The organism is Curtobacterium sp. AC272, assembly GCF_979258155.1.
This window is the reverse complement of record NZ_OZ409838.1, coordinates 2,946,224-3,002,237: the sequence shown is the minus strand read 5'-3', so window position 1 is coordinate 3,002,237 and position 56,014 is coordinate 2,946,224. Positions and strand designations below refer to the sequence as shown.

Sequence of the window (56,014 nt, the reverse complement as noted above, 5' to 3'; positions counted from 1 at the left end):
GGCCCCCGGGTACGCATCCCCGTCGACCGCGATCCGTGCGGTGAGCTGCCCGATGTGCGGCGTCGCGCAGTCGACGACCGTGAAGCTCTGCGCCCAGGCGTTGGTGAACGGCGACAGGCACTCCCCGCCGGCCAGGTCGGTCCAGGCGTGCTCGCCCGGCAGCGCCGGCGTGGTGGCGAACTGGAGCGTGGCAGCCGGAGCAGCGGCCTCGTCCGAGGGAGCGGCAGACGCCGCAGCCGAGGGAGTCGCCGGAGCCGATGACGCTGCCACCGGTGACTTCGTCGGTGCGATCTCCTGGTCGGAGATGTTGTTGCCGAGGATCCACTTCGACAGCAGGAACACCAGCACGATGAGCACGACGATCAGGGCGATCGAGCCGTAGACGAGCAGCTGCTTGCCGCGCTTGCCCTCGCTCCGCAGGCGCGCCGCCCCCTGGTTGATGAAGTTGTCGCGCTCGCCGGTCGACGCGGCGGCGGACGTGGAAGACGGAACAACAGCTGACGGCACCGCGGCCGTCGGCATCATCCGCGTCCCGGTGTCCTCCGGGTCGTACCCCGTGCCGCCGAGCTGCCCGACGGCCTCGGTGCCGAACAAGTCCTTGATCGCACTCGTGTCGCTGGTCTCGCGGCCGTCCCACTCGGACTGGTCCAGGTCGTCCGGCGCAGCGGCCGGCAACGCCGTGGGCTGCGCCCCCGTGTCGTCCCCGCGCAGGCCGAGCACGGCGTCCAGGTCGTGCCCCACCGCAGGCGGCAGGTGCGCTGGGGACGCGGGCGACGCAGCGGGTTCGACGAGCGGCGGAGCAGCGGCGGCCGGCAGCGCGGTGGTCGCCGCGTCCTCCGGGAGGCCCGTCCCCGACTCCGCCCCGTCACCGGCGGCGGGCTCCGGACGCACGTCCAGTGCCTCGGTCGGCGCCGCAGGAGCAGGAGCAGGAACAGCAGCAGGAGCAGGAGCAGGAGCGGCAGCAGCAGGCGGCACGACGGCCGGCGGGACGGCACCCGGCACGGCCGGGGGCACCGGGAACGTCCGACGCGCCTGCGGCACCCCGTCGACCGGGGTGTCGACCTCGCCCGAGACGACCTCGGCCTCGGTCTCGGTCTCGTCCGCCAACGACCACGAACCGCCGTCACCGAACGCCGTCGTGTCGAACGAGTCGCCGGTCAGGGTCGTCGGGACCTCGCCGGTCTCGTCGTCGCGGATGGCCCAGTCGAACGGCCGGTCCGGTCCGGCGCCCTGCGTGGGCACGGGCCCCGTGCCGGTGATCCGGAGCAGGTCGGTGAAGCTCGGCGGCTCCTCGGACGGGGGCAGCACGTTCTCGACGCCGAGCGGCTGGTGTGCCACGGGCCCGGTGGGCGGGACGGGTGCGCCGGACCCGGTCGCACGGCCGAGCCAGTCGACGTCGGCACGGCCCTCGCCGAACGGGTCGACGCGGCGACGTTCGTCCTCGATGGCCTGCGACGCCGCGGCGCGTTCGTCGCGGTGGGTCTGCGCGGTCGGGAGCACGATCGACGAGGGGTGCGGCGCGGTGGGGTTCGGCGGCACGACGGCGGCCGGCGGGATGCGGTCGTGCAGGGTGGAGCGCTCGTGCTCGGCGGCGGCGTCCGGGCTCTCGGACGGCGCCGACAGCTGCTCGGGCATCGAAATCGCCTGCGTCGCGGCGTCGTCCAGGTCCGGAGCGGTCGGAGCAGGCACAGCCGGTGCGGAGGTTTCGGGCTCGGGCGCCGACGCCTCGAACGGCTCCGGCAGCGGTGCCCCCGTCTCGCGAGCGGTGCGCTCGGCCTCGCGGCGCTGCCGTCGCGAGGGCCAGTCCTCCTCGCCACGCGGGGCGCCGAAGATGTCCGCGGCGCTGCGGAGACCGTGGAACGGAGCGTCCGGGTCGGACGCGCGCCGGGCCTCCTGGCCGTCCACCCCGTCGGCACCGTCGGCCGCCGCTGCGGGGCCGGCCGTGTCCTCGGGGTCGCGCGCGTCGTCCGGACGCTCCCGCTCACGCGGTCAGCCCCAGATCAGCCAACCCGATGGCCGCGAAGTAGGGGTACCCGGCTGCCTCGATGGTCTCCTTGGCGCCGGTGTCGCGGTCGACGACGACCGCGACGGCGGCGATGATCGCGCCCTCACGCTCGAGCGCTTCGGCAGCCTTGAGCGGCGATCCGCCCGTGGTGGAGGTGTCCTCGAGCACGACGACGCGCTTGCCCTTCAGGTCCGGGCCCTCGACCTGCTTGCCGCGGCCGTGGTCCTTGGGCTCCTTGCGGACGACGAAGGCGTCGTAGGTCAGGCCCTGTGCGGCGGCCTGGTGCAGCACGGCGCTGGCGATGGGGTCGGCGCCCATGGTGAGTCCGCCGACGGCCGAGACGTCCGGCACCTGCTGCACGAGCTCGGTCATGACCTGGCCGATCAGCGGCGCGACCCGGTGGTCCAGGCTGACCTTCCGCAGGTCGATGTAGTACGTCGCCTTCTTCCCGCTGGTCAGGGTGAAGTCGCCGTGGAACACCGCTTCGGAGGAGATGTACTGGATCAACTGTTCGCGCGCGTCGGTCACAGCGCACAAGGGTAGCCGGTCGGACTCGCAGCGCGCTCCCCGTCCTGTGGGGTCGTCCCGAGCAGCCCTCGGTACGCTCCGGGACATGCCCCGAGCACCGCGTCGCTCCGCCGTGGCGCCGGCTCCGTCCGGCGGCCGTCGGTCCGGCGGCGTGGCCGGGGCGATCGGACGGGAGGCCCTGGGCGCCCTGGTCGCGCTGGCCCTGGCCGTCATCGCCCTCCGCCACGTCGTCGCCACGGAACGGGTCGCCTTGCTCTGGTACGACGGCGACTCGGTGCTGCTGCCCCTGGTGCACCGGTCGATGCAGCTCGGGCAGCCGTTCGAGTGGGCGATGTCCCCGGCGCTGTTCTTCTTCCCCGAGTTGCCGGTCTACCTGCTCTGCGCCCTCGTCACGGGTACCCCGCAGCAGGCCCTAGCGCTGAACGGGGTGCTCGTCCTGCTGGCCGTGTACGCACTGGTGCGGGCTGCCGCGAACGAGCTCATGCCGTCGGCCGGACGAGCGGCCCGCATCACGGTGTCGGCGGTGAGCGTGGCGTTCGTGACCCTGCTGGTGCTGACGGAGTCGTCGGGTACCGCGACGTCGCTCGAGCTGGCGTCCCTGCTGCTGACCACGACGTACTACTACGGCGTGGTGCTGGCGATCCTCGGCACCGCGGTGCTCGTGCTCCGCGCCGTGCGGGTCGGGCGGGCGTCCGTCGTCGTGCTCGTGGTGCTCGGGCTGGTGGCGCTCTGCACGACCGCGTCGAACCCGCTGTACGTGCCGTGGTCGGCCGCACCCGTCGTCGTCACGCTCGTGCTGCTGGCGGCGGTGCGCCGGGTGGGGTGGCGTCCCGCGCTGCTGCTGTCCGGCACCGTGACGGTCGGGTCGCTGCTCGGGTACCTGGTGCGGATCCCGCTGCAGCCCTTCGTGTCGCTCGACCCGTCCACCTACGTCCAGCCGTCGCGCGCCGTGGAGACCCTGCAGTTCTTCGCGGCGCTGACCGACGTGCGGGCCGGCACGGCCGCGGGCGACGCCGGGCTGTTCCTGATGTTCGTCGGGGTGCTCGTCACCGTCGGCGGCACGGTGTGGGCCTGGCGGGTCCGGACCGCGCGCACCGTGCTCGTCGCGACCGCGTTGCCCCTGGTGACCGTGGTCGCGGCGTCGATCGGGGTGGTCCTCGTCGGGTCGGAGACGCCGCGGTACCTCGAGCCCGTCGTCACCGCACCGCTGCTGGCCCTCGTCGCGGTGGCCGAGCTCACGCGCACCGCGGTCCGCCGCACCCGCGTGCACCGGCCGTTCCGCGGGGTCCGGGCCACCGTCGCGATCGCCGCCGTCGCCGTCCTCGCCGCCGGGGTCGCCACCGCACCGAGCACCGCGCACGCCGTCGCCACGGCCCGGTACAGCCCGTCGTCCTGCCTGGACCGCTGGGCGGACGGACGGTCGGTCACCGGGGTCGGGCAGTTCTGGACGGTGCGGCCGCTCGCCACGTACTCCGCGACGAACGTGCAGCTGCTGCAGGTCCGCGACACCTTCGACACGTACCCGTGGCTCGTCGACCTCGGGGCCTACCGCGACGCCGACCCGACGTTCGTGGTGGTCGGGTCCCACGACCTGTGGACCACCGCGGTCGAGGACTCCCTCGGTGCCCCGGCGACGATCACGCACTGCACGGGCTTCGACGTCTACGACTACGCGGGGACCTCCGGTGCGGACGTCCTCCGGCGCGACGTGGTCGGCAGCGCGGACGAGATCCGTCAGGAGCGCGGGTTCTAGGAGTTGTCCACAGCGGCGCGTCGGCGTCCGATCTTCTCTGTACGGATGTATAGGCTCATGGTCGATGTCTCGCCCCACCAGCCACCGCACCCCTCGTGCCTCCGTGCGCCTCCGCCTCGCCGTCACCGGACTGGCACTCGCGGGCCTCGTCGGCACGGTCGTCGTCGATGCTCCCGCCGCCCAGGCGGTGACCTACCCCACGTGGGACGAGGTCGAGAACGCCCGCGGCAAGGAATCCGCGAAGCAGGGGCAGATCACCGAGATCAAGGGCATCATCAGCGACCTCGACGCCAAGGTCGAGGCAGCACAGGCGAAGGCGCAGGAGCTCGGCGACGTCTTCTTCAAGGCCCAGGCCGTCTCGCAGGAGAAGGCGGAGGAAGAGCAGCAGCTCCGCGCGAAGGCGGACGAGCACGCGAAGGTCGCCGAGCAGAGCGCCGCGCAGGCCGGCCAGTTCGCCGCGCAGATGGCCCGCTCCGGCGGCGCCGACGTCACGACCTCGGTGCTCACCAAGGGCGAGGACGCCCGCGACCTGCTCTACGACCTCGGTGCGCTGAGCAAGCTGTCCGAACAGGCCGACCGTGTGCAGGCCGCCGCGGCCGTCGACGCCGGCGTCACTCGTTCGCTCGAGGCCCAGGCCGACCGCGCTGCTGGGGAGCTCGAGCGGCTCGCCGCGAAGGCCGAGGCCCGCATGCAGGAAGCCCAGGCTGCGTCCGATGCCGTGCAGACCGCCTACGACGAGCAGCAGTCGAACAAGGCCCGTCTCGACGCGCAGCTCGCGACCCTGGTCTCCGGCCGCGTCCGGACCGAGGCCGAGTTCGCCAAGGGCGAGCAGATCCGCAAGGCGGCGGAAGCCAAGGCTGCGCGCGAGGCCGAAGCCCGAGCGGCACGAGCCCTCGCAGCCGCAGCGGCAGCCAACGCCGGCAGCGGATCGTCCGGCGGTGGTGGCGGCTCCGGCAGCAGCGGATCGGGCAGTGGCGGTTCCGCCGGCTCGGGCGGCGGCCAGGGCTGGGTCCGCCCGGCCAGCGGCTACGTGATCAGCCCGTACGGCTACCGCGTGCACCCGATCACCGGGATCGTCACCAAGCACGACGGCACCGACCTCGCCAGCGGCTGCTCGACGCCCATCGTCGCGGCGTCCGCCGGCACCATCGACTACGTCGGCTGGTACGGCGGCTACGGCAACTACGTCCGCATCAACCACGGCAACGGCGTGAAGACGGCCTACGGTCACATCGTCAACGGTGGGTTCCGGGTCAGCCCGGGACAGCAGGTCTCGGCGGGGCAGCTCATCGCCCTCGTCGGTTCGACCGGCGCCTCCACCGGGTGCCACAGCCACGTCGAGGTGCACATCAACGGCGCCACGACCGACCCGGTGCCGTTCATGTCCGCGCGGGGCGTCGCCTTCTAGTCCCTCCGATGGCACGCAAACCGCCGTCCGCTCCCCGCGGGCGGCGGTTTGCTGTTCTCTACAGTCGCGTCTCAGCAATTTCACACTGCACCGCTGAAATGCTACGTTTCCCACATCGGTCATTTCGGATGGTGGGGGGACGATGGGGATCGAGTTCGACGACGCAGCGGCATCGCGGTTGGTCGACTGCGCGGTGGAGGTGGCGATGACCCTGCGTGCCAGCGCCGCACCGCGCCGGAGCAATGCCGAGGCTGCGCTGCTCGATTTCGACGGTGCGTACGCACGCCTGTTCGAGGCCGCACGGCTGACGGAGTCGACCGACCGCATCCGGCTCGCGAAGGGGCTCGAGGCGATGGTCGACCAGCTTCGGATCGCCCAGCGGCAAGCGGACGAGGAACGGCAGCGCCTGGCCGACCTGGCTTCGTGGCGGCAGCGCGAGGCCGACCGTGAGCTCGTGCGCACCGCTGGCGGCGTGCCGATGCAGCCCGTACTCGACTGGAGCAGTGCGGTCTTCGACCCGAAGCCGTCGAGCACACCGAAGCGCCCGTCCCCGGTGTCCGCGACCTTCAGCGCCCAGGCCCGCCAGCGCACCGGCGGTGGTCGCTCCGGCGGACGCAGCAGTGCTGATCCGACCAGGCTGCGGCAGTTCAGCGCGACCGCCCGAGCACAGGACGCCTCGACGGAACAGGACCTGGTCCGGGTGCGCAACGCCTGGACCGCGTTCACGAGCCGCTGCAGCTGGGTCCCCATCGACGGTGCCACGCTGCCGGGCGGGTTCGGCGACTACCTCGCCGAGAACGCCGAGGACGCGTCCTGGGTCGACCGGATCGCGGACGCCTTCAGCGCTGCCGGCGGGGGCTCCCTGGCGAACACCGCGCTCGACGCTGCCGCGGCGTCGACACTCCCGCCAGGGCTGCAGCGGCTGCTCGATCCCTCCCTGACACCGGCCGAGGTCGCAGCGGCCTGGGCCGCGCTCGGCTTCACCGACGCCGACGTCCGCGCGCTGCCGCTCACCACGCAGCTGCAGTTCGCGGGACTCGACGGGGTCCCGGCGGCGCAACGCGACATCGCATCTCGCGCAGTCCTCTCCGCAGCCGTGCGGGATCCAGAGCGGCTGTACCGGCTGATGGGGCTGGCGTACACCTACGGGGCGGTCAGCCTCGACGAGTTCCGAGAGCAGGTCATCGCGCTCCGTGACGGACTGCGGGACGCCGACGACTTGGCTCGGGGTATCCGGAAACCATCAACGGCCGTGGCGCAGCTCGTCGGGTTCGGCGTCTCGAACGGGGCGCTCGTCGCCGCCGTCGCGCTCGGCGACCTGGACACGGCGTCGAACGTGACCGTCAACGTGCCGGGTGCGATGACCACGCTCGACAGCATGGGTGAGAAGGTCCGCGCCGCCAACGAGCTCCTCTTCGCGGCTGGGCAGAGAGGATCCGCGGAAGACTCCTTCGCGGTCGTGTCCTGGCTCGGGTACCGCGCCCCAGGTGTCATCGAGGTCCCGCGCCAGGACCGTGCGTACGCTGGCGGGGCGAACCTCGCGTCGTTCCTCGACGGCATCCACGACAGCCGCGGCACAGCGCCGCGATCTGTCACGGTCCTCGGGCACTCGTACGGCTCCACCACGGCGGCCGAGGCACTCGCGCAGAACCGGCACCGCGTGGACTCGTTCGTCACGTACGGATCGGTCGGGTTCGCCGACACCACGAGACCTGAGCACTTGAACGTCGATCGGGTCTACGCCACCGAAGGCGCCAACGACCACACCGCGATCCTCGGCCGGATCGGGCGCAGCGATCCCCGCGATCTGCCCGACGTGGACACGTTCAGTGCGGGATCCGCCCGGGGCACGAAAGCGGTCACCGGCCACGACATGTACCCAGAAGCCGGGGGTGTCGGCTACTTGTCCCCCGATGCGACTTCACAGCGGACGATCGCGAAGATCATCGCCACCGGGAAGCCATGATGAACACCATGCAATCGATGCTCCGCACCATCACGACGGCAGTCCTCTCCCTGGGACTGCTGACTGGGTGCGCAGCAGGAGGAGACCAGATGCCCACCGACGCAGCCGGCCTGACCCAGGACGACGTCGCGGAGATGTCCCTGCACCAAGAGTTCGACGCCTTCCGCGACCACTACGAACACATGCAACGACTCCTCGAAGATGCGCAGCTGCAGGTCCACGACGGCGAATGGAAGTGGGCTGGCGGCGACGACCTGCCGCTGATCGGAGGGGACGGCGTCGCCCCACTGCCGGGCGCGGACACGAAGAACAGCTACTACGTGCGCAGCGGACGACTCTGGTCACCGCCCGGCGCCACAGGCGATGAGCGCGACCTGCAACCGATGATCGACTACTTCACCGACCAGGGCTGGACCATCGGGCAACGCGACATCACCGGCGACCACGAGCTCTGGGGGTACACCGGCGGCGGCTGGCAACTCATCTACACCGCTCAGGAAAACGGCCGCTACACCCTCGAGGTCTACAGCGAACTGTTCTGGACCAACGACGGCCACAAGCTCCGGCGGGCCGTCGCCGGCCGTTCCCTGGCTGACTTCCCCGACCAGTCGTTGCCGGGCGTGTACCCCGATCTCCCCTCGTGGGACGACCCGATCGTCAACCCGCCGAAGATCTGAACGGTGCCTCGCATCCCCGCCGCTGCGGCCCTGGCGCTGACCCTGCTGACCCTAGTGGCCGCGTGCGCAGCAGGAGGAGACCAGATGCCCACCGACGCAGCCGGTCTGACCCAGGACGACGTCGCGGAGATGTCCCTGCACCAGGAGTTCGACGCCTTCCGCGACCACTACGAACACATGCAACGACTCCTCAAAGATGCGCAGCTGCAGGTCCACGACGGCGAATGGGAGTGGGGCGGCGGCGACGACCTGCCGTTGATCGGTGGGGACGGCGTCGCCCCACTGCCGGGGTCGGACACCCAGAACAGCTACGACATGAGCAGCACCCGGCTCTGGTCCCCGCCTGGCGCCATCGACCAGGAACGCGACCTGCAACCGATGATCGACTACTTCACCGACCAGGGCTGGACCATCGAACACCGCACCATCACCGGGGACCGAGAAGTCTGGGCCACCACCGGCGACGGCTGGCAGATCCAGTACACCGCCCAGGAGAACGGCGACAACCCCCTCACCATCTACAGCGAACCCTTCTGGACCAACGACTCCAACGCCCTCTCCACTGCCATCTACGGGCGCTCGACCGTCACGTTCCCGGATCGGTCCCGCTCGGGTGTGTACCCGGACTTCCCCGAGTGGGACGACCCCATCGTCAACAAGCCCAAGATCTGACACTGCAGATACGGCACACCCCCGGGTCACTCAGACGTCGTCCACGTCGGCGTTCCAGAGCGCCCGGTACCAGTCCGTCCGCTCTGGGTCGTCGGGCACCCCGTACGCCTCGTGGAACAACGGCCCCCACCCGGGCCCGTAGTTCCACCCGAGCGCCATCGTCGCCACCGCCAGGTCGGCCCATCGATCCGCGACACCCGTGGCGTCCAGGTCGACGTGCCCGCTCCACCGACCGTCGGCACCGATGAGCGTGTTCGGCGTGCACGGGTCCCCGTGGCACACCACCGTCAGGTCGCGGGAGGCTCCGGCCCGAGACGATCCGTGTCGGCACCCGCCGCGCGGGCCCGGTCGAGCCGCGCCACGGTCGACCACACGAAGGGGCAGTCGTCCACCGGCAGGGTGTCGTGGAATGCGCGGAGCCCCTCGCCGACCGCGATCACCGCGGTCCGGGGTTCGTCGTGCCAGCGCGGGTCGACGGCACTCCACCCGGGGACGGCGCGGGTGTGCAGCCAGACGCCCTCGTCGTCGGCGCCGTGGTCGAGCACCTCGGGCACCCGCGCGTACCGTGACGCCCACTTAAGTCGCGCGGCCTCGCTGTCGATCCACCGGCCGTAGGCGTGCGGCAGGACCTTGACGAACTCGTCGGCGTGCTCGTCCGGGCCGATCCGGAAGGTCGTGCCCCCGATCTCGTTGCGCCAGACGAGGGCGACCTCGCGGCCCCGGGCGGCCTCCGCGACCACCCGCGGCACGGGGACGACGGAGTCCGGCTCGGGCAGCCCGCCGATCGACCGCACCACGACGGCCCTAGTGCACGCGGTCCGGGCGCGAGGACCCGGCCCCACCGCGCGCGATCTCGAGCAGGACCGGCAGGCGTTCGCCGAGCAGTGCGTCCAGGTCGGCCACGACGGCCTCCACCCGTTCGGTGACCTCGCGCGGTGAGGCACCCCGGCGCGGACGGACCCGCACCCGGATCGCCCGGCCGCCGCGGACGCGGTAGACGTCGACCGCGAGCGAGGCCACCTGCGGCAGCTCCCCGATCGCCGATGACAGCGCATGCTGCACGGCCGTGGACTCGACGCGCACCGAACCGGCGACGCCGTCAGCTGATCCGTCGCTCTCGACGACGGTGCCCGCACGGCCACCGCCGAGCGTCGTCAGCACCACGATCGCCAGGATGCCGACGACGACCCCGCCGCCGAGCACCCACGTCCACGACAACAGGGAGTCATCGCGCGACGTGTCCGTGCCGAGGCCCGCGAGTGCATCGCCGCCCGTGCGCCACCAGGACGCCACGAGCGGCAGGCCCTGGGCCGTCTGCACCAGGATCGCACCGACCCCGGCGACGAGCAGGACGAGCCCGACGACGACGAGCGCCGTCCGGCCGAGCCCGCGGTTGGTCGCGTTCATCCGTCGACCCGTCCGGTCGGCTGGACGCGCACCCGTGCAGCGAGGGCGGGGAGCGCGTCGATCGCGGCGAACTCGTGCTCGACGGCCTCGGTCGCGGCGACCGCGGGCACGTCCACACCGGCGGCGGGGCGCAGCACCACCTCGACGGTCCGGCGGCCCACGGTGCCGGCGGCAGCGTCCGGCCCGAGCCGTGTGACGGAACGGGCGGCACGTGCCGCGGCGGAGGCGAGCACCTCGTCGTCGACCACGACGGCGAGCCGGTCGGATGCCATCGCGTGGCGCGGACGCCGCTGCGGCAGGAGCCCCTGCAGCAGGAACACCAGACCGACGAGTGCGACGATCGCGGCGATCCCGACGACGAGCGTGCTGTCGAGGCCGTCCGGCGCGGCGAGGGCGGCGTCCACCACGGCGCGCGGGTCGACGCCGAGGACGTTCTGGTCGAGCAGCACGAGGGCACCGGCGAAGACGGCGGCGGCGGCGAGCACGAGGGTGATGAGCATCGCGATGACGACGGCACCCGACCGGGACACGTGGGTCTCGCGGCGGAGCAGACGGCGGTACGTGGCGGCGTGCTCGGTCGACGGGGCGGGGCCGGCTTCGGGAACCGATGCGGTCCGGTCGTCCACGGCGGTCACCGGACCCTCCGAGGGACGTCGACGACCGACGACGCGAACGTCACGGTCACCCGGGACACCTGTCGGCCGGTGATGGTCCGGAGGCGCTCGGCGATCGTGCCGCGGGCCCGGTGCGCGCTCGTGACGACGGGTTCGTCGGGGACCGCGTGGCTCCCCAGCACGGGCAGGGTGAGCGGGGCGGTGATCTCGACCGCCAGCGCGCCGCGGCCGTCGTCGGAGACCCGGGCACGGACCTCCCGGAAGGCCACACGCAGCGCTTCGGAGGCGACCGCCTGCGCGGTGTGCACCAGCGCCGACGTGCCGATGCGGTCGGAGCCGCGGAGCCGGACGCCGCTGTCGCCGACCGTGGCGACGGCGGCGTCGGTCACGACGAGCTCCGGCGTCCGCGCAGCACGTCGACCAGGCGACGCACGTCGACGTCACCGGCGACGATGCGGGCGACCAGGCCGCCGACGGCCATGCAGACGGCGACGACCACGAACGCCCAGAACCCGAGGGTCACCGCGACGATCGCGAGGAGGGCGCCGACGCCCATCCCGACGACGGTGGCGTTCACCGGACCCGGCCCTCGCGGACGTCGCCGTCGAGGTCGTCGGCGGTGCCGTTCAGTGCCGGGATGTTGACGTCGTTGATCGCGATGTTGACCTCGGTGACCTCGAGCCCGACGAGCTCGGTGACGGCGCTCGTGACGGCGGCGCGCACAGCGGACGCGACGTCCATCATCGGGATCGGGTAGTCCACGACGATCGTCAGGTCGACGGCGACCTGGGTCTCGCCGACCTCGACGCGGACGCCCTGGCCGAGCGCGCTCGAGCCGATCGCGTCGCGGATGGCGCCGAACGCCCGCGAGGCGTTCCCGCCGAGGGCGTAGACGCCGGGGACGTCACGCGCGGCGATGCCCGCGACCTTGGCGACGACGGTGTCGTCGATGATCGTCTTGCCCTTGGCCGTGACCTGCGTGGTGGTGGTGCCGGTCGTGGTGCCGGTCGTCACGGTCCCGTCGACGCGGTTCGTCGTCGATGCCATCAGTGCCTCCTGCGCTCGCTTGCTGGACTTCCAGCGAACACCATCGTGCCGCGCTGCGCCCGAGAGCGGCAGGCGGCGCGCTGCACGGCGGGGTCGGTCGTCCCCGGTAGGTTCGATGCCATGCGCGTGGCGACCTGGAACGTGAACTCCGTCCGCACCCGAGTGGGGCGGGTCGTCGACTGGCTGGTGCGCGAGGACGTCGACGTCCTCGGCATGCAGGAGATCAAGTGCAAGCCGGAGCAGTTCCCGGTGCAGGCGTTCGAGGACGCCGGCTACCACGTCGAGGCGCACGGCCTGAACCAGTGGAACGGTGTCGCGTTCGCCAGTCGGCTGCCGATGGAGGACGTGACGCGCGACTTCCCCGGCCAGCCCGGCTTCCTCAAGGGGCACGAGGGGCCGGACCTGCCCGTCGAGGCCCGGGCCATCGGCGTCACCGTCGACGGAGTGCGGCTCTGGAGCCTGTACGTGCCGAACGGGCGCGAGGTCGGCGACCCGCACTACACCTACAAGCTCGACTGGCTCGCGCAGCTGGCCGACCGCACCGCCGAGTGGATCGCCGCGTCGCCGGAGACCCCGCTCGCGCTGATGGGCGACTGGAACGTCGCACCGCTCGACACCGACGTGTGGGACGTCCGCGTGTTCGAGGGGCACACCCACGTCAGCGAACCCGAGCGCGCCGCGTTCCGGGCGTTCGAGGCGAAGGGGCTGCAGGACGTCGTCCGGCCGATCGTCCCCGACGGCTACACCTACTGGGACTACAAGCAGCTGCGGTTCCCGCGCAACGAGGGCATGCGCATCGACTTCGTGATGGGCTCCCAGGCCTTCGCCGACGTCGTCACCGATGCCTCGATCCACCGCAACGAGCGGAAGGGTGACGCCCCGAGCGACCACGTCCCCGTGGTGGTCGACCTCGACCTGGACACGTCGCTCGACGACGACCGACCGATGATCTTCTGAGCGGTCACACGGTCGTGACGCGTTCTGTTACGCCCGGCGTCCGCCCTCGTTGAGCAGGTGACAGCGCCGACGTAGATTTCCTGCACCGAACCCCTTCGAGAGCAGGTGAAGCCATGTCCCGCACGACGATCCTTCCCATCCAGCGCGTCATGGCGAACGCGGCCCCCGGCGCCTGGCGCGACGGCATCGTCGTCGAGACCCGCCCCGCCGACGCCGTCGTGGTGTTCCTGGACGGCGGCGTGACCCAGCTCCGGGTGGCGGACGCCGACGCCTTCCTGTCGGTCGGCGACCCGATCGCCCACCACCCGGTGGCGGAGATCCTCAGTGCCGGCGGTCGTCAGACCACGGCACGCAGCGCGTAGGAGTCCGTCGGCTCAGGCCGACATCGAGGCGAGCATCGCCTCGCACTTCGCGACCATCTCGTCGCAGGCCATGGCGCAGTAGCGGCACGACTCGTCCATCTCCATGTGCTGCCGGCACTCGGCGGCGCACATCGTGCCCATCGTCATCACGGCCATGAGCATCGCCTGCATGCTCGGCAGGTCCATGCCGGCCGGACGCATCATCATCCGCATGCCGGTGTCGGCCATCATCGCCGTGTTGGAGCACATCGCGGCGCACGTGGCCATGTCGCCGCCCATGCGCATGTCGCTCGCGGAGCACATCGTCGCGGCCATCGACGCGGCGTTCATCGCCATCATCGTGTCCTGCATCACGTCCATGTCCATCTCCATGGGCATGTCCGTCATCGACATGTTCTTCATCATCGCCATCGTGTCCATCGGAGGTCTCCGTCCGTCGTGGTCCCGAGGCGGGTCCGCCCCGTGGGTGTCAGCGTACGCGCGCCCCCGATGCGCTTCGTGAGCAGCATTGGTCGGGTCGGTGACCGCGAACCGACCATTCTTGCTCACCATCCGCGGTGCACGCGACCCCACGGCGGACGGGAGGCACGGTGCGGCCCCGCCACGGGCCTCCCGTCCGCCTCGCGGTGCGCCCACGGCGCGCTACGGGTGCAGCAGCGCGGCGATCGCGACCAGGACGGGGACCGAGCCGATCGTCGAGAGGAGCACCACGTCGCGGGCGACCGGGACCGCCGCGTCGTAGCGCTGCGCGTAGTTGAACACGTTCTGTGCCGCCGGCAACGCCGCCAGGGTGGTGAGCACGAACACGTCCTGGTCGCCGAGCCCGAACACGAACCGTGCGAACACGTACGCGACCGCCGGCATCACCACGAGCTTGATCGACGACGCCACGATGACGTCCGTCCGGATCGCCGGGTCCCGCAGCGGCGCGGCGCCGTGCAGGCTCATCCCGAACGACAGCAGGACGACGGGCACGGCAGCCGCGCCGACCAGCGAGAACGGCTCGAGCACGGGGTCGGGCAGCGTGATGCCGGTCGCCGAGAACACCAGGCCGACCAGCGAGGCGATGATGATCGGGTTCCGGAACGGCCCGGAGATCCGGCGTCCCCAGCCGCCCGCACCGGAGGTCGCGGCGTCGAGGATCGTCAACGCGACCGGCGCGATGACGATGAGCTGCAGCAGGATCACCGGCACGACCGCGGTCGCCTGCCCGAGCACGTAGACGGCGACCGGCAGGCCGATGTTGTTCGCGTTGACGTAGCTCGCGGCCAGGGCCCCGACCGTGGTGGTGGTGACCGGTCGCCGCAGCACGAACCGGAAGACGGCCGCCGCTCCGAGTGCGACGACGGCCGCGGTCAGCAGCGAGACCCAGAGCATCGGGGACAGCAGCGACTCGATGTCGGCCGAGGCGATGGTGTGGAAGAGCAGGCAGGGCATGAGCACGAAGAACGCGAGGCGACTCATCACGAACTGCGCGTGCGGGCCGAGCAGTCCGATGCGCCCGACGACGTACCCACCGGCGATGATCGCGCCGATGATCGCGAAGCCGGTCAACACGCCACCCATCGCGTCCATCCTTGCACCATGTGACGTCGCTCAGGTCGGAAATGCGTTCGCATCGAATACCGTTGCAGGCACCATGACCTCGACGAACGCCGACACCCTCACCCGGTCCACCGACTCCAGCCAGCCACTCGTGCCCCTGCTCGAAGAGCGCTGGAGCCCCCGTTCCTACGACGAGACCGCGACGATCTCGGACGAGCAGTTCGACGCCGTCCTCGAGGCCGCTCGCTGGGCCGCGTCGGCGATGAACTTCCAGCCCCGCCGCTTCATCGCGGGCCGTCGTGGCACCGAGACGTTCCGCAAGATCAACGAGAACCTGCTCGGCTTCAACGCCGCCTGGGCCTTCCGCACCAGCGCCCTCGTCGTCGGCGTGCTCGAGACCGTGACCGAGGACGGCGACGAGCGTCCCTTCGCGCAGTACGACCTCGGCCAGTCGCTCGCAGCCCTCACCGTCCAGGCGCACGCCGAGGGCCTGCACGTGCACCAGATGGCGGGCATCGACGCCGCCGGCCTCCGCGCCGCGTTCGACCTGCCGGAGCGCTTCCTGCCCTTCACCGTGACGGCCATCGGCACCGTCGCGCACCCGTCGCAGCTCGACGAGAAGGCGGCTGAGCGCGAGGTCGCACCGCGCACCCGCCTGCCCCTCGACGAGGTCGTGCTCGTCAAGGAGTAGTCCTCGCGACATACGCGGCAGCGCCCGCTCCCGTCCAGGGAGCGGGCGCTGCCGCGTAGTATGTCGTGACATGCAGCCCGAGATGAACTTCTACACCCGCAAGTGGGTCCGCCCCGAGGACCTGAACGCCAACGGCACCCTGTTCGGCGGCAGCCTGCTCCGCTGGATCGACGAAGAGGCCGCGGTCTACGCGATCATCCAGCTCGGCAACGGCAAGGTCGTCACGAAGTACATGTCGGAGATCGAGTTCGTGTCCTCGGCGAAGGAGGGCGACATCGTCGAGATCGGCCTCGTCGCCACCCGCTTCGGCCGCAGCTCGCTCACGATGCGGGCCGAGGCGCGGAACCTCTTCACGCACCGCAGCATCCTCACCATCGACGAGGTCGTGTTCGTGAACCTCGACGACGACGGCAACCCGGCGCCGCACGGCTACACGGACATCACGTACGACCGCGACCGGGTCCCCGCGACGCACCGCGCCTGACCCGCGTGACCCCGCAGACATCGCGCAGCAGTCGCGTGCGGTGAACACCGCACCCGGCACGTGATCGGTGGCCTCTGGCAGGATCGGGGCATGACCACGCCCCGCCTCGTCGCCTTCGACCTGGACGACACCCTCGCCCCGTCGAAGTCCTCCCTCGACCCCCGCATGCTCGAGACCTTCGCGTCCCTGCTCGAGGTCGTGCCGGTCGCGGTCATCTCCGGTGGCAACTTCACGCAGTTCGAGCAGCAGCTCGTCACCCCGCTCCGTCACCGTGACGGGCTGACCCTCGACGACCTGCACCTGCTGCCGACGTGCGGCACGCGGTACTACCGCTGGTCCGACGACGACTGGGCCCTGCAGTACGCCGAGGACCTCACCGACGACCAGAAGGCACGCGCCCTCGCAGCGGTCGAGTCCGTCGCGAAGGACGCCGGCTACTGGGAGTCCGAGACCTGGGGCGACATCCTCGAGGACCGCGGGTCGCAGATCACCTTCTCCGCGCTCGGCCAGGCCGCGCCGGTCGACGTCAAGAAGCAGTGGGACCCGACCGGCGCGAAGAAGGACGACCTGCGTCGCCGGGCGCAGGCGGAGCTCCCCGACCTCGAGGTGCGGTCCGGCGGCTCGACCAGCGTCGACATCACCCGCAAGGGCATCGACAAGGCGTACGGCATGCAGCGTCTCGCCGAGATCACCGGCATCGCGCTCGACGACATGCTCTTCGTCGGCGACCGGCTCGACCCCGAGGGCAACGACTACCCGGTGAAGGCCCTCGGTGTGCCGTGCCACGCGGTCGAGGGGTGGGAGGACACCGACGCCTTCCTGACCGAGCTCATCCCGACCCTGCGCTGACCCCGCGCTCAGCCCAGGCTGCGGACGGCCTCGACGAAGGCGCGGATCTTCGCCGGGTCCTTGACCCCGCGCTCCGACTCGACGCCGCTCGACACGTCGACGCCGTCGGGGTCGAGCGCCTCGACCGCGGCGACGACGTTGGCGGGGGTGAGCCCACCCGCCAGGATCCAGGCCTCGTCGATCCCGCCCTCGATCACGGCGGGGTCGATCAGCCGACCGCTGCCCGGCACGGCGGCGTCGAGCAACAGCAGGTCGTGGTCGTACGAGGCGCGCTGCTCGGCGGTCTCGCGCAGGTAGTCCTCGGCCGCGAGGGCCCGGATGGTGAAGAAGCCGGCGTCGCGGGCTCGGGCGAAGTCGGTCGCGGCCTCGCCACCGTGCAACTGCAGGGTGGTGAGCCCGACCTCGGACGCGATGCCGACGATCTCGTCGATCTTCTGGTCGCGGAAGACCCCCACGGCGTCGATGCCGTCCGGCAGCCGCTCGACGAGTTCCTTCGCCAGGTCGGCCGTCACGGTGCGGGGGCTGTTCGCGGCGAAGACGAACCCGACTGCGTCGGCGCCCGCGTCGACGGCGGCGTCCACGGTGTCGGGCGTCGACAGGCCGCAGATCTTGATCCAGCGCTGGTCGGTCATGCTGTCCATCCTGCCAGGGACCACGGACGAACGGGACGCGCGGGCGACGTCAGTGCAGCATGCCCGCGACGTAGGCGGAGCCGCACGCGACCAGCACGCCGAACGCCGCGAACGAGCCCACGAGCACGTTCCGACGGCGCCAGCGGCGGACGGCCGAGAAGGTGCCGCGCTTCGCGTGCCGGTGGGCCGCACGGTGCATCCGGTGGTCGCGCTGGTGCTTGACCCGCTCCGGTCCGAGCGGCACGGGGCCGGTGACCTGCGTGGAGCCGCCCCGCAGGGCGTTCGCGATCGCCACCGCGGTCGGACGACGCTCCGGGTCGCGGGCGGTCATCCGGCTGAGCAGTTCGCGCCACTCCGAGGCGACGTCGTCCGGGATCTCGGGGTCGTGCCGCAGGCGGGCCAGTGCCGCCTCGATCAGGGTGCCCGAGTACTCCTGCTTGCCGGTCAGGGACTCGAGCAGCACCAGTCCGAGCGAGTACACGTCGGTGGCGAAGCTGATCGGTTCACCGGCGACCTGCTCGGGACTCAGGTACGCCGCCGTGCCGATGATCGTGCCGTCGTTCGTCAGGCGGGAGCCGTCGACGAAGTGCGCGACACCGAAGTCGGTGAGCTTCACGGTCCGGGCGAAGCCGGACGACCCCTCGTCGCTGATCAGGATGTTGGCGGGCTTGACGTCCCGGTGCACGATGCCGCGCGAGTGCACGTAGGCCAGGGCGTCGGCGAGCTGGGCGCCGAGGTCGGCCACCTCGTAGTTGTGCAGGGCCCCCTCGGACAACCGGCGCAGCAGCGTCGTGTCGGCGATGAGCTCCATCACGATGAACCGGTGCGGGCCGTCGGGGAAGTCGTGCGTGCCGGCGTCGTAGAGCGGGATGAGCCCGGGGTGCGACAGCATGCTGAGGAGCCGGATCTCGCGCTCCTGCCGGACGCGGTCGGCCGTCGTCATCTTGTCCGGCGTCGCGAAGAGCTTCACGGCGACGGCGCGGTAGGTGTGCTCGTCGCGGGCTTCGTAGACGGTCCCCATGCCACCCGTGCCGATGAGCTTCACCAGCCGGTACCGGCCCGACAGGACCGTCTCCGTCCGCAAGCCGTCGAGCAGGGTCATGGTGTCCGTCGTTCCGTCGGGAGCCGCAGGTTCCGCGGCTGCTGCCGGCGTGTTGGCTCACGAGAAACGGTACGCGTCCGACTCCCGTTTTGGGCGGGTGTTATGACATCGTGATCGGCGTACTTCCCTGTGTTCATGCGGATGCATCAGGGTACCGTTCGACCTCCGACCAGGGTGAGCGATCACGCAAGGAGGACAGCGATGGCACTGACGAAAGGTGACGAGGTGCACTGGAACACCTCGCAAGGGAAGACGACCGGGAAACTCGTGCAGAAGCGCACCAGCGACTTCGAGTTCGACGGTCAGACGTTCAAGCCGACCGACGACGATCCGTACTGGATCGTCGAGTCGGAGAAGAGCGGCAAACAGGCCGCGCACAAGGAGTCGGCGCTGACCAAGGCCTGACGACGACCGGCTCAGTCGCGGGCGGGCTCGGCGCGACGACGACCTCGTGCGCCCCCGCTCGCGGCACCGTCGCCGTTGCCGTTGCCGTTGCCGTTGCCGTTGCCACCCCCGTCCGCGCGACGGTCTGCCCGCCACCGTCGGACCCGCCGGACCACGAACGTCACCACGACGACGGCGATCGCGACGTAGAGCACCCGGTCGATCCACTCGGTGTACTGCTCGACGCGGTCGTACTGCGAGCCGAACGCGGCACCGAGCAGCACGAGGGCGCTGTTCCAGATGCCGCTCGCGATGATCGTGAACACCGAGAACGTGCCGAGGTGCATGCGGTCGGCGCCCGCGGGCAGGGAGATGAGGCTGCGCACGATCGGGACGAAACGACCGAAGAACACCGCGCTCTTGCCGTGCCGGTGGAACCACGCGGCGGCCTTGCGGAAGTCGTCCTCGTCGACCAGGGGGAGCTTGCCGAACCACCGTGTGGTGCGCTCGAACCCGATCTTCGCGCCGAGCCAGTAGAGCACCAGCGCCCCGAGGTAGGACCCGAGCGTCGCCAGCACGAGGACGAGCACGAGGTTCATCTGCCCGGCACCCGCCAGGAACCCGGCCAGCGGCAGGATGACCTCGGACGGGATCGGCGGGAACACCGTCTCGATGAAGAGCATGAGCGCGACGCCCCACTCCCCCAGGGCGTCGATGATCTGGAGTACGAGGCCGGAGAGTCCGCCCAGGTCCGAGGGAGCGGTGGAGTCGCCGGTGGCGACGGTCATGGCACGGGCGGTCACGGCAGTCGTCATGCCCCCAGCATCCCTGAGCGCCCTGTCAGGACCCGGCGCGGTACCTGAACGTCAGCCGAGTCCCATGTGCGAGCTCCGCACGTGCGTCAACGACCGCGCGAGGGCACCGCGGGCGACGGCGTCACGACCGACCGTCGACGGCACGATCTCGACGGGGTGCCGGAGCTGGGGCGTGACCACCGCGGCGAGCGCCTCGGCGAACACCGGCGCCGCCGGCAGGACCTCGCCCCCGACGACCACGACCTCAGGGTCGATCGTCGTGACGAGCTGCACGACGCCCGGTGCCACGTCGTCCGCGAATGCACGGACGACGTCGACCGCCGCCGGATCCGGAACGCCATCGCCGACGTGGCCCGGTGCTGCGCTCCCGCGCCCGGCCGCGGCGAAGACCGACTCGAGGTCCGTGTCGGACGTGATCCGGGCCTCCAGGCGGGCCGGCGCACCGGGCCACCCGGTCGAGGCAAGGCCGCCCATCTCGCCAGCCGCACCGCGCGCCCCGCGCGCCAACGCCCCGTCGATGACGTAGGCCGCGCCGATCTGCCGGCCCATCACCAGGTACAGGCCGTCCTGGACGCCTCTGAAGCGCCCCCACATCGCCTCGGCGGTGGCGGCGAGCTTGGCGTCGTTGTCGAAGAACGTCGCGATGCCGGGGAAGAGGTCCTGGATCCGGCCGGGCACGCGGCGCTCGACCCACTCGGGCACCGCGACCGTGTAGTCGATCTCGCCGGCGCGGTCGACGACGGCGGGGACACCGAACGTGGCGGCGAGGACCGGGGACGCCTCGGAGTCGGCCGTCAGGCGGCGGACGACGTCCTGCACGCTCGTCCAGGCCTGCTCCGCGTCGGCGAGGTCGGCGTAGCGCTCCTCGACCCGGGTGAGGGTGTTCCCGCGCAGGTCGGCGCGGATGCCGACGATGCCGTGCAGTCCGAGGTCGACGCCGAGCACGGAACCGGCGGTGGCGTCCGCGGCGAAGCGCTTGGCGCGGCGGCCGGCCTTGTTCGGGGTGGCGATCGCTTCGGCCTCGGTCACCCAGCCCTCGTCGACCAGGTCTCCGAGCGCCGCCTCGACCGTGGGGCGGGAGAGCCCGACGGTGCGGCTGAGCTCGGTCACGGTGCGCGACGCGTCGTCGCGCAGGAGCTCGTCGAGGATGGCCCGGGAGTTCATGAGTCGGAGCACGCCCGGCGTCGTCCCCACGACACTCGGGATCGTTGACACGGTCTCGTCCACGGCCATAGCCTCCACATTACGAAAGATCATTGAGGAATGGTGGACTCCGACATGCTCATCCCACGACCGCGCCGCGCCGTCCCCGGCACCGGCGCCTTCGAGATCACCCCGTCGACCCGCATCGCAGCCGACGCAGCGAGCGGATCGGTCCGACTGTACCTGCAGCAGACGCTCCGGGCGTCGACCGGCCAGCCGGTCCGCGACGCAGCGGAAGACGGGGCGGCCTCCGCCGACGTGTCGGTCCGGACGGGCGTCATCTCGCTGCGCGTCACCGACGATCCCTCCCTGCCCGCCGGCCCGCCGTCGCCCGAGGGCGAGCGCGCCGAGTCCTTCCGCCTGACCGTCACCCCCGACGGCGTGGACGTCGCGGGCGGCTCGGCCGCCGGCGTCTTCTACGGCGTCCAGGCGCTCCTCCAGCTGCTGCCCGCCGACGTCTACCGCAGCGGCCGCGTCGGCACCGGGCCGTGGTCCGTCCCGTCCACCATCATCGAGGACGCCCCCGCCTTCGCCTGGCGCGGCGTCATGCTCGACGTCGCCCGGCACTTCCGCACCAAGCACGAGGTCATGCGCGTCGTCGACCAGCTCGCGGCGCACCGGATCAACCGGCTGCACTTCCACCTCACCGAGGACCAGGGCTGGCGCATCGAGATCCGGAAGTACCCGCGCCTGACCGAGGTCGGGTCGTGGCGTCGCGAGTCCCAGGTGGGCGCACACGTCCCCGACGCCGACGGCGTGCTGCGCCCGGCATCGTTCGACGGCCGCCCGCACGGCGGCTACTACACGCAGGACGACATCCGCGAGATCGTCGCCTACGCGGCAGACCGGTTCGTCACCGTCGTCCCCGAGATCGAGACGCCCGGACACGTCCGTGCCGCGTTGGCCGCCTACCCGTCGCTCGGTGTGCACCCCGAGAGGCCGGTGGAGGTCTGGACCGAGTGGGGCATCGCCGACGACGTCCTGAACGCTGACGACAGCACCGTCGACTTCTTCAAGGACGTCCTCGACGAGGTCATCGCGCTCTTCCCCTCGCGCTACATCGGCATCGGCGGCGACGAGTGCCCGAAGGTGCAGTGGGTCGAGGACCCCCGCACGCAGGAGCGCATGCGTTCGCTCGGACTCGAGGACGAAGAGCAGCTGCAGGCCTGGATCATCGGGCAGCTCGCAGCGCACGTCGCCTCGCACGGGCGGCAGGCGTTCGGCTGGGACGAGATCCTCGAGGGCGGCACCCTCGACCCCTCGGCGACCATCGTGTCGTGGCGCGGTCTGACCGGCGCCCGGACGGCGGCGAAGCGCGGACACGACGTCATCTCGTCGCCCGACGACCAGGCCTACCTCGACTACCGCCAGAGCGACCTGGCGACCGAGCCGATCCCGGTGTCCATCGTGCTGACGGTCGACGACGTCTTCGGGTTCGACCCGGTGCCGTCCGGCCTGACCGAGTCCGAGCGCGCCCACGTCATCGGCGGCCAGGGCAACATGTGGACAGAGCACGTCGACACCGCCCGGAAGCTCGACTACCAGCTGTTCCCGCGGGTGGCGGCGTTGGCCGAGGCGCTCTGGTCGGCCGACGTCACGGGTCCCCGCGACATCGCCGAGTTCCGCGGCCGGCTCGCCGAGCACACCGCACGGCTCGAGGCGATGGGCATCGAGTACCGGCACGAGGCCGGGCCCTTCCCGTGGGAGCAGCGTCCGGGCGTCCCGGGGCGGCCGCACTCGCGCGAGGACCGCGCCGCCTACATCGACGCGGTCACGGCCAACATCGCGGAGTAGGGCACCGGGCACGCGCGGGCGCGGGCCTCGCGCGCACGCTCGCGCGCCGCGCTGAGGTTCCACGACTCGCCGCTCACTTCCGCCGAGGTTCCACGAACGGCCCCGCAGGCCCGCGAGGTTCCGAGATCTCGGAACCTCGCGGGGTGGTCGCGACCACGGACGGGAGGCCCGGTGCCAGCTGGCACCGGGCCTCCCGTCCGACAGGTGGTGACGTCGACTACACGGCGACGGCCACGCGGTCGTCGGCCGTCTCGGACACGGCGGCGTCCGCCGCCGGGGCCCGACGCACCCACTTCTTCAGCCCGACCAGGACCAGCGCGGACACGATCGTGCCGGCCAGGATCGCGACGATGAACATCGCGACGTCCCCGATGGCGAAGAACACGAAGATCCCACCGTGCGGCGCCCGCGAAGTCACGCCGGCCGCCATCGAGATCGCACCCGTGACCGCGGCACCGACCATCGACGCCGGGATCACGCGAAGCGGGTCGGCGGCCGCGAAGGGGATCGCCCCCTCGGAGATGAAGGACGCCCCGAGCAGCCAGGCGGCCTTGCCGTTCTCGCGCTCGGGCTTCGTGAACCCCTTGCGGTACAGGACGGTCGACGCGAGTGCCAGCGCGAGCGGCGGCACCATGCCGGCGGCCATGACGGCGGCCATGATCTCGAACGGCACGACGTTGGTGGCGGTCCCGGCACCGAGCCCGGCGACGGCGAACGCGTAGGCGACCTTGTTGACCGGTCCGCCGAGGTCGAAGGCCATCATCAGGCCGAGGATGATGCCGAGCAGGATCGCCGAGGCGCCGGACAGCGAGTTGAGGAACTCGGTCAGCTGGGTCATGAGCCAGGCGATCGGCCCACCGAGCACGAGCAGCATGAGGCCGGAGGCGATGATCGAGGCGAACAGCGGGATGATCACGACGGGCATGAGGCCACGCAGCCAGCGCCACGTCGGGATGCGACCGATCCAGTACGCGGCGGCACCGGCGATGAGGCCACCGATCAGACCGCCGAGGAACCCGGCGTTCATGAAGACGGCGATGGAACCGGCGACGAAGCCGGGCGCGATGCCGGGTCGGTCGGCCATCGCGTAGGCGATGTAGCCGGCGAGCGCTGCGACGAGGAAGCCGAGCGACACGGAGCCGATCTGGAACGCGGCGGCACCGAGGTAGTAGCGCAGCCCCTCCGGCGGCAGGTCGACCAGGTTGTAGTGCTGGAGCGCGAAGACCGCGTTGTTCACGCCGTCGTCTCCGTGGGTGAGCGCGATGCCGTACCCGGCGAGCAGGAAGCCGAGCGCGATGAGCAGCCCGCCGCCCGCGACGAACGGGATCATGTAGCTGACGCCGGTGAGCAGCCAGCGCTTGAGCGCCTGGCCGAAGTGCTCGTTCTTGGCGGTGGATCCACCGTCGACGGCTGCGCCGCCCTGGACACGTGCGGCGTTCGGGTCGTCCGAGGCGCGGATGGCCTCGGCGATCATCTTGTCGGGCTCGTCGACGCCGCGCTTGACGGGTCCGGACACGAGCGGCTTCCCGGCGAAGCGACCGCGGTCGCGGACGTCGACGTCGACCGCGAACACGACGGCGTCGGCGCGGGCGATGAGTGCTGGGTCGAGGGGCTCGACCTGCGAGGATCCCTGGGTCTCGACGTGCATCTCGGCGCCGGCGCGCTGCGCCGCGGCGACGAGGGCGTCAGCCGCCATGTAGGTGTGCGCGATGCCGGTCGGGCAGGCGGTGACGCCGACGAAGACCTTGCGGCCCGGCGCCGATGCGGCGGTCGGACTGGAGGCACTGCTCGCCTTCCCGACGCCGGCTTCGGACACCTCGCCGCTCACCTCGCGGTCGACGAGCTGGACGATCTCGTCCGGGGTGGCTGCGGCGCGCAGGGCGGCGGTGAAGTCGTCACGGATGAGCGCACGGGCCAGGGTCGAGAGGACCGTCAGGTGGTCCTTGTCGGCGCCCTCGGGCACGGCGATCATGAAGACGATGTCGGCGTCGCCGTCCGGGGCGCCGAACGACACCTTCCGGGCGAGGCGAGCGAACGCCAGGGTCGGCTCGGACACCGACGCCGAACGGGCGTGCGGGATCGCGATGCCACCGGGCACGCCGGTGCCGACGCTGGCCTCGCGCTTGATGGCGTCCTCGGCCAGGACCCGGCCGTCGGCGGCGCGGCCGGTCGCGGCGACGCGGTCGGCGAGGACGCGGATGACGTCGGCCGAGGTGGCACCGAGGTCCTCGTCGAGGCCGACGAGCTGGGCGCTGATGAGGCGCGGACTCGAGTCTGCGGACATGTGCTTGCTCCTTCGCAATGGCGCTGGTCGCGCGGGTCGTGCAGGTGTTCGGGGAGTGGGGGTGTTCTGGCTGGCTGGGGCGGGGTCGGGCGGGGTCAGGCGGGCTCGGGTGCCGGGTGCGTGGTGAGCACCCGGACCGAGATCGCCGTCGGGTCGGTGTGGTCGAGGGCGGGCACGTCACTGCCGGGCAGGGCGGCGGCGGCGGCTCCGGTCGCGACGGCCTGGGCCAGGCGCAGCTCGGGCGACGCTCCGGCCACCTCGGCGAGCAGGTAGCCCGCGAGCGAGGAGTCCCCCGCGCCGACGGTGGAGCGGGCGACGATCCGCGGTGCTGCGGCGGCGAAGGCACCCTCATCGGACACCAGCACGGCGCCGGCACTGCCGAGGGTCAGCAGGACCGAGCCGACGTTCCGGTCTCGCAGGCGCTCTGCAGCGGCCACGGCGGCGTCGAGGTCCTGCTCGTAGGTGTCCGGGTCGCCGCCGACGACCTCGGCGAGCTCCTCGGCGTTCGGCTTGACCAGGTCGATCCGCTCGCCGGACTGCAGCAGGGCGGTGAACGGGACGCCGGACGAGTCGACCGCGATCCGGACGTCCTCGCCGTGGCGTGCACGGACGGCGCGGACGAGCACGGCGAGCGCGTCGTCGGGGAGTCCGGGCGGGAGCGATCCGGCGAAGACCACCCAGCGGGCGGCGGGTCCGGTGGCGGTCGCCGCGGCCGTGTCGGCGACCAGGTCGGCCAGGTCGTCCAGCCGACCGGCGAGCGACGGCCCGGGCTCGTTGAGCTTCGTGGTGGTGCCGGTCGGCTCGGTCACGGTGACGTTCGAGCGGAGCGGCGCACCGATCGGCAGGGCGGCGGTCGGGATGCCGCGCGTGGCGAGCCCGAGCAGCACGGGGTCGAGCTCGTCGCCGGGCAGCACGGCGATGGTGTCCTCGCCGCTCGCGACCACGACCCGGGACACGTTGACGCCCTTGCCGCCGGGCTCCGCGGTGGAGCGGGTGGCGCGCTGGACGGCGCCGCGCTGCAGTTCGCCGGAGAGCTCGATGGTGCGGTCGAGGCTCGGGTTCGGCGTGACGGTGACGATGCGGCGGCTCATGCGACCACGACCTCGACGTCGGCGTCGGTCAGGGCACCGGCGAGGTCGGCCGGCGGCTCCTGGTCGGTGACCACGGTGTCGATCTCGTCGAGCCGGGCGAAGCGCATCAGGGCCTCGACCCCGTGCTTCGCGGCGTCGGCGAGCACGACGGCTCGGCGGGCGGCGAGGACGTAGGCGCCCTTGACCGCGGCCTCGTACTCGTCCGGGGTGCTCAACCCGAAGCCGGCGGACAGGCCGTTCGTGCCGACGAACGCGATGTCGGGCCGCAGGGCGCTGATCTGCTCGACGGTGGCGGTCCCGACGGCGGCGCTCGTGACCCCGCGCACCCGGCCACCGAGCAGGTGCAGCTCGACGTGCTCGCTGTGCTGCAGGGTCGCGGCGATCGGGACGGAGTTCGTGATGACGGTGAGGGTCGCGCCGGCGGTGGCGGGTTCCCACCGGGCGAGTTCGGCGGCGACGGCGGCGCAGGTGGTGCCGGCGTCGATCGCGATCGAGCCCGTGAAGGTCGAGGGCACCAGGCGCATCGCGGCGCGGGCGATCTCGGACTTCGCGGAACCGTGCTGCCCCTCGCGCTCGGCAACGGAGAGTTCGACGACGCTCGAGCGGCCGATCGGCACCGCTCCCCGTGCACGCGGCGCAGGACCCCGGCGGACTCGAGGGTGTCGAGGTCACGGCGCACGGTCTCGGTGGTGACGTCGAAGTGCTCGGCCAGATCGGCGACGGAGACCCGGCCGGCGTCCTGCAGCGCTGCTGCGATCGCGTCGTGCCGCTCGGTTGCGTACATGCCCGAACTCCTTCGTTCCCGTGGGTTTCAGGAACCATAAGCCACAAACCCACATAAACACAACCACCCCGCCCCGCGTCCCCTTCCCCCGAGGTTCCGAAATCTCGGCATCTCGCGGCGCCCACAGCCCGTCCGTGGAACCGCGGCGACCCACTCGCGGCGAGTCGTGGAACCTCGGCGCCCGGCACCGGGCGTGTCAGCGCGAGCGATCACCTGCGGCCGGGCACCTGCTCACGAACACCCCACACGCACGACCACCCGACCCGCACGACCACCCCACACGCACGAACACCCCGCCGCGTGTGTGCGACGGGGTGTTCGGTCGAGCGGGTCAGCCCTTGACGGCTCCCGCGGTCATACCGCTGACGAGCCGACGCTGCACGATGAGGAAGAAGACGACCACGGGGATCGAGAACAGCACACTCGCCGCCATCAACCCACCGAAGTCCGTGCCCTTGTTCGTCGAGAAGCCCGCGAGCCAGACCGGCAGCGTGTACATCCCCTGGTCCTTGAGCATCACGTACGCGATCAGGTAGTCGTTCCACGCCGCGATGAACGCGAACACGCTCGTGGCGATGACCCCCGGCATCACGAGCGGGAACAGCACACTCCACAGGATCCGGAAAGTGCCGGCCCCGTCGACCTTCGCGGCCTCCTCGATCTCGACGGGTACAGCCACGAAGAACCCGCGCATCACCCAGATCGAGAACGGCAGCACGCTCGCGACGTAGGCCAGGATCAGCCCGACGTAGCTGTTGAGCAGGCCGAGTGTCTGGAACGACAGGAACAGCGGGATGAGCAGCGCGCCCGACGGGATCATCTGCACGAACAGGATGCCGACCAGGATCGCCCGCCGCCCGCGGAATCGGAACCGCGACAGCGCCGCCGAGGCCAGGAACCCGACCACGATCGACAGCAGGACGGCGGCCACCACGACGATGGTCGAGTTCCGCAGGTAGACCAGGAAGCCCTCTTGTGTGAGCGCGCGGGTGAAGTTGTCGAGCGTGGGGTGCAGCGGCGCCCAGATCGGGGTCATGGTGGTGACCTCGTCCGCCGGCTTGAAGGCGGTGTTGACCATCCAGTAGATCGGGAACACCCACACCAGGCAGAACACCACCGCGATGGTGTTCGCGACCACGCGCGGCTTCCGCTTCCGCGAACGCACGGGAACCGGCGCAGAGACCGGCGCAGCACTCGGGACGGTCACAGGTCCTCCTCCCCGCTGCGGACGAGCCGGCGGATGTAGTAGCTGGTGAGCGCGCCGAGGATCACGGTCGAGATGACGGCGATCGCGGCGCCCTGGCCGTACGCGTTGGAGACGAACGACTTCACGAACGTCCAGATGCCGAGCGTCAGGGTGGCCTCTTCCGGGCCGCCCCTCGTGAGCAACCAGATCTGGTTGAAGACGTTGAAGTCCCAGATCACCGACAGGATCGACACGAGCAGCAGCGTCGGGGCGAGGGCCGGCAGCGTGATCGCGCGGTACATCGTCCAGGTCGAGGCGCCGTCGAGCGCCCCGGCCTCGTAGTACTCCGGCGCGATCTGCGACTGTGCGGCGTAGAGCGTCAGGGCGACGAACGGCACGGCCTGCCAGATCACGAGCGTGAGCACGATCGTGTACGCCTGCCCGGGGTGCGACGCCCAGTTGTCCTGCGTGTGGTCGCCGAACACCCGCAGCTGCGTGATGAGCCAGTTGAGCACCCCGTAGAAGGGCTGGAACAGCCACTGCCACACCAGGCTCGAAGCGACGTTCGGCATCGCCCACGCCAGCACGAGCACGACGCTGACCACGGTGCGCATCGCGACGCCGAGTCGGGTCAGCAGCTGCGCGACGCCCATCCCGATGACGATCGTGCCGAGCACCATCGCCCCGGTGACCAGGACGGTGCGCAGGATGACCGGCCAGAACGAGGCGTCGGTCAGGACGTTCGTGTAGTTCGAGACGCCGGCGAACCCGGCTTCCCCGGTGAAGATCGCCCGGAGCCCGTAGTCCTGGAACGAGATGACGACGAGCCGGACGAGCGGGTAGACGACGAGCGCGAGCAGGAGGATCGCCGCGGGCGCCAGCAGGACGAGCGGAGCGCGCGACGCCACCGCCGACCGACGACGCGCCCCGCGGCCGGGACGGACCGGCCGCCCCGACCCGGCACCGCCGATGCCCCGGTACCCGCGCCCCCGGTCCCCTCGCCGCCGGCGACCGGCCCGGACTGCTCCGAACCGGTCGCCTGCTCTGCAGTGGAGGTCATCGACTACTGCTGCGCGTTCAGCGCGGTCGTGAGGTGCTTCGAGAAGCCCTCGGCGGCCTGCTCTGGCGACTTCCGCCCGGTGGCGATGTCCGCGAACATCGACTGGAACGACGCGTCGCCCTCGATGGTCGCCCAGCCCGGCGTCGCCGGGGTCGGACGGCTCGTGCCGCTGCCGCGAAGTACGGCTTGTGCAGGGTGTCGACGTCGTCGGCCACGGCGTCGAGCAGCTCGGTCGAGTTCGGCTCCCAGCCGTCCACACCGAACACCTGGTCCTGCTGGAACTCCTTCGAGGTCAGGATCTTCAGGTAGTACAGCGCGAGGTCCTGGTTGGCGGCCTTCGCCGGGATCCCGAGGTCGGAGCCACCGAGGAACACCGGCTGCGTCTTGCCGTCGGTCTGCGAGGGCATCGGGAACGTACCGATCTGGTCGGCGAGCGCCGGCTTCGCCGTGGTGATCGAACCGATCTCCCACGCCGAGCCGAGGAACGCCGAGGTGTTGCCCTGCGCGAAGACGTCGCTCTGCGAGGGCTTGTCGGTGTTGATGTCCTGCGTCGACTTCGCGGAGTAGTCGTTCTGGAACGTCTTCCACGCCGTCAGGCCCTGCACGGCGTCGTCGGAGTCGAGCTTCCCGGTCCACTTGCCGTCCTTGTCGGAGGCGATCTCGCCGCCGGCGTCCCAGACCCACTGCAGCCCGCCGTACCAGTACTGGCCGGGCATGTAGAAGGCGGAGAAGTCGCTCGCCGTGTTGGCGGCCTTGACCTTGTCCAGGTCGGCGGTGAGCTCGTCGTAGGTGGTCGGCACGTCGGTGACACCGGCGTCCTTCCAGACCTTCTTGTTGTAGACGACGGCGCGGTTGCCGGCGAACAGCGGGGCGCCGTAGAGCTTGTCGTCCACCGTGGCCGGCCCCTCGAGCCCGGTGAGCCAGGTCTGGCCGTCCTTGAGCTCGTCGCGGTACGGCGTCAGGTCCATGAGACCGCCGGCCGCCGCGTAGACCGGCACCTGCGTGTTGCCGAGGTCGACCACGTCCGGGGCGTCATCCTGGGCGAGCGCCGTGGTGAGCTTCGTGGTGATCCCGTCCCACTGCTGGGTCTGGATCTTCACCTTCGCCCCGGTGTCCTTCGTGAACTGCTTCTGAGCTGCGTCGAGGACCTTGTCGCTCAGGTCGCCGTTCATCATCCAGACGGTGATGGTCTTGCCCTTGCCATCGGGTGTGCCGATGGCCTTCGTGCCACCGTCGGAAGCTCCGTTGCTTCCGGCGGAGCACCCGGTGAGGGCGAGCGCGGCCGCCAGGCCGAGCGCACCGAGTGCGGCGAAACGCGTGCGTGTCACGTTGACTCCCTTGGTCCGGCCTTTATGAAAGGTCGTTGCGTATTCGCAATAGAAGACCTTCCGAGAGCCCTTGTCAACCGTTGGATCGGTCCCTGTGAGCGCGTTCGATCCGCGTGTTTCCGGGGGATCACGGATGGCGAACAGATCGTCGCCAATGCTTGACACGACTGGTCATGACCAGCCATGATCTGCGCCTCGCGTCGCCGGGGTGGACGGGACGACCGGGAGGCCCGGTGCCGGTCCCGCAGACCGGCACCGGGCCTCCCGGATCAGCACCACGGCCTCAGACGGCCGCCAGGGCGGACGTCGGTGGGATGCGCGCTGCGCGCGCTGCCGGGTACCACCCGGACACACCGCCGATCACGACGGTCGCGCCGAGCCCGCCGCCGACGGCCCACAGCGGGATCGCCACCGGCCACCCCTGCGCCAGGGCGAAGGCGACCGTCACCCCGACCCCGATCACCACACCGGCCACCCCACCCAGGAACGACAGCAGCAGCGACTCGACCAGGAACTGGTCGCGGATGTTCCGCCGCCGTGCCCCGAGGGCTCGGCGGACGCCCACCTCGGCTCGGCGTTCCAGCACGGTGATCACCATCGTGTTGGCGACCCCGATGCCGCCGACGAGCAGTGCGACGCCGCCGATGCCGACGAGCAGGCCGGTGAACGAGTCGTCGGTGGCGTCCTTCGCGGCGAGCGCGTCGGACGGCCGGGTCACGCCGACGTCCTGCGGGGACCCCGGACTGATGGCGTTCGCCAGGACGTCCCGTGCCGGCGCGACGCGCGAAGGGTCGACCCGGGTGTAGACGGCGGTCGGCGCCCCGTCGAAGCCGAGCTGCTGGGCGAGGCCGACGGGGACGAACACCTGGTTGTCCAGGTCATCGGCGAGCTGCAGGGACTCGAGGATCCCGACCACCTGCACCCAGCGACCCCTGTCCACACGCGGGTGTCGGGGCCGACCCGCTCGATGCCGAGCGCCGCCGCGGCGTCCGATCCCAGAACCATCTGGGGCGGTGCGTCCGCGGCGGGGTCGAGCCACCGACCGTCGGCAAGCCGGGCACCGAGCACCGCCGGGACGTCGCCCCACGCGGCCATCACCCCGATCCCCTTGCTCTCCGGGGCCGGGATGTAGGGGCTCCGGTAGACGGCACTCTCGGGGACCGCCCCCACGCCGGCTGCGGCTTCGACGTCGTCCTGGCGGAGCGCGGAGTCGATCGCCGTCGACGGTAACGGGGGCACCTCGCCGAAGCCGTCGGCCTGCGTCGCGGTCAGCACGTTCGTCCCGAGGGCGTCGAGCACCTGGTCGAGCTTCGCCTTGCTCGACGACGAGATCCCGACGACGGCGATCATCGCGGCGATGCCGATCGCTATGCCCAGCGCCGACAGCACCACCCGGGTCGGCCGTGTGCGCAACCCGAACACCCCGAGCCGCAGCAGGTCGCCCGGGGTGACGGCGGACCGGAGACGACGCCGCGCGTTCACGCGGCACCCCGGATCGCCGCGGCGAGCGACGCCGCATCGACGGACCGGCTCGACGGCGCGATCCCGCCGGTGTCGGTCAGTCGGCCGGAGTCGTGCTGCACCTGCCCGTCGCGCATCCGTACTTGGCGCGGCAGCGACGCGGCCAACTCCAGGTCGTGCGTGATGACGACCACCGTCGTTCCGCCCGCGTGCAGTTCGCGCAGCAGCTCGAGGATCGCCTCGCCGGACGCCGAGTCGAGCGCACCGGTGGGTTCGTCCGCGAGCAGGATCGTCGGCTCCCCGACCAGCGCCCGGGCGATCGCCACGCGCTGCTTCTCGCCACCCGACAGCTGGTTCGGCCGGTGGTCCACGCGGTGGGCCAGCCCGACCCGGTGGAGCGCCTCGACGGCACGGCGGTGGCGCTCCCGTCTGTTCGTGCCGGCGTAGAGCAGACCGTCCGCCACGTTCTCGGTGGCGGTCGCACCGGCTTGCAGGTGGAAGTGCTGGAACACGAAGCCGACGTGGTCGGCCCGGAGCAGGGAGAGCTCGTCGTCGGTCATCGTGGCGACGTCGTTCTCCGCGATCGTCACCGTGCCGGACGTCGGGCGGTCCAGGGTGCCGATGATGTTGAGCATCGTCGACTTGCCGGAACCCGACGGCCCGACGACCGCAACGAGCTCGCCAGCACGGACGTCGAGGGACACCCCGCGGAGCGCCCCGACCTCGCCGTACGTCTTCGTGACGTCGCGGAGCGCGAGCACCCGCTCGGTGGCTCGGTCCTCGAGCAGTCGGCCGGTCAACCGGGTACCACCACACGGTCGCCCTCGGACACCCCGCCGGTGACGGCGACACGGCCGGCAGCGGTGAAGCCGGGCGTGACGGGCACGCGCTTCGTCGTGCCGTCCTTCCGCACCACCTCGACGACGTACTCCCCACTTGCCCCGGCGACCAGGGCGGACACCGGCACCGACAGCACGCCCCGCTCGGTTGCCCCCTTCGCGTCGACCTGGGCCGAAGCGGCCGCTGGCAGCTTCCGGTCGCCGGCGTCGAACCCCACGGAGACGTCGACCTTCGTGCTGCCCTCCTCGCTCGTGCTCGGTGCGACGTCGGCGACCTCGCCCGGCATCGCGGCACCGCCGCCGTTGACCCGCACCACGACCTTCGTCCCGACCGCGAGCCGTTCGGCGTCGCCCTGCGCGACCGTGGCCACCACGATGCGCTTCGTGCTCGTCACCTGCAGGACGTCGCCGCCCTCGCCCGCCGCCGGCTGTCCGAGCTGCCCGTCGACGGCCGAGACCCGGACGTCGCCGTCGACGAACGCGATGTCGTCCGCGGTGAGCTGCCCGGTCACCCGGTGCCCACGGTCACGCTGCCACTGCTCGACCGCGTGCTGGGTCCGTGGCCCGAAGGTGTCGTCCTGCGCGACGTCGTACCCGAGTGCCGCCAGGTTGTCGTTGAGCTGCTGCACGTCGGTCCCGCGCAGTCCGCGCTCGAGTGCTCGCCAGAGCGGCACCGTACCGTGCATCGCCCGCACCCCGCGCTCGTCGACCGCGTACAGGAACTCGTCGCTCCGGATCACCTGCCCGGCCTTGGGCAACCAGGTCAGCGTGCCCTGCGCGGCTCCCGGCACCCCGACCGCGGTGCCGTAGCCGAGCGTGCCGGCGAACACCTTCGAATCGGTCAGGTCGCCTCGTTCGACGACCGCGGTGGGCCGGTCCTTCGGCGTCGCGTCGACCGCAGACGCAGTGGTGGCACCGGGGGTCAGGTCCACGACCGCCCAGGTGCCGATGCCGGCAGCGAGGACCGCGACCAGGCAGACGCCCGCGACCAGTGGTCGCCGCCGGGACGGCGTCACTTGTCGGCCTCCGCGCCGACCTCACCGAGGGCTTCGTCGTCGCACTTCTCGGCGACCTTCGCGAAGGTATCCGGGTCGGACGGCTTGTACGCTGCCTGGTCGTCGTCCGGGTAGTCCGCGAAGCCGTTCTCGCGGATGCACGCCGCCGACTTCCGCGAGGCCTCGGAGCTGCCCGGCATCTCCTTCGACATCTTCGGGCCGTCACCCGCCTGCCCGGAGTCCTCGGTGCAGGCGCCGAGGTCGGTCTGCCACTGGTCCGGGTCGACTCCGTCGGGCACACCGACCTTGATCGTCTTGTCGGCGCCGGAGGGGTCGGGCATGTCGTAGCCCTTCTCGCGCATGCACTCGGCGAGCGAGACGCCCATGTCCTTGCCGCCGGACCCCTTCGTGGCGTCGTCCTTCGGGGTACCCGAGCACGCGGTCAGCAGTCCGGGCAGCAGGACGACTGCTGCTGCGACGGCGATGAGGGCGCGGGAGCGGCGGATGGAGGTGGTCGTGGTGGTCATGCTGGTTCCTTCGTTCGTGAGGAGTGGTTGGGGTGTGTGTGTGGTGGTGGTCGTCAGCCCACGCGCTGCGTGCTCGGCGAGAACTCGTCCGTGCACGCGTCAACGGCGCGCAGGAACCCGGGGTCGTCGGCGCGGGCGTAGTCGCTGGTGTCGAGGACGCCCGGTTCCTGCTCGGGAAAATCGTCGAACCCGCGGTCCCGCACGCACGTTGCGACGTCGGCGTACTCGCGCTCCCAGTCCGTGGCAGGCGATGCCGAGGACCGCGCCGGCGACGACGACGAGCACCCGACGAGGGCGGTCGGCGCCGTGCCGGCGATGAGTGCGGCCGCGACCAGGACGGTACGGCGGCGGTGTGGAGTGCTGTTCATGACTCCAGGACACCAAGTGCGCTGTTTCGCGAGGCGTACCCGGTGGGTCACACCGACGAAACGTCGACCCGGACCCGGAGCCCTCCGCCGTCCCGCGCCGCGATGGAGAGCGCCCACCCGTGCGCATGCACGACGGCAGCGACGATCGACAGGCCGAGCCCGCTGTGGCGGTGCCCGGCGACGCTGTCCCGACAGCGACGGAAGGGCTCCACGAGCAGCGGCGCGACCGCGTCCGGCACCGAAGGGCCGGAGTTCTCGACCACGAACCCGTCAGCGTCCGTGGTCACGCGCACGAACCCACCGGGTTCGTTGTACTCGACGGCGTTCCCCACCAGATTGACGAGGAGCTGCCGGACGAGCGTTGGTTCACCCCGCACCCCGCCTCGAGGCCCGTGGCACCCTTCCCGGGTCACGGTCACGTCCGCCGCGCGCGCGGCTCCCACCGCGTCGCGCACCACGTCGTCGATCGTCCGGTCCAGGTCGACGGGCTCGGTCGCGCCGGTCAGGCCGCGGTCGGCCTCGGCGAGCAGCAGCAGCGACTCCACCAGGCGCTCCGTCCGGCGGTTCTGCTCGAGGAGTTCCTCGCGCGTTCGGCGGACGTCGTCGGGGTCCGCGTCGTCCGGGAGTCCGATCTGCATCGCCGCACGCTGGACGGTCAGCGGGGTCCGGAGCTCGTGCGAGGCCTGTGCCACGAAGCGGCGCTGACTCTCGAACGCGGTCTCCAGGCGCCCCAACAGGTCGTCGACGGTGCGGGACAACCGCCGGAGCTCGTCGTCGGGCCCGTCGAGGGCGATGCGCTCGTGCAGGTTGGACGCGCTGATCCGGTTCGCGGTGGCGGTGATGTGGTCGATCGGCCGGAGCATGCGACGGCTGACGAACCAGCCGACCCCTCCAGCAAGCAGCCCGGCACCGGCGATGCCGACCGCCGACCACTGCCACTGCTGCGTCGCCACGACGGCGACGAGCATCGTGGTCTGCGCCTGTTCGCCGGACGACGGGTCGGGCTCCATCCGGGTCTCTGGAGAAGTCCGGCATCGGCAGCGCCTGGCCGGTCGCGGCGTCGGAACCCGGCATCTGCGTCGAGATCGAGCTGAGCGACGTCACGTTGACGAACACGAGCACCGCCGTGGTCAGCGCCATCGAGGCGAGCGCGAACACCAGTGCGGTCCGTGCGCGGATGCTCAGGGTCCGGCGGACCCGTCTCACAGTGCGTACCCCTTCCCCGGCACCGTCCGGATCGGGTCCGGGTCGCCGAGCTTCTTCCGGAGCTTCGACATCGTCACGCGGACCGCGGACGTGAACGGGTCGATGTTCATGTCCCAGACCTTCTCGAGCAGTTCCTCGGCCGAGACGATCCGGCCGTCGGCGCGGAGCAGGGTCTCGAGCACGCCGAGCTCCTTCGACGTCAGGTCGAGCGGTCGGCCGTCCCGCGTCGCCATCCGCCGGTTCGTGTCGACGAGCAGACCGCCGCGTTCGAGGACCGGCGCGACCGGAGCGACACTGCGGCGACCGAGGGCGCGCACGCGGGCGACCAGCTCCGGGTACTCGAAGGGCTTCGCGAGGTAGTCGTCCGCCCCGAGTTCGAGCCCGTTGACGCGGTCGGTCAGGGTCGTCGCCGCGGTGAGCATGAGGATGCGGGTCAGGCTGCCGCGCGATGCCAGCCGACGGGCGACCTCGTCGCCGTGCACCCCCGGGACGTCACGATCCAGCACCACGACGTCGTAGTCGTTCACGGCCAGCAGTTCGTCGGCGTGGTCCCCGCGGTAGGCGACGTCGACGGCCATGTCCTGCCGCGAGAGCCCCTCGGCGATCAGATCGGCGAGTGCTGTTTCATCGTCCACCACGAGTACGCGCATCGGGACATTACATGCGATATTCCTAAGCATCCGCTGGGTCGAGGTGCACGATCCCGGACTGCTCGTCGATGCGGACGACGAAGGCGGCACCGGGGATCCCCGGGACGGCGGCGAGCGGCAGGCTGTCCGTGGTGAGGTGTTCCATGCCCCCAGCCTGGGACGGCGGCTGTTTCGTCGCCGTAACGCGCGAACCGGCCGCGACCCTCAGCGCGACGCGTCGAACGGCACCTCGCCGTGGTCGCTCACGCCGGCGCGCTGGCGGTAGGCCAGGTGTCCGCCGAGGTACCCGCCCACCCCCACGACACCGAGCGCTGCGAACCCGAGCAGCTTGCCGGCGCCGTGGTTGCCGTTCTTGCGCTGCCACCACGACAGGCCGTACAGCGAGATGCCGACCCAGTTGACGGCCTGGTGCACCCATCCCGCGCAGCTGCTCGCGGTCGAGTTCGGACCAGTCCACGTACCCGGCGACGCTCGCGCTGCCGGACGACACGAGGCCGACGCCGACGAGGGTCTTCGCGGCCTTCGCGTTGCCCTTCCCGCCGAACACGTCGAGCACGGCGGCGGAGATCCACGCCCCGAGCGGCACCTGCACCATGAGCGGGTGCAGCGGGTGCCCGAACGGCACGCCGTGCAGCACCTGTCGCAGGGCCTTCGGCCGGGCGAGGGCGTTCACGACCGAACGGTCGATGTCGACAGCCTTGTCGAGCACGCTCGCGTGCTCGACGGTGTCGGTGAGGCGACGGAACGCGCGGATCTCAGGCATGCCCTGGAACATAGGCCTGGAGGCGCGGTGCCGGTCTCAGGGACCGGCACCGCGCCTCCAGGCTGGTCGTTCCGGTCGGCACCTACTCCTCGACGACCTCCGCCAGCTGGAACGGCTCGACGGTCAGACCGTCGCCGTCCTCGGCGACGTCGACCCGGACGGTGTCGCCGTCGCGGACGTCACCGGACAGGATCGCGCGCGCCAGCTTGTCGTCGATCTGCCGCTGCATGAGGCGGCGGAGCGGCCGCGCACCGTAGAGCGGGTCGTACCCGCGCTCGGCCAGCCACCCGCGCGCCTCGGGCGTGACCGCGAGCTCGAGTCGGCGGTCGGTCAGGCGACGGGCGAGCCGGTCGACGTACAGCGACACGATCTGGCCGAGGTCGTCGGCAGTCAGGGCCTGGAACACCACGATGTCGTCGAGTCGGTTGATGAACTCCGGCCGGAACGCCTGCTGCACGAGCTCGCGCACGGCGTCCTCGCGCTGCTCGTCCGTCAGCGTCAGGTCGGTCATGAACTGCGAACCGAGGTTCGACGTCAGCACGAGGATCGTGTTCCGGAAGTCGACCGTGCGTCCCTGCCCGTCCGTCAGTCGGCCGTCGTCGAGCACCTGCAGCAGGACGTCGAAGACCTCGGGGTGCGCCTTCTCGATCTCGTCGAGCAGGATCACGGAGTACGGGCGACGCCGGACGGCCTCGGTGAGCTGCCCGCCGGACTCGTAGCCGACGTACCCGGGCGGGGCGCCGATCAGCCGCGAGACCGAGTGCTTCTCGCCGTACTCGCTCATGTCGATGCGGACGAGGGCCTTCTCGTCGTCGAACAGGAACTCCGCGAGCGCCTTGGCCAGCTCGGTCTTGCCGACGCCGGTCGGTCCGAGGAACAGGAACGATCCGGTCGGACGGTCCGGGTCGGAGATGCCGGCACGGGTGCGGCGGACGGCCTCGGACACGGTGTTCACGGCGGTGCGCTGCCCGATGATCCGGCGGCCGAGCTCGTTCTCCAGGTGCAGGAGCTTCTCGGTCTCGCCCTGCAGCAGCCGCCCGAGCGGGATGCCCGTCCACTGCGCGATGACGGCGGCGATGTCCTCGTCGGTGACGCTGTCGTTCACCATGCGGTCGGCGGACTCGGCCTGCTCAGCAGCCGCGAGCTCCGCTTCGATCCGGGGCTTCTCGGCGTACTCCAGGCGTGAGACCGTCGCGTAGTCGGCTTCGCGCTGGGCGCGCTGGCTGCGCATGTTGAGGTCGTCGAGCTGCTGCTTCAGCTCACCGATGCGGTTCAGGCTCGCCCGCTCGGCCTGCCAGCGCTGCTCGAGCTGGCCCAGACGTTCCTCGCGCGTGCGCAGTTCGTTCCGCAGGGTCTCGAGTCGTGCCTTCGAGGCGTCATCCTTCTCCTGCTTGAGCGCGAACTCCTCGACGCGCAGCCGATCGACGTTGCGCTTCAGTTCGTCGATCTCGACGGGGCTGGAGTCGATCTCCATGCGGAGCCGGCTGGCGGCCTCGTCGATCAGGTCGATCGCCTTATCGGGCAACTGCCGGCCGGAGATGTACCGGTTCGACAGGCTGGCCGCCGCGACGAGGGCGGAGTCGTTGATCGTGACCTTGTGGTGCGCCTCGTACCGTTCCTTCAGTCCGCGCAGGATCGCCACGGCGTCCTCGACGCTGGGCTCCCCCACGTAGACCTGCTGGAAGCGTCGCTCGAGGGCGGCGTCCTTCTCGATGTACTCGCGGTACTCGTCGAGCGTCGTCGCCCCGATGAGCCGCAGTTCGCCGCGCGCGAGCATCGGCTTGAGCATGTTCGACGCCGCGACGGACCCTTCGCCGCCACCCGCGCCCATCAGCGTGTGCAGCTCGTCGATGAACGTGATGACCTGGCCCTCGGAGTCGTTGATCTCCTTGAGCACGGCCTTGAGGCGCTCCTCGAACTCGCCGCGGTACTTCGCGCCAGCGATGAGCGAGGAGATGTCGAGCGAGACGAGCCGTTTGTCCTTCAGTGAGTCGGCGACGTCACCGGCGACGATGCGCTGCGCGAGCCCCTCGACGACGGCCGTCTTGCCGACGCCGGGCTCGCCGATGAGCACGGGGTTGTTCTTGGTGCGGCGGGTGAGCACCTGGCTGACGCGTCGGATCTCGGAGTCGCGTCCGATGACCGGGTCGAGCTTGCCGCTGCGAGCGATCGCCGTCAGGTCGACGCCGTACTGCTCGAGGGCGGTCTTCTGTCGCTCTTGCGAGTCAGGAGCGCCCTGGAGGTTCGCCATGCGTTCCGTCCTTTCGTTGCGGTGGTGTTGTACTTGAGTCTAGTGCACTCAACTTACGTCGGCGCGGAAGATTCCGGATCCCGACGGCGCTGACGATCGCGCCGGCCAGCAGGAGCACTGCCATCACGACGACCGCCCGGTGCAGGCCGGCGACGCTCATCTCGCCGCCGAGGACCACGCCCGCGAGCGCCACCATCACCAGGCCGGCGATCCGCGCGATCGCGTTGTTCACGGCCGAGCCGACGCCGGCCTCGGATTGTGGAACGGATCCGAGCACGGCGCTGGTCAGCGGTGTCACCATGAGCGCGATCCCGAACCCGATGAGCACGAGCCCGGGGAACACCGCGATCCAGTACCCGTCCGGCTGCGCACCGACCAGCAGCATCAGGAGCGCACCGACCGCGGCCACCGCCGGGCCCGCGGCCATGAACCAGCGCGGCCCGAACCGTCCCGCCAACCCACCCACCGCCGAGGAGACCAGCAGCAGGACCACCGTCGGGGGCAGCGTCGCCAGACCGGCGAGCCAGGCGGGGAACCCCAGACCTCCTGCAGGAACAGGGTGACCACGAAGAAGACCATGCTCAGGGCGCCGTAGATCGACAGGGTGGCGAGGTTGCCCACCGCGAAGTTGCGGGCCCGGAACAGCGCGAGCGGCACCAGCGGCGAACCGGTCGTCCGGGTCACGTGGCGTTCCCACGGCACGAACGCCGCGAGCGCCAGGGCACCGAGCACGAGCGCGGTGACCACCACCGGGGCACCCCACCCGAGCCGCTCCTGCTCGATGAGCCCGAGCACCGCCCCACCGACCCCGACGACCGCCAGCACGGCGCCGACCACGTCGATGCGCGGTCGGACGGCGGGGTGCACGTCACCGGTGATCCGCAGCACGAGCGGGATCGTCACGGCGATCGGGACGGCGGTCAGCACGAAGATCCAGCGCCAGCCGATGCTGTCGACCACCAGCCCGCCGACCACGGGTCCGAGGATCGTCGACGCGCTCGACCAGGCGGTCCACGTGCCGATCGCCTTCGACTGCGCGGCCCCGCGGAACGCCGCCACGATGAGGGCGAGCGCACTCGGGGTCACCAGGGCGCCGCCGACGCCCTGGAACGCCCGCGAGACGATCAGGAACTCCCCGTCGGGGCGATCGCACACGCGACCGAGGCGATCCCGAACACGACGAGCCCCCACGTGATGATGCGCACCCGGCCGAACACGTCCGACAGTGACCCGGCGACGAGGATGAGCGAGCCGAAGGCGTCACCAGGTACGCGTCGACGGTCCACTGCTGCACGACGAGTCCGCCGCCGAGCTCCTGCCGGATCGCGGGGAGCGCCACGTTGACCACGCTCGAGTCGAGCCCGACGACGAACGACGACAGGATCGCCACCACGAGCACGGTGCGCCGGTCGTCGCGGAGCGGCGCGGTCGCGCGGGGTGCGGCAGTGGTCATGTGCTCATCCTGCGCTCCCTCGGACCGCTGCGCGCCCCGCACGACGAAGCCCCCGCGACCGAAGTGGTCGCGGGGCTGCCGACAGGACGGGGCTGGGTGTCCTGAGCTGGGGTGCTAGCGCCGGAGTCGGTGTTCGGCTGCGCGCTCGGGCCGGGGTTCAGGATCGGACCGGCAGCGGGTTCGGCAGGAGCGTTCGGCACGGTGCTGGTCGGGGCCGCGGTGTTCTGCACCGTGGTGTCGCCAGCCTGAGCCTTCTTCTCGTCGTCGGTCATCTCCTTCTTGAAGATGTTGATCGACTGCCCGAGGCCCTTGGCGAGCGCCGGGAGCTTCGTCGCGCCGAACAGCAGGATGACGATCCCGAGGATGATCAGCAGGTGTACGCCGCCGAGGTTTCCGAGCATCATGACTCCTTGATCTGGAACTGGTCGCCGTCCGCAGGTCTTCTTCGACCCACGCGGCGGAAGTCCGTGTTCTTCCCATCGTAACGCTCCGGCATCCCGATGCCCAGGCCGGGATCGGAACGGACACCGTTCGCACAGGGAAGGCGCGAGGACTCCTCCACGCCGGAGGACCTCAGTACGCGCCGCGCGACCGGAGCACCGACGGTACCGTCCGGGCGAGGATCACCACGTCGTGCAGGAACGACCAGTTCTCGACGTAGTGCAGATCGAGTCGGACACCGTCAGCCCAGTCCAGGTCCGACCGGCCGCTGACCTGCCACAGCCCCGTGATCCCCGGGGTGACCAGGAGCCGACGGTCGGCGAAGTCCTCGTAGAGGGCGACTTCGCGCGGCAGCGCGGGACGGGGACCGACCAGGCTCATCGAACCGGTGAGCACGTTCCACAGCTGCGGCAGTTCGTCGAGCGACGTCTTCCGCAGGAACGCTCCGACCCGGGTGACGCGGGGGTCGTCCTTCATCTTGAAGAGCGGGCCCGCACCCTCGTTCGCGGCCTGCAGTGCGGCCATCCGCGCTTCGGCGTCGATGCACATCGTGCGGAACTTCAGGATCGAGAACTCCTCGCCCCCACGGCCGACACGGGTCTGCCGGAAGAACACCGGACCGCGGTCGTCGAGCCGGATGATCACGGCGATCACCCCGAGGAGGGGCGCCAGCAGCAGCAGCCCGAGGCCGGCGCCGACGACGTCGAGCAGGCGCTTGCCCGTGCGGCGGCGGTAGTCGGGGGTCTCCACGTGCATCAAGGGCAGGCCGTCGACGGGTCGCTCGTGCACGCGACCCGCGGCGATGTCCGCGAGGGGCGACGAGACGACGAGCTCGACGCCGTGCTCCTCGAGTTGCCACCCCAGGCGACGCAGTCGCTCGTGCCCCCCACGAACGGCACCGGCCACGACGACGGCCGAGACGGCTTCGGAACGAGCGAGCGAGAGGACGTCGTCGATCCCACTGACCACCGGCGCGGAAACCGGCCCGAGGTCGATCACCGTTCCCACAGGGACGCAGTCGGTCACGATCGCACGGACCCGGTACCCGGCGCTCGGCGTCGCCGCGATCCGCCGCCCGACGTACCGGACGTCCTCGGTGTCGCCGACGAGCAGGACGTCCTGCAACCGCTGCCCACGAGCACGACTGCGTGCCAGGACGGTGCGCACGGCCTTCCGCCCGACAGCGAGGAAGAGGAGCCCGAGCGGGAAGGCGATGGCCACGTACCCCCGGGCCAGGTCGAGCTGCGCCGCGTACGCCACGACCGCCACCACCGCGACGGCGATCAGGCTCGCGGTCACGAGCCGGCGGTACTCGTCGCCGCCGATGCCGGCGATGCGCGGGTCGCGGGTCCGGAACGTCGACAGCAGGACCATCCAGACGAGGATGATCGCCGGTGCCGTCGCGAACTCGATCCAGCCGGCCTGGAGCCGGACGGCCGAGAGCTCCCAGGGGAACCGGACCAGATGGGCGACCGCGAACGCCGCGACGAGGAGTCCGACGTCCAGCAGTGCAACGGCCGGGGCGAACCCTCGGCGACCGCCCGCGGGTGCCGAGGGCGGTGCCGTGGTCGGGGACACGGCCGAGGGAACGGTGATCGCTGCTGTGGGCGGGCGCATTGCGAGCGACATGTGGGTCCTCCTGTCGACCGGGCCGACGGGGGGTCGACCGGACGCCGGAGTCGCACGGGTCACGACAACGAGCGGCGCACCACCAAATATATCACTGTGTCGTTCTGCATATCAACGGCCGAGTGCGCGGTCCAGGCTCCACAGGACGGGTTCGGCACGGAGCGCCGGGATGTCGGCCTCGGTCACGCCGGTGAGCCGGAAGGTCACCCGTTCCCCGGGCAGCAGCGTCATGAACCCACGGTCCACGGCACCGGCCTCGGTCACGCGGTCGGGCTGCACGAGCAGGTCACGGACGAGCGTCTCGGCCTCGACGGTCAGGTCGAGCCCGCCGTCGACGGGCGTGAACGACGTGCGGTACCGCGCGGGTTCCCACCGCACGTCGACGTCGGGGCCCGGCGTCCAGACCGCCCGACGCCAGTCCATGTCCGCCACGATGAGCTCGCGCGCGGGGTCGTCGACCACGCCGACGGACTCGGGCAGGGCGACGACGGCGACCCCGGCGGACGACAACCGGACGGGCAGCGACACCTCGGCCAGGATCGTGCCGGCCGTGGTGACCTGTCGCACGCGCACCACGCTGTCGTGGCCGCCCCTCGTGGACCGGACGGCGACCTCGACGGGCGAGGACCCGAACGCACCGGGCGAGACGCCGAGCGAGAGCGTGTCCGCCAGGTCGCCCAGATCAGCCGTCTCGCCGGCGGAGGCCGAGTGGCCGGGGTGATCCGGGCCTCCCGTCCGATCCGCACCGGACGCGACCGACGAGTCGGGCGCGACCGGCGAGCCAGGTGCGACCGCCCCCGAGACCGGGGACGCCGGAGAAGCCGGCGAAGCAGCCGGCCCGGAGACGGCGGACGGGGCGACCGCCACCCGCGACACGGGACGGATCGTCAGCAGGACGTCGTCGTACAACCGGCGCAGCTCGTGCGCGAGCGGCTTCAGCCGGCCCGCCGAGTCGATCGCTGACCACGACGACACCGGCCACAGGTCGTTGAGCTGCCACATGACCACACCCGTGTTGCGCGGCCAGTGCGTGCGCCAGTGCTCGACGCCCGTCGCGATCGCCCGCGCCTGCTGCAGCTGCGTCAGGTAGTGCCACGCATCGAACGAGAAGGGCCCCGTGCCGAACCGCGGCTCCACGCCGCGGGCCAGCTTGCCCATCCCGTCGGCCGCCTTCTGGTGGTGGACCACCCCGGGTGCATCCTGCGACAGCACCTCGTCCGCGACCCCGTCCCGCAGCGTCCGCCACGCGGGCGGCGCCTGCCAGCCGAACTCGGACACGAACCGTGGCACGGATCCGCGGTACGCGGTGTCGGGCAGGCGGTTCCAGGCGTCCCACGAGTGGTGCGTCTCGTGGTCGACGTCGTTCGCGGGCAGCGACTCGGCGCCCGACCACGGCGACGCCACGGTGTAGAAGCGCGACGGGTCGACCGCGTCGACGATCGTCGGCAGCAGGTCGAGGTAGTAGTCGAGGCCCCAGCCGCGGTCACCGAGCGAGTCCGCCCAGCCGTCCACGTCGTGCAGCCAGATGTTCTCGTTGTTGCCGTTCCACAGCACCAGCGAGGGGTGCCGGGCGAGGCGGGCGACGTTGTCGCGGGCCTCGGCGATGACCTCGCTGCGGATCGGTTCGACCTCGGGGTACGCCGAGCACGCGAACGGGAAGTCCTGCCAGACGAGCAGGCCGAGCTCGTCGCAGACCTCGTAGAAGTCGCGCGACTCGTACACGCCGCCGCCCCACACGCGCACGAGGTTCGTGCCGAGCGAGGCCGCAGCGGTCAGACGGGACTGCAGGCGCGCGCGGTCGACGCGCGAGATGATCACGTCGTCCGGGATCCAGTTCACCCCACGCACGTCGATCAGGGTCCCGTTGACGTGGATGCCGAAGGGACGCCCCATGTCGTCCACCTGCGTGTCGATCCGCGTCGACCGGAAACCGGTGCGGAACGTGTCGCGGTCCAGGACCTCACCGTCGACCGTCTGCAGCTCGACGACCACGTCGTACTGCGCCTGCGCGCCGTAGCCGCGGGCCACCAGCGCAGCGCCTCGGGCACGCGCACCGTGACGACGGTCTCGTCGTCCTTCGGTGTCAGCTGCGCCCGCGACCGCTGCCGCGTCGGCGTGCCGTCCTCCTTGAGACCACTCACGGTCACGACGAGCACCAGGTCGTCGTCCTCGCCGTCCTGGTCCAGGTCGTTCAAGCCGGAGCGCTCGACCGTGATGTGGGCGTCGAGCACGCCCTCGCCGGCCTCGACGTCGACGAGCGGTCGGACCTCGCGCAGCCGCGCGGTCGACCACCGCTCGATCGCGACCGGTCGCCAGGGACCGCTCGTGACGGCGGTGAGTCCCCAGTCCCAGCCGAAGTTCGACGCCATCTTGCGGATGTACGGGAACGGCTCGTCGTACGGGCCCGGCATGCTGCCGGCCTTCGCGGCGACCCGGCCGGCCTCGCGGTACGGCGACTCGAACAGGATCTCGAGGTCCTTCGTCGTCGCGCCGGACCCGGTCTGCACGCGCGCGTCGAAGCGGTAGCGCCGGTGCATGTTCCGGGTCGTGCCCACGACGACGCCGTCCAGGCTCAGTTCGGACACGGTGTCCAGGCCGTCGCAGACCAGGTCGACGCGCTCGTGGCCCCGCGGGTCGACGTCGACCGCGGTGCGGTAGGCCCAGTCGGCCCGGCCGACCCACTTCGCGGCCTGCTCGTTCAGGTGGAAGGTCGGGTCCGGCAGCAGGCCCTCCCGCTCCAGGTCGGTGTGCACCTGCCCCGGCACCGTCGCCGGGATGCTGCGTCCCGCGACGCCGTCCGGCGCGCCGGTTCCTCCGGCCATGGTCACGGTCCAGCCGTCGCGGAGTTCCTCGCGTTCGAGGGTCATGCGGGTCCTTCTCTTCGGCGGACGGGGTGTCCGTCGCCTCGGTCGGGACGCCGGCCGGTGGCCCGCCCCGTGGCCGGTTGGTCGGCCTGGAGGCGCGGCACCGGTTGCCCGGGCGTCGTCACGTCACGCGCGCGGTCGGGTAGGGCTCGCGCATGGGGGTGCTCGGCGATGCTAGTACGGGATGCTTTCGGCAACCTACGTGGTGACAGCTCGACTTCGTGGTGACAGCGCGGTCTCGCGCGTGCAGGGTGGGGAGGTGATCACCGTTGCACTCGCCAGGACCCTCCGCGACGCCGGCCTGCGCTGGCACCCCGAGACGGGCGACCGGTTCGTCATCGACAAGCCCGAGGTGGACGAGGACGTCTACACGGTGTCCGAGATGACCGTCGAACGACACGACTCCCCCACCGGCACAATCCTGGGCTTCAACGGGACGACGGAGTGGGCGCTCGACTCCGTCACCGCCTCGGAGTCGCTCTGGCTGCCACGTGAGGACCAGCTGCGCGAACTCCTCGGGCCGTCGTTCATCGGGTTGACCCGGGTGTCGGTGAGCGGCCGGATCGTCTACACGGTCACCGCGACGATCGACGGCACGGACCGCAGCTTCGCATCCGAGGTCCCCGCGATCGCCTACGGCCAGGCCCTGCAGGCGTACATCGCCGCCGCGCTGTCCTGAGGGGCACGCCCGGGGTGCCCGATCCTGGACGTTGCCGGAATGGCTGCTGGGGGTCGTTTGGTTGCATGACACCATGACCGTTCCGAACATCACCCTGAACGACGGCAAGACCATCCCGCAGCTCGGCTTCGGCGTCTTCCAGATCGACCCCTCGTCGACCAAGGAAGCGACGCTCACGGCGCTCGAGGTCGGCTACCGCCACATCGACACCGCCGAGATGTACGGCAACGAGAAGGAGGTCGGCGAGGCCATCGCGTCGTCCGGCATCCCTCGTGACGAGATCTTCGTCACCTCGAAGCTCAACAACGGCTTCCACGACCCTTCGGCAGCTGTCGAGAACGGCAAGAAGTCGGCCGACCTGCTCGGCGGCTACACCGACCTGTTCCTCATCCACTGGCCGCTGCCCACCGTCTCGGACTTCGTCCCGACGTGGAAGGCGCTCGAGGAGCTCTACGCCGCCGGCACCTCCCGCTCGATCGGCGTCAGCAACTTCCAGGCGCACCACCTGCGACGCCTGCGTGCCGAGACGGACGTCCCGCCGGCCGTGAACCAGATCGAGGTGCACCCGTACCTGGCCCAGGACGAGCTCCGCGCCGTGAACAGCGAGCTCGGCATCGCGACCGAGGCCTGGTCGCCGATCGCCCAGGGCCTCGTGCTCGACGACGAGACCATCACCCGCATCGCCGGTGCCACGGGCAAGAGCCCGGCGCAGGTCGTGCTCCGCTGGCACATCCAGCGCGGCGACATCGTGTTCCCGAAGTCGGTCACGCGTGCCCGCGTCGAGGAGAACTTCGCGATCTTCGACTTCGAGCTCTCCGACGAGGACATGACGGACATCACGACGCTCGACAAGGGCCACCGAACGGGTCCGGACCCCGACACGTTCGACTACGTCCCGGCGTAGTCAGCGGTTCCACGAAGGGCGGTCGCGCGGTGCGCGGCCGCCCTTCGTCATGCCCGTCGGGACGCGGTGACGGTGAACTTGTCGGTCCGGACGACCTGCCGGGTCGGTCCGACGACCTTCTCGAGCACCGGTCGGTAGCGCAGGTGCGAGTTCCAGACACACCACAGTTCACCGCCGGACTGGAGGATCGTGGCCGCGTTCCGGAACATCGCCTCGGCCGCGTCGGTGGTCACCGTGGTGTCCGCGTGGAACGGCGGGTTGCAGAGCACCAGCTGGGCGGACCCAGCCGCGAGCTCGTCGCCGGCATCGGTGCGCAGAGCGGTCACCCGGTCGGCGACACCGTTCGCCTCGGCCGTCGCACGCGTCGACGCCACCGCGATCCGGGACACGTCCGTCGCGACGACCTTGACGTTCGGTCGGCGCAGCGCGATCGCCGCCGCGATGACGCCGTTGCCCGATCCGAGGTCCACGACGGTCCGGGCCGTCGGCACGGCGTCGTCCATCGCCTCGAGCAGCACCCGGGTGCCCTGGTCGAGCGAGGTCCCCGCGAACACCCCACCGTGCGCGACGAGGGTCATGCCGAGGTCGTCGACGTGCACCGACCGCGGCCACGGGTTGGTCGCAGCAGCACGGTTCGCCTGAGCGCGCAGCGGGTCCTGCGCGATGAGCAGCCGAGACTTCCCCCGCCCCCGCGAGGCCGTGACCTCTCCGAACGAGCGTCGCAGCACGTCGTTCTGCGACACGTGCATGTACTTCACGTTGCCGCCGCACAGCAGCACGACGTCGGGAGCGGCGAACCGAGCAACTGCTCGGGCGATCTCGTCGAGCCGGTCGTGCGACTTCGACAGCCGCAGCACCACGAGCCGCACGTCGCGGAAGGCGTCCTCGAGCGAGTCCGGGTGGTGGAAGCCGCGCAGCCCGAACGTGCCGGCGTTGGCCTCGAGTGCCCGTTCCCCCACGAGTGAGTCCTGCACGACACGGATGTCCGAGGCGCCGTACTGCGTGATGAGTCCGAGGGTCAGGACTCCGAGGCGGTCATCGACGACGGCCACCTCGCCGGGCTGCCGGAGTGCGTCACCGTGCACGTGCGGCGCCTCGTCGATGAGGAACCGGTCGGTGCCGTCGATCGCGATGAGGTCCGGAGCGGGTTCGTCGCGGCGGCGGAAGAGGTCGGCGAAGTCGGGCACCGCGTCAGCGTACCGATGGTCAGCGTTGCGTGCTGGCTGGGCCCACACCATCGCCCTCATCGGCCCCAAGTAACCACCCAACCAACCCCACCTGCGACAACGGGCCCGACGCTCTCCGAGTGTCGGGCCCGTTGTCCTTGCGCTCGGCATACTTCCATTATTTGTATTTCACATATGGGTAACATGTGAATACCCCCACCAAAGGAGTCCTCCATGGCACCCTCCCCTTCCGCGCGACCGCAGTCACGTGCACCGTGCTCGTCGCCACCCTCGGCGCGGGCCTCTCCGTTCCGCTGACCGCACACGCCGCAGTCCAATCGCACGCGACCGCTTCGAGTTCGGTGACGAGCTCGCCGATCGACGGCATCCCGGTCGACGACTCGATGTCCGCACCCTCGGTCCAGTCGATCGCGAACACGACGACCGGCTCCTCGGCGGTCTTGGGTTCCGCCGGCAGCGATGACGTCTACCTGCTCGTCGGCGACGAGGTCGTCGACCGTTCGGTCGGTGACGGCGGCCTCTTCCAGCTCTTCGTGCAGGACCGTCACAAGGACCAGCAGATCGACATGGTGCGGGTGCACACCGCCGAGGACGGCACCCAGACGCGCACCGACCGCATCCCGATGCCCCGCACCCTGCAGATCGCCGGCCTCAAGGAGGCCAACACCTTCACGCCGGGGACCAAGCACTTCACCGGCACCGCGACCGTGGGCGCCACGATCACTGCCACGGACAAGGCCTCGGGCGCCACGCTCTTCGAGGCGACGGTCAACGGTACCCGTGCAGCTGCCGGCTCCTGGGCCGCCGACGCCGACCTCGCCGCCGGCGCCGACTACGACCTGACGTTCACGCAGACCACGACCGACGGCCGCACGACCGTGATGCGCGACATCTCCTTCACCGAGGCCTCCGACGACGCCCCGGCGGCGCCGGTCGTCGACACCGTCGACCGTCGCCTCGACGGCGGCTTCGTCATCAGCGGAACGGTCGACGCGGCCGCGACCTCCGTCGTCGCGCAGACCAGTGAGGGCACCCCGATCGCCGAGGCGACCCCGGACGAGGGCCGCTACACGGTGACCGTCCCCGCGTCCCACGTCGGGCAGACGATCTCCGTCGTCGCCAAGACCGGCGACGAAGCCTCCGACGCCACGATCCGCGAGCTCGAGGCGCTGCCCGTCGACGGTGACACCGCGCAGCCCGCCGTCCAGGACGTCAACGTGCTCCCCAACGGCACGATCCAGGTCATCGGCGAGCGGCAGCAGACCAGCGGCATCTGGGTGCTCGACGGCGACGAGGTCGTCGGTTCGTACGCGGCCGCGAACAACGGCTGGAGCTTCAACATCGACCAGCGCCACACGGGCAAGCAGCTCGACCTCGTCGCACTGCAGTTCGACGGCTCCCGCTTCAGCGCCACCTCCGAGCGCGTCGCCCTGCCGCGTCTGCTCGAGGTGGACGGTGTCGAGAAGGAGAACGTGTACACGCCGGGTGTGCGGGAGTTCTCCGGCACCGCCGAGGCCGGCGCGACGATCACCGCGACCGACCAGGACGGCAACGAGGTCTTCACCACCGAAGCCAAGCAGAGCCGCTCCAGCACCGCCGGCTGGACCGCCTCCGCCGACCTGGCGTCCAAGGACGGCTACACCCTCACCTTCACCCAGACCACCACCGACGGCCGCACCTCGAAGATGGAGAACATCACCTTCAACCCGAAGGAGAACACCACCTCCCCACTGCGCGTCACGAGCCACCAGAACGGCACCACCTACACCCCGGGCGGGAACACCTTCGCCGGCCGAGGCACCCCCGGCAGCACCATCACCGCCGTCAACCAGTGGGGCAGCCGCATGGGCGAAGCCGAGGTGAACACCGACGGCTTCTGGCGCTTCGACCGCGCCATCGGCCCATCGGTCGACTACGTCATCACCTTCACCGAGAGCGGCACCGGCGCCACCACCACCCTCGACCTCAAGGGCCCGAAGCCCGCATCCTCCGTCCGGGTCACGAGCCACCAAGACGGCAGCACCTACGTCCCCGGCGGCAACACCTTCAGCGGCACCGCAACCCCCGGCACCACCATCACCGCCGTCAACCAGTGGAACACCGTCATGGGCGAAACCGAGGTCAACGCCAACGGCCGCTGGAGCTTCGACCGCGCCATCGGCCCGAACGTCGACTACGTCATCACCTTCACCGAGAGCGGCACCAACGCCACCACCACCCTCGCCCTGAAAGCACCCCACCCCACCTCCACGCTCCGCGTGAGCAGCCACCACAACGGCACCACCTACACCCCCGGCAACAACACCTTCGCCGGCACCGGCACCCCCGGCAGCACCATCACCGCCTTCAACCAATGGGGCACCCCGATGGGCACCGCCGACGTCGACACCGACAACCAGTGGCACTTCAACCGCGTCATCGGCCCGAACGTCGACTACGTCATCACCTTCACCGAAAGCGGCACCGACGCCACCACCACCCTGAGCCTCAAGGGACCCCACGCCTCTTCCCCCTCGAGATCACGAGCCACCACAACGGCGACACCTACACCCCCGGCAACAACACCTTCGCCGGCACCGCCACCCCCGGCAGCACCATCACCGCCGTCAACCAATGGGGCACCACCATGGGCTCCGCCGACGTCGACACCAACGGCACCTGGAGCTTCAACCGCACCATCGGCCCCACCGTCGACTACCTCATCACCTTCACCGAAACCGGCACCGACGCCACCCACACCATCGCCCTCATCGGCCCCAAGTAACCACCCAACCAACCCCCACTCTCAACGACAGAACAGGAATCCACATCGTGAACACCGCAACCATCGCCCGGCCCATCGCCATCGCCGCAGCCGCCGTCGCAGTCGCCGGACTCGTGGCCACCACGCCGGCCACGGCGCAGGCGGCCGACACGAGCTCGACTGAGCAGATCCACCTCGTCGTCGAGCGGCAGGCCGATGTCTTCATGTCGTTCGACCTCCGCTCGGACGGTGCCGTCGTCGTGGTCCCCGGCATCTCCCGCACGTTCGACGCCGCCGCCGAGTCGGCAGCGACGGTGTCCGCTCCTGCCATCGGAGAGACGGGCCAGGTCGTCTTCGAGAACGGCAAGTGCCTGCAGGCCGCTGGCCCCGCGTCCAGCGGCTGGACGATCGTCTCGAACGCGTGCGACGAACGCGGCACGGTCTGGGAGCGGACTGCTTCGGGTGCGCTGAAGATCGTCGGCCAGCCGGCGCGGGCCATGGAGTACTTCGGCAACGCGAACACCGTGACGAAGCGCGCCGTCACCGGCTTCGAGAACCCGGTCGGAGTCGACTCCGCTCGCTGATCCGCCCCGATCGACGACGACGGGCCCGACGCTCCAGGAGCGTCGGGCCCGTCGTCGTTCCCTAGCGCGGCCCGCGGTACAGCACGATCTGCGTGTTCCGCTGTGGCCGCACCCCGGCCCGCAGCGACACCGCGGCACCTGTCGTCGTCGCGGCGAACACGCGCGCTCCGGGACGGTTGATGAGCTGGTCCGCCAACGCGGTCTCGAGCTCGCGCACCCGGTCACGCAGGTCCTTGTTCTCGTTCTCCAGGTCGAGCACCCGCCGGATCCCCTCCAGCGACACCCCCTCGGAGCCGAGGCGCGCGATCTCGCGCAGCTGCGCGATGTCGCGCATCGAGTAGCGACGCGACCCACCACGAGTCCGCCCCGGCACGACCAGGCCGAGCCGGTCGTACTGCCGCAGCGTCTGCGGGTGCATCTCCGCCAGTTCCGCTGCGACCGCGATCGCGAAGACGGGCGAGTTCTCGTCCATGTCGGTCATGGCGTGTTCCTTCCGTCGTTCGCGTGGGGTGAGAACCAGCCTGGAGGCCCGGTGCGGCTTCCTGACGGAGCCGCGCCGCGCCTCCAGGCCGGGTCTACTGCTGTGGTTGCGTGACGCTAGTCACGCGCCTTGGCGAGGAGGTCCTCGCGCGGGTTCTCGTCGGGAAGCGCCTCGGCGAGTGCCTCGACGGCCTCACGCTGCTTGTCCGACAGGTGCGACGGCACCGCGACCTGGACGGTCGCGAGCAGGTCGCCCGTGCCGTTCTTCATCGCGACGCCGCGGCCCTTGACCCGCAGGACGCGACCCGACGGCGTGCCGGGAGCGACCTTCAGCTTGACGGGCGAACCACCGAGCGTCGGGACCTCGATCGTCGCGCCGAGAGCTGCCTCGACGAACGTCACGGGGACGTCCACGCGCAGGTTCAGCCCGTCGCGCTCGAACACGGGGTGCTTGCGGACCGTGACAGCGACCACCAGGTCACCAGCCTCGCCGCCGTCGGGCGAGGGTTCGCCACGGCCGCGGAGCCGGATCTTCTGGCCGTCCGCGACCCCCGCGGGGATCCGGACGTTCACCGGGCGACCGTTGCCCTGCGACAGCTTGACGGTGTCGCCGGCGATCGCCGTGGTGAAGTCGAGCGTCGTCGACGCCGTCACGTCGCGACCCTTCGTCGGTCCACCGAATCCGCGGTAGCCGCCGGAGGTCTGGCCGAAGCCTCCACCGCCGCCGAACATCCCGCCGAGGATGTCCTCGAAGCCGCCGGCACCGCCCGGGCCACCCTGGCCGAAGCGGACGCGCTGTCCGCCCCCGCCGGCACCCTGCTGGCCGAACATGCCACCGAAGACGTCCTCGAAACCACCGCCCTGGCCTCCGCCGCCCGCCGTGAAGCGGGCGCCGGAGCCCATGGCGCGGACCTGGTCGTACTCCTGGCGCTGCTCCTTGTCGGAGAGCACCGAGTAGGCCTCGCTGATCTCCTTGAAGCGGTTCTCCGCCGCGGCGTCACCCGGGTTGGAGTCCGGGTGGAACTGCCGCGCGAGCTTCCGGTAGGTCTTCTTCAGCTCGGCCTCCGACGCGTCCTTCGACACTCCGAGGACCTTGTAGAAGTCCTTGTCGAACCAGTCCTGACTGGCCACTGGTACCTACCTTCCGTTCCGGCTCAGGCCGGGACCGCCACCGCGACCTTGGCCGCACGCAGGACGCGCTCGCCGAGCTTGTAGCCCGGCTCGACGACGTCCGCCACGGTCTGGCCGGTGGCACCCGGGGTCGGGAGCTGGACGATCGCCTCGTGGATGTTCGGGTCGAAGGCCTCACCCTTCTCGCCGATCTGCACGAGCTTGAACTTCTCGAAGCCCCCGCGGATCTTCTGGCCGATGACCTGCATCGGACCCTCGGCGAGGTCACCGTGGGCCTCGGCCCGGGTGAGGTCGTCGAGCGCCGGCAGCAGGGCCCGCACCACCTCGGCGATGGCGACCTCGCGGTTGGCCTCGCGGTCACGCTCGACGCGCTTCCGGAAGTTCACCAGCTCGGCCTGTGCACGGAGCATGTCCGCACGCATCTCGGCGACGAGGTCACGGTCCGTGTCGGACAGCTTGTCCTCCTGGATACCGCGGGCTGCGTCGTCGAGCAGGGCCTGGTCCTCCGGGGAGAGGTCGTTCGCCGCGTCCGTTGCCGGGCCACCCGCGGCGGGGCCGTCCGTCGGTACTTCGACGTCAGGCCCCTCCGCCTCGATGAGGTCCTCGGGCTCGGCCGCGTTCGTGGCGTCACCCTCGACCTGGGGTTCGTCCTCGTTCGGGACGTTGTCCTTGGGATCCGTCATCGTTACTTCTTGTCCTTGTCGTCCTCGTCGTCCACGACCTCGGCGTCGACGATGTCCTCGTCGTCCGCCGGCTGCTCACCCGCGGGCTGCTCGCCGGCCGGGGCGCCGGCGTCCTGCTGGCTGTAGATGGCCTGGCCGAGCTTGCCCTGCGACTCGTTGAGCTTGTCGAAGGCCGTCTTCACGGCGTCCTCGTCCTCGCCCGCGAGCGCCGACTTGAGCGCGTCGACGTCGGCCTGCACCTCGGACTTGACGTCCTCGGGGAGCTTGTCGTCGTTCTCCTTGATGAGCTTCTCGATCGAGTAGACGAGCTGCTCGGCCTGGTTGCGACGCTCGTTGGCCTCACGACGGGCCTTGTCCTCGGCCGCGTGCTCCTCGGCTTCGCGGACCATGCGCTCGATGTCCTCCTTCGGCAGCGACGAGCCGCCGGAGATGACCATCGACTGCTCCTTGCCGGTGCCCTTGTCCTTGGCGGACACGTGCACGATGCCGTTGGCGTCGATGTCGAAGGTGACCTCGACCTGCGGGACGCCACGAGGAGCCGGCGCGATGCCGGTGAGCTCGAACGTGCCGAGCGGCTTGTTGTCGCGGGTGAACTCGCGCTCGCCCTGGAAGACCTGGATCGCGACCGACGGCTGGTTGTCGTCAGCGGTCGTGAAGGTCTCGCTCCGCTTGGTCGGGATCGCGGTGTTGCGGTCGATGAGCTTCGTCATCAGGCCGCCCTTGGTCTCGATGCCGAGCGACAGCGGCGTGACGTCGATGAGCAGGACGTCCTTGCGCTCGCCCTTCAGCACGCCGGCCTGCAGCGCGGCACCGACGGCGACGACCTCGTCCGGGTTGACGCCCTGGTTCGGGGACTTGCCACCGGTGAGCTGCTTGACGACCTCGGCCACGGCGGGCATGCGGGTCGAGCCACCGACGAGCACCACGTGGGCGATGTCGCCCACCGAGACACCGGCTTCCTTGATGACGTCGTTGAACGGCTTCTTGGTGCGGTCGAGCAGGTCGGAGGTCATCTGCTCGAACTGTGCGCGCGAGATGGTCTCGTCGAGGTTGAGCGGGCCCTCGGCGGTGAGCGTCAGGTACGGCAGCTGGATGTTCGCCGACATCTGCGACGACAGTTCTTTCTTGGCCTGCTCAGCCGCTTCCTTCAGGCGCTGCTTGGCGATCTTGTCCGTGGACAGGTCGACGCCGTGCTCGTCCTTGAACTTCTTGATCAGGTAGTCGACGATGCGCTGGTCCCAGTCGTCGCCACCGAGGCGGTTGTCGCCGGAGGTCGCGCGGACCTGGATCGTCGAGAAGTCGTCGTCCTTGCCCACCTCGAGCAGGGAGACGTCGAACGTGCCGCCACCGAGGTCGAAGACCAGGATGAGCTCGTCTTCCTTGCCCTTGTCGAGGCCGTAGGCCAGCGCAGCCGCGGTCGGCTCGTTGATGATGCGGAGGACGTTGAGGCCGGCGATCTCACCGGCGTCCTTCGTGGCCTGGCGCTCGGCGTCGTTGAAGTACGCCGGCACGGTGATGACCGCGTCGGTGACGTCTTCGCCGAGGTAC

Annotated in this window: 56 protein-coding genes and 3 pseudogenes (2 of these 59 cut by a window edge); 16 read left to right on the top strand and 43 right to left on the bottom strand. The window is 70.9% G+C overall.

Features of this window, described 5'->3' with window-relative positions:
- Window positions 1-1,905, bottom strand: partial view of a septum formation family protein gene (locus tag ACZZ0J_RS15445; RefSeq protein ID WP_463437600.1) — the 5' portion only. It extends 207 nt beyond the left edge of the window; 1,905 of the gene's 2,112 nt are visible here — the first part of the coding sequence; its start codon is at window positions 1,903-1,905; its stop codon lies beyond the left edge, outside the window.
- 76 nt (window positions 1,906-1,981) lie between these two features.
- A complete protein-coding gene (pyrE, locus tag ACZZ0J_RS15440) occupies window positions 1,982-2,533 on the bottom strand; it encodes an orotate phosphoribosyltransferase (protein ID WP_071404348.1) in 552 nt (183 codons plus the stop codon).
- 85 nt (window positions 2,534-2,618) lie between these two features.
- On the opposite strand from pyrE, the gene ACZZ0J_RS15435 reads away from it, so the two are divergent.
- The 5 genes from ACZZ0J_RS15435 (at window position 2,619) to ACZZ0J_RS15415 (ending at window position 9,009) form a co-directional block, all read left to right on the top strand.
- On the top strand, window positions 2,619-4,286 hold the full coding sequence (locus ACZZ0J_RS15435) for a hypothetical protein (protein WP_463437599.1): 1,668 nt from the start codon (window positions 2,619-2,621) through the stop codon (window positions 4,284-4,286).
- A gap of 64 nt (window positions 4,287-4,350) precedes the next feature.
- On the top strand, window positions 4,351-5,694 hold the full coding sequence (locus tag ACZZ0J_RS15430) for a peptidoglycan DD-metalloendopeptidase family protein (RefSeq protein WP_463437598.1): 1,344 nt from the start codon (window positions 4,351-4,353) through the stop codon (window positions 5,692-5,694).
- A 142-nt stretch (window positions 5,695-5,836) separates the two neighbouring features.
- A complete protein-coding gene (locus tag ACZZ0J_RS15425) occupies window positions 5,837-7,660 on the top strand; it encodes an alpha/beta hydrolase (RefSeq protein ID WP_463437597.1) in 1,824 nt (607 codons plus the stop codon).
- Window positions 7,661-7,749: 89 nt separating this feature from the next.
- Window positions 7,750-8,337 (top strand): hypothetical protein, encoded by a 588-nt coding sequence (locus ACZZ0J_RS15420; protein WP_463437596.1) that lies wholly within the window; start codon window positions 7,750-7,752, stop codon window positions 8,335-8,337.
- Between the two features lie 84 nt (window positions 8,338-8,421).
- Window positions 8,422-9,009 (top strand): hypothetical protein, encoded by a 588-nt coding sequence (locus ACZZ0J_RS15415; protein WP_463437595.1) that lies wholly within the window; start codon window positions 8,422-8,424, stop codon window positions 9,007-9,009.
- 30 nt (window positions 9,010-9,039) lie between these two features.
- Here ACZZ0J_RS15415 and ACZZ0J_RS15410 read toward each other — a convergent pair whose 3' ends face one another.
- From ACZZ0J_RS15410 to ACZZ0J_RS15380, 7 genes are read right to left on the bottom strand one after another with little or no spacing between them, the layout of a single operon-like run.
- Window positions 9,040-9,294, bottom strand: coding sequence for a phosphotransferase (locus ACZZ0J_RS15410; RefSeq protein WP_463437594.1), 255 nt, complete (start codon window positions 9,292-9,294; stop codon window positions 9,040-9,042).
- A gap of 2 nt (window positions 9,295-9,296) precedes the next feature.
- A complete protein-coding gene (locus tag ACZZ0J_RS15405; protein WP_463437593.1) occupies window positions 9,297-9,803 on the bottom strand; it encodes a protein kinase family protein in 507 nt (168 codons plus the stop codon).
- A 10-nt stretch (window positions 9,804-9,813) separates the two neighbouring features.
- Window positions 9,814-10,416: a hypothetical protein gene (locus tag ACZZ0J_RS15400; RefSeq protein ID WP_463437592.1), complete on the bottom strand. Its 603-nt coding sequence runs from the start codon at window positions 10,414-10,416 to the stop codon at window positions 9,814-9,816.
- A complete protein-coding gene (locus ACZZ0J_RS15395; RefSeq protein ID WP_463437591.1) occupies window positions 10,413-11,051 on the bottom strand; it encodes a hypothetical protein in 639 nt (212 codons plus the stop codon). The genes ACZZ0J_RS15400 and ACZZ0J_RS15395 overlap by 4 nt, the downstream gene beginning before the upstream one ends.
- Window positions 11,048-11,419, bottom strand: a complete 372-nt coding sequence (locus ACZZ0J_RS15390) for a hypothetical protein (RefSeq protein ID WP_194648456.1) — start codon at window positions 11,417-11,419, stop codon at window positions 11,048-11,050. The genes ACZZ0J_RS15395 and ACZZ0J_RS15390 overlap by 4 nt, the downstream gene beginning before the upstream one ends.
- A complete protein-coding gene (locus ACZZ0J_RS15385) occupies window positions 11,416-11,607 on the bottom strand; it encodes a DUF2273 domain-containing protein (RefSeq protein ID WP_111086173.1) in 192 nt (63 codons plus the stop codon). Before ACZZ0J_RS15385 ends, ACZZ0J_RS15390 begins: the two co-directional genes overlap by 4 nt.
- On the bottom strand, window positions 11,604-12,077 hold the full coding sequence (locus ACZZ0J_RS15380) for an Asp23/Gls24 family envelope stress response protein (RefSeq protein WP_123937445.1): 474 nt from the start codon (window positions 12,075-12,077) through the stop codon (window positions 11,604-11,606). The genes ACZZ0J_RS15385 and ACZZ0J_RS15380 overlap by 4 nt, the downstream gene beginning before the upstream one ends.
- A gap of 120 nt (window positions 12,078-12,197) precedes the next feature.
- On the opposite strand from ACZZ0J_RS15380, the gene ACZZ0J_RS15375 reads away from it, so the two are divergent.
- Together ACZZ0J_RS15375 and ACZZ0J_RS15370 are read left to right on the top strand one after the other, a co-directional pair.
- Window positions 12,198-13,034 carry an exodeoxyribonuclease III gene (locus tag ACZZ0J_RS15375; protein WP_123937444.1) on the top strand — a complete coding sequence of 279 codons (837 nt, stop codon included), beginning with the start codon at window positions 12,198-12,200 and terminating at the stop codon, window positions 13,032-13,034.
- Between the two features lie 113 nt (window positions 13,035-13,147).
- Entirely contained in the window at window positions 13,148-13,396 is a 249-nt protein-coding gene (locus tag ACZZ0J_RS15370; protein WP_132100702.1) for a nuclease, read from the top strand.
- Between the two features lie 12 nt (window positions 13,397-13,408).
- Here ACZZ0J_RS15370 and ACZZ0J_RS15365 read toward each other — a convergent pair whose 3' ends face one another.
- On the bottom strand, window positions 13,409-13,816 hold the full coding sequence (locus tag ACZZ0J_RS15365) for an aldehyde dehydrogenase (RefSeq protein ID WP_463437590.1): 408 nt from the start codon (window positions 13,814-13,816) through the stop codon (window positions 13,409-13,411).
- A gap of 222 nt (window positions 13,817-14,038) precedes the next feature.
- Entirely contained in the window at window positions 14,039-14,962 is a 924-nt protein-coding gene (locus ACZZ0J_RS15360) for an AEC family transporter (protein WP_463437589.1), read from the bottom strand.
- A gap of 73 nt (window positions 14,963-15,035) precedes the next feature.
- Here ACZZ0J_RS15360 and ACZZ0J_RS15355 point away from each other — a divergent pair, with 73 nt between their 5' ends.
- The 3 genes from ACZZ0J_RS15355 to ACZZ0J_RS15345 all read left to right on the top strand — a co-directional run bounded on the left by ACZZ0J_RS15355 (window position 15,036) and on the right by ACZZ0J_RS15345 (window position 16,965).
- The gene (locus ACZZ0J_RS15355) at window positions 15,036-15,632 is read left to right on the top strand and encodes a nitroreductase family protein (protein ID WP_463437588.1); all 597 of its coding nucleotides are present in this window, start codon (window positions 15,036-15,038) and stop codon (window positions 15,630-15,632) included.
- Window positions 15,633-15,702: 70 nt separating this feature from the next.
- Window positions 15,703-16,116, top strand: a complete 414-nt coding sequence (locus tag ACZZ0J_RS15350) for an acyl-CoA thioesterase (RefSeq protein WP_111086180.1) — start codon at window positions 15,703-15,705, stop codon at window positions 16,114-16,116.
- A 90-nt stretch (window positions 16,117-16,206) separates the two neighbouring features.
- Entirely contained in the window at window positions 16,207-16,965 is a 759-nt protein-coding gene (locus ACZZ0J_RS15345; protein WP_463437587.1) for an HAD-IIB family hydrolase, read from the top strand.
- 8 nt (window positions 16,966-16,973) lie between these two features.
- On the opposite strand, the gene ACZZ0J_RS15340 is transcribed toward ACZZ0J_RS15345, so the two are convergent.
- Both ACZZ0J_RS15340 and ACZZ0J_RS15335 read right to left on the bottom strand, forming a co-directional pair.
- On the bottom strand, window positions 16,974-17,597 hold the full coding sequence (locus ACZZ0J_RS15340) for a phosphoribosylanthranilate isomerase (RefSeq protein WP_123293557.1): 624 nt from the start codon (window positions 17,595-17,597) through the stop codon (window positions 16,974-16,976).
- A gap of 49 nt (window positions 17,598-17,646) precedes the next feature.
- On the bottom strand, window positions 17,647-18,699 hold the full coding sequence (locus ACZZ0J_RS15335; RefSeq protein ID WP_123293556.1) for a serine/threonine-protein kinase: 1,053 nt from the start codon (window positions 18,697-18,699) through the stop codon (window positions 17,647-17,649).
- Window positions 18,700-18,900: 201 nt separating this feature from the next.
- Between ACZZ0J_RS15335 and ACZZ0J_RS15330 the strand changes: the two genes are divergently transcribed.
- The gene (locus ACZZ0J_RS15330; RefSeq protein ID WP_194648447.1) at window positions 18,901-19,104 is read left to right on the top strand and encodes a hypervirulence associated TUDOR domain-containing protein; all 204 of its coding nucleotides are present in this window, start codon (window positions 18,901-18,903) and stop codon (window positions 19,102-19,104) included.
- Window positions 19,105-19,115: 11 nt separating this feature from the next.
- Here ACZZ0J_RS15330 and ACZZ0J_RS15325 read toward each other — a convergent pair whose 3' ends face one another.
- Window positions 19,116-19,898: a DedA family protein gene (locus tag ACZZ0J_RS15325; RefSeq protein WP_194648446.1), complete on the bottom strand. Its 783-nt coding sequence runs from the start codon at window positions 19,896-19,898 to the stop codon at window positions 19,116-19,118.
- 51 nt (window positions 19,899-19,949) lie between these two features.
- Window positions 19,950-21,125 carry an ROK family transcriptional regulator gene (locus tag ACZZ0J_RS15320; protein ID WP_463437586.1) on the bottom strand — a complete coding sequence of 392 codons (1,176 nt, stop codon included), beginning with the start codon at window positions 21,123-21,125 and terminating at the stop codon, window positions 19,950-19,952.
- 36 nt (window positions 21,126-21,161) lie between these two features.
- Between ACZZ0J_RS15320 and ACZZ0J_RS15315 the strand changes: the two genes are divergently transcribed.
- A complete protein-coding gene (locus ACZZ0J_RS15315) occupies window positions 21,162-22,895 on the top strand; it encodes a beta-N-acetylhexosaminidase (protein WP_463437585.1) in 1,734 nt (577 codons plus the stop codon).
- Window positions 22,896-23,112: 217 nt separating this feature from the next.
- Here the strand turns inward: ACZZ0J_RS15315 and ACZZ0J_RS15310 are convergent, their stop codons facing one another.
- The 23 genes and pseudogenes from ACZZ0J_RS15310 to ACZZ0J_RS15200 form a co-directional block, all read right to left on the bottom strand.
- On the bottom strand, window positions 23,113-25,179 hold the full coding sequence (locus ACZZ0J_RS15310; protein ID WP_463437584.1) for a PTS fructose transporter subunit IIABC: 2,067 nt from the start codon (window positions 25,177-25,179) through the stop codon (window positions 23,113-23,115).
- Window positions 25,180-25,274: 95 nt separating this feature from the next.
- Entirely contained in the window at window positions 25,275-26,270 is a 996-nt protein-coding gene (locus ACZZ0J_RS15305; RefSeq protein ID WP_463437583.1) for a 1-phosphofructokinase family hexose kinase, read from the bottom strand.
- Window positions 26,267-27,054 (bottom strand): annotated as a pseudogene (locus ACZZ0J_RS15300) (DeoR/GlpR family DNA-binding transcription regulator). Before ACZZ0J_RS15300 ends, ACZZ0J_RS15305 begins: the two are co-directional and overlap by 4 nt.
- A 331-nt stretch (window positions 27,055-27,385) precedes the next feature.
- A complete protein-coding gene (locus tag ACZZ0J_RS15295) occupies window positions 27,386-28,192 on the bottom strand; it encodes a carbohydrate ABC transporter permease (protein WP_240347571.1) in 807 nt (268 codons plus the stop codon).
- 65 nt (window positions 28,193-28,257) lie between these two features.
- The gene (locus tag ACZZ0J_RS15290; protein WP_159574236.1) at window positions 28,258-29,148 is read right to left on the bottom strand and encodes a carbohydrate ABC transporter permease; all 891 of its coding nucleotides are present in this window, start codon (window positions 29,146-29,148) and stop codon (window positions 28,258-28,260) included.
- Window positions 29,149-29,317: 169 nt separating this feature from the next.
- Window positions 29,318-30,628 carry an extracellular solute-binding protein gene (locus tag ACZZ0J_RS15285; RefSeq protein WP_463437582.1) on the bottom strand — a complete coding sequence of 437 codons (1,311 nt, stop codon included), beginning with the start codon at window positions 30,626-30,628 and terminating at the stop codon, window positions 29,318-29,320.
- A 283-nt stretch (window positions 30,629-30,911) separates the two neighbouring features.
- Window positions 30,912-31,550: an ABC transporter permease gene (locus ACZZ0J_RS15280; protein WP_463437581.1), complete on the bottom strand. Its 639-nt coding sequence runs from the start codon at window positions 31,548-31,550 to the stop codon at window positions 30,912-30,914.
- 95 nt (window positions 31,551-31,645) lie between these two features.
- Window positions 31,646-31,978: pseudogene (locus tag ACZZ0J_RS15275) on the bottom strand (ABC transporter permease); the annotation flags it as partial.
- Between the two features lie 128 nt (window positions 31,979-32,106).
- Window positions 32,107-32,889: an ABC transporter ATP-binding protein gene (locus ACZZ0J_RS15270; RefSeq protein WP_463437580.1), complete on the bottom strand. Its 783-nt coding sequence runs from the start codon at window positions 32,887-32,889 to the stop codon at window positions 32,107-32,109.
- Window positions 32,886-33,944, bottom strand: coding sequence for a peptidoglycan-binding protein (locus tag ACZZ0J_RS15265; RefSeq protein WP_463437579.1), 1,059 nt, complete (start codon window positions 33,942-33,944; stop codon window positions 32,886-32,888). Before ACZZ0J_RS15265 ends, ACZZ0J_RS15270 begins: the two co-directional genes overlap by 4 nt.
- Window positions 33,941-34,450, bottom strand: coding sequence for a hypothetical protein (locus ACZZ0J_RS15260; RefSeq protein WP_463437578.1), 510 nt, complete (start codon window positions 34,448-34,450; stop codon window positions 33,941-33,943). Before ACZZ0J_RS15260 ends, ACZZ0J_RS15265 begins: the two co-directional genes overlap by 4 nt.
- A gap of 53 nt (window positions 34,451-34,503) precedes the next feature.
- A complete protein-coding gene (locus ACZZ0J_RS15255) occupies window positions 34,504-34,818 on the bottom strand; it encodes a hypothetical protein (RefSeq protein WP_463437577.1) in 315 nt (104 codons plus the stop codon).
- A gap of 47 nt (window positions 34,819-34,865) precedes the next feature.
- Complete coding sequence (locus ACZZ0J_RS15250; protein ID WP_463437576.1) at window positions 34,866-35,828, bottom strand: sensor histidine kinase; 963 nt, start codon at window positions 35,826-35,828, stop codon at window positions 34,866-34,868.
- 192 nt (window positions 35,829-36,020) lie between these two features.
- Window positions 36,021-36,674: a response regulator transcription factor gene (locus tag ACZZ0J_RS15245; protein ID WP_463437575.1), complete on the bottom strand. Its 654-nt coding sequence runs from the start codon at window positions 36,672-36,674 to the stop codon at window positions 36,021-36,023.
- Window positions 36,675-36,696: 22 nt separating this feature from the next.
- Window positions 36,697-36,819: a hypothetical protein gene (locus tag ACZZ0J_RS15240; RefSeq protein ID WP_267238216.1), complete on the bottom strand. Its 123-nt coding sequence runs from the start codon at window positions 36,817-36,819 to the stop codon at window positions 36,697-36,699.
- 59 nt (window positions 36,820-36,878) lie between these two features.
- Window positions 36,879-37,269 (bottom strand): annotated as a pseudogene (locus tag ACZZ0J_RS15235) (DUF2231 domain-containing protein).
- Window positions 37,270-37,519: 250 nt separating this feature from the next.
- The gene (locus ACZZ0J_RS15230) at window positions 37,520-39,688 is read right to left on the bottom strand and encodes an ATP-dependent Clp protease ATP-binding subunit (RefSeq protein ID WP_463437574.1); all 2,169 of its coding nucleotides are present in this window, start codon (window positions 39,686-39,688) and stop codon (window positions 37,520-37,522) included.
- On the bottom strand, window positions 39,663-40,115 hold the full coding sequence (locus ACZZ0J_RS15225) for a hypothetical protein (RefSeq protein WP_463437573.1): 453 nt from the start codon (window positions 40,113-40,115) through the stop codon (window positions 39,663-39,665). Before ACZZ0J_RS15225 ends, ACZZ0J_RS15230 begins: the two co-directional genes overlap by 26 nt.
- The gene (locus tag ACZZ0J_RS15220; RefSeq protein ID WP_463437572.1) at window positions 40,073-40,843 is read right to left on the bottom strand and encodes an MFS transporter; all 771 of its coding nucleotides are present in this window, start codon (window positions 40,841-40,843) and stop codon (window positions 40,073-40,075) included. Before ACZZ0J_RS15220 ends, ACZZ0J_RS15225 begins: the two co-directional genes overlap by 43 nt.
- The gene (locus ACZZ0J_RS15215; protein WP_463437571.1) at window positions 40,813-40,974 is read right to left on the bottom strand and encodes a hypothetical protein; all 162 of its coding nucleotides are present in this window, start codon (window positions 40,972-40,974) and stop codon (window positions 40,813-40,815) included. Before ACZZ0J_RS15215 ends, ACZZ0J_RS15220 begins: the two co-directional genes overlap by 31 nt.
- A 163-nt stretch (window positions 40,975-41,137) precedes the next feature.
- Window positions 41,138-41,542: a twin-arginine translocase TatA/TatE family subunit gene (gene tatA / locus ACZZ0J_RS15210; protein WP_463437570.1), complete on the bottom strand. Its 405-nt coding sequence runs from the start codon at window positions 41,540-41,542 to the stop codon at window positions 41,138-41,140.
- A 172-nt stretch (window positions 41,543-41,714) separates the two neighbouring features.
- Window positions 41,715-43,211 (bottom strand): sugar transferase, encoded by a 1,497-nt coding sequence (locus tag ACZZ0J_RS15205; RefSeq protein ID WP_463437569.1) that lies wholly within the window; start codon window positions 43,209-43,211, stop codon window positions 41,715-41,717.
- A gap of 1,853 nt (window positions 43,212-45,064) precedes the next feature.
- Window positions 45,065-46,078, bottom strand: a complete 1,014-nt coding sequence (locus tag ACZZ0J_RS15200; protein WP_463437568.1) for a glycosyl hydrolase 2 galactose-binding domain-containing protein — start codon at window positions 46,076-46,078, stop codon at window positions 45,065-45,067.
- 256 nt (window positions 46,079-46,334) lie between these two features.
- On the opposite strand from ACZZ0J_RS15200, the gene ACZZ0J_RS15195 reads away from it, so the two are divergent.
- Both ACZZ0J_RS15195 and ACZZ0J_RS15190 read left to right on the top strand, forming a co-directional pair.
- On the top strand, window positions 46,335-46,754 hold the full coding sequence (locus ACZZ0J_RS15195; protein WP_194648426.1) for a pilus assembly protein CpaE: 420 nt from the start codon (window positions 46,335-46,337) through the stop codon (window positions 46,752-46,754).
- Window positions 46,755-46,827: 73 nt separating this feature from the next.
- On the top strand, window positions 46,828-47,658 hold the full coding sequence (locus ACZZ0J_RS15190; protein ID WP_463437567.1) for an aldo/keto reductase: 831 nt from the start codon (window positions 46,828-46,830) through the stop codon (window positions 47,656-47,658).
- Window positions 47,659-47,705: 47 nt separating this feature from the next.
- Here ACZZ0J_RS15190 and ACZZ0J_RS15185 read toward each other — a convergent pair whose 3' ends face one another.
- Entirely contained in the window at window positions 47,706-48,845 is a 1,140-nt protein-coding gene (locus ACZZ0J_RS15185; RefSeq protein ID WP_323749186.1) for a class I SAM-dependent methyltransferase, read from the bottom strand.
- A gap of 341 nt (window positions 48,846-49,186) precedes the next feature.
- Here ACZZ0J_RS15185 and ACZZ0J_RS15180 point away from each other — a divergent pair, with 341 nt between their 5' ends.
- Window positions 49,187-51,772 (top strand): Ig-like domain-containing protein, encoded by a 2,586-nt coding sequence (locus tag ACZZ0J_RS15180; protein WP_463437566.1) that lies wholly within the window; start codon window positions 49,187-49,189, stop codon window positions 51,770-51,772.
- Complete coding sequence (locus tag ACZZ0J_RS15175) at window positions 51,657-52,172, top strand: hypothetical protein (RefSeq protein WP_463437565.1); 516 nt, start codon at window positions 51,657-51,659, stop codon at window positions 52,170-52,172. The genes ACZZ0J_RS15180 and ACZZ0J_RS15175 overlap by 116 nt, the downstream gene beginning before the upstream one ends.
- Before the next feature lie 61 nt (window positions 52,173-52,233).
- Here ACZZ0J_RS15175 and ACZZ0J_RS15170 read toward each other — a convergent pair whose 3' ends face one another.
- The 4 genes from ACZZ0J_RS15170 to dnaK form a co-directional block, all read right to left on the bottom strand.
- Complete coding sequence (locus ACZZ0J_RS15170; protein ID WP_194648608.1) at window positions 52,234-52,644, bottom strand: heat shock protein transcriptional repressor HspR; 411 nt, start codon at window positions 52,642-52,644, stop codon at window positions 52,234-52,236.
- Window positions 52,645-52,769: 125 nt separating this feature from the next.
- Window positions 52,770-53,783: a DnaJ C-terminal domain-containing protein gene (locus tag ACZZ0J_RS15165; protein WP_463437564.1), complete on the bottom strand. Its 1,014-nt coding sequence runs from the start codon at window positions 53,781-53,783 to the stop codon at window positions 52,770-52,772.
- A 23-nt stretch (window positions 53,784-53,806) separates the two neighbouring features.
- Window positions 53,807-54,466 carry a nucleotide exchange factor GrpE gene (locus tag ACZZ0J_RS15160; protein ID WP_194648420.1) on the bottom strand — a complete coding sequence of 220 codons (660 nt, stop codon included), beginning with the start codon at window positions 54,464-54,466 and terminating at the stop codon, window positions 53,807-53,809.
- A gap of 2 nt (window positions 54,467-54,468) precedes the next feature.
- Window positions 54,469-56,014, bottom strand: partial view of a molecular chaperone DnaK gene (dnaK, locus tag ACZZ0J_RS15155; protein WP_194648419.1) — the 3' portion only. Its footprint extends 314 nt past the window's final position; only the last 1,546 of its 1,860 coding nucleotides appear in the window; its start codon lies off the right edge, out of view; the stop codon is at window positions 54,469-54,471.

What these genes read in the sequence shown, in the direction of transcription:
- ACZZ0J_RS15435 (WP_463437599.1), top strand. Translation starts at nt 2,619, where the DNA reads ATGCCCCGAGCACCGCGTCGCTCCGCCGTGGCGCCGGCTCCGTCCGGC.
- ACZZ0J_RS15430 (WP_463437598.1), top strand. Translation starts at nt 4,351, where the DNA reads ATGTCTCGCCCCACCAGCCACCGCACCCCTCGTGCCTCCGTGCGCCTC.
- ACZZ0J_RS15425 (WP_463437597.1), top strand. Translation starts at nt 5,837, where the DNA reads ATGGGGATCGAGTTCGACGACGCAGCGGCATCGCGGTTGGTCGACTGC.
- ACZZ0J_RS15420 (WP_463437596.1), top strand. Translation starts at nt 7,750, where the DNA reads ATGCCCACCGACGCAGCCGGCCTGACCCAGGACGACGTCGCGGAGATG.
- ACZZ0J_RS15415 (WP_463437595.1), top strand. Translation starts at nt 8,422, where the DNA reads ATGCCCACCGACGCAGCCGGTCTGACCCAGGACGACGTCGCGGAGATG.
- ACZZ0J_RS15400 (WP_463437592.1), bottom strand. Translation starts at nt 10,416, where the DNA reads ATGAACGCGACCAACCGCGGGCTCGGCCGGACGGCGCTCGTCGTCGTC.
- ACZZ0J_RS15380 (WP_123937445.1), bottom strand. Translation starts at nt 12,077, where the DNA reads ATGGCATCGACGACGAACCGCGTCGACGGGACCGTGACGACCGGCACC.
- ACZZ0J_RS15375 (WP_123937444.1), top strand. Translation starts at nt 12,198, where the DNA reads ATGCGCGTGGCGACCTGGAACGTGAACTCCGTCCGCACCCGAGTGGGG.
- ACZZ0J_RS15370 (WP_132100702.1), top strand. Translation starts at nt 13,148, where the DNA reads ATGTCCCGCACGACGATCCTTCCCATCCAGCGCGTCATGGCGAACGCG.
- ACZZ0J_RS15365 (WP_463437590.1), bottom strand. Translation starts at nt 13,816, where the DNA reads ATGGACACGATGGCGATGATGAAGAACATGTCGATGACGGACATGCCC.
- ACZZ0J_RS15360 (WP_463437589.1), bottom strand. Translation starts at nt 14,962, where the DNA reads ATGGGTGGCGTGTTGACCGGCTTCGCGATCATCGGCGCGATCATCGCC.
- ACZZ0J_RS15355 (WP_463437588.1), top strand. Translation starts at nt 15,036, where the DNA reads ATGACCTCGACGAACGCCGACACCCTCACCCGGTCCACCGACTCCAGC.
- ACZZ0J_RS15350 (WP_111086180.1), top strand. Translation starts at nt 15,703, where the DNA reads ATGCAGCCCGAGATGAACTTCTACACCCGCAAGTGGGTCCGCCCCGAG.
- ACZZ0J_RS15345 (WP_463437587.1), top strand. Translation starts at nt 16,207, where the DNA reads ATGACCACGCCCCGCCTCGTCGCCTTCGACCTGGACGACACCCTCGCC.
- ACZZ0J_RS15340 (WP_123293557.1), bottom strand. Translation starts at nt 17,597, where the DNA reads ATGACCGACCAGCGCTGGATCAAGATCTGCGGCCTGTCGACGCCCGAC.
- ACZZ0J_RS15335 (WP_123293556.1), bottom strand. Translation starts at nt 18,699, where the DNA reads ATGACCCTGCTCGACGGCTTGCGGACGGAGACGGTCCTGTCGGGCCGG.
- ACZZ0J_RS15330 (WP_194648447.1), top strand. Translation starts at nt 18,901, where the DNA reads ATGGCACTGACGAAAGGTGACGAGGTGCACTGGAACACCTCGCAAGGG.
- ACZZ0J_RS15325 (WP_194648446.1), bottom strand. Translation starts at nt 19,898, where the DNA reads ATGACGACTGCCGTGACCGCCCGTGCCATGACCGTCGCCACCGGCGAC.
- ACZZ0J_RS15315 (WP_463437585.1), top strand. Translation starts at nt 21,162, where the DNA reads ATGGTGGACTCCGACATGCTCATCCCACGACCGCGCCGCGCCGTCCCC.
- ACZZ0J_RS15310 (WP_463437584.1), bottom strand. Translation starts at nt 25,179, where the DNA reads ATGTCCGCAGACTCGAGTCCGCGCCTCATCAGCGCCCAGCTCGTCGGC.
- ACZZ0J_RS15305 (WP_463437583.1), bottom strand. Translation starts at nt 26,270, where the DNA reads ATGAGCCGCCGCATCGTCACCGTCACGCCGAACCCGAGCCTCGACCGC.
- ACZZ0J_RS15260 (WP_463437578.1), bottom strand. Translation starts at nt 34,450, where the DNA reads ATGACCACCACGACCACCTCCATCCGCCGCTCCCGCGCCCTCATCGCC.
- ACZZ0J_RS15255 (WP_463437577.1), bottom strand. Translation starts at nt 34,818, where the DNA reads ATGAACAGCACTCCACACCGCCGCCGTACCGTCCTGGTCGCGGCCGCA.
- ACZZ0J_RS15250 (WP_463437576.1), bottom strand. Translation starts at nt 35,828, where the DNA reads ATGGAGCCCGACCCGTCGTCCGGCGAACAGGCGCAGACCACGATGCTC.
- ACZZ0J_RS15245 (WP_463437575.1), bottom strand. Translation starts at nt 36,674, where the DNA reads ATGCGCGTACTCGTGGTGGACGATGAAACAGCACTCGCCGATCTGATC.
- ACZZ0J_RS15240 (WP_267238216.1), bottom strand. Translation starts at nt 36,819, where the DNA reads ATGGAACACCTCACCACGGACAGCCTGCCGCTCGCCGCCGTCCCGGGG.
- ACZZ0J_RS15230 (WP_463437574.1), bottom strand. Translation starts at nt 39,688, where the DNA reads ATGGCGAACCTCCAGGGCGCTCCTGACTCGCAAGAGCGACAGAAGACC.
- ACZZ0J_RS15225 (WP_463437573.1), bottom strand. Translation starts at nt 40,115, where the DNA reads ATGGCCGCGGGCCCGGCGGTGGCCGCGGTCGGTGCGCTCCTGATGCTG.
- tatA (WP_463437570.1), bottom strand. Translation starts at nt 41,542, where the DNA reads ATGCTCGGAAACCTCGGCGGCGTACACCTGCTGATCATCCTCGGGATC.
- ACZZ0J_RS15205 (WP_463437569.1), bottom strand. Translation starts at nt 43,211, where the DNA reads ATGTCGCTCGCAATGCGCCCGCCCACAGCAGCGATCACCGTTCCCTCG.
- ACZZ0J_RS15200 (WP_463437568.1), bottom strand. Translation starts at nt 46,078, where the DNA reads ATGACCCTCGAACGCGAGGAACTCCGCGACGGCTGGACCGTGACCATG.
- ACZZ0J_RS15190 (WP_463437567.1), top strand. Translation starts at nt 46,828, where the DNA reads ATGACCGTTCCGAACATCACCCTGAACGACGGCAAGACCATCCCGCAG.
- ACZZ0J_RS15170 (WP_194648608.1), bottom strand. Translation starts at nt 52,644, where the DNA reads ATGGACGAGAACTCGCCCGTCTTCGCGATCGCGGTCGCAGCGGAACTG.
- ACZZ0J_RS15160 (WP_194648420.1), bottom strand. Translation starts at nt 54,466, where the DNA reads ATGACGGATCCCAAGGACAACGTCCCGAACGAGGACGAACCCCAGGTC.